42 protein-coding genes and 2 pseudogenes (1 of these 44 running past the window's edge) are annotated in these 57,671 nt (G+C 66.7%); 26 read left to right on the top strand and 18 right to left on the bottom strand.

The features are described 5' to 3' along the window. The 8 genes from folC to proB all read left to right on the top strand — a co-directional run. Positions 1–295 carry the end of a bifunctional tetrahydrofolate synthase/dihydrofolate synthase gene (gene folC, locus A5645_RS13125; protein ID WP_065129808.1) on the top strand. The gene continues 1,157 nt to the left of window position 1, outside the view, so the window shows 295 of its 1,452 coding nt (coding positions 1,158–1,452); its start codon lies beyond the left edge, outside the window; the stop codon is at positions 293–295. Beyond that, entirely contained in the window at positions 292–654 is a 363-nt protein-coding gene (locus A5645_RS13120) for a DUF4233 domain-containing protein (protein WP_065036986.1), read from the top strand. The genes folC and A5645_RS13120 overlap by 4 nt, the downstream gene beginning before the upstream one ends. Before the next feature lie 85 nt (positions 655–739). Beyond that, positions 740–1,150: a nucleoside-diphosphate kinase gene (gene ndk, locus A5645_RS13115; protein ID WP_065037044.1), complete on the top strand. Its 411-nt coding sequence runs from the start codon at positions 740–742 to the stop codon at positions 1,148–1,150. Between the two features lie 318 nt (positions 1,151–1,468). Beyond that, positions 1,469–4,390: a ribonuclease E gene (gene rne, locus A5645_RS13110; protein WP_081288331.1), complete on the top strand. Its 2,922-nt coding sequence runs from the start codon at positions 1,469–1,471 to the stop codon at positions 4,388–4,390. A gap of 183 nt (positions 4,391–4,573) precedes the next feature. Next, a complete protein-coding gene (rplU, locus tag A5645_RS13105; RefSeq protein ID WP_036360766.1) occupies positions 4,574–4,885 on the top strand; it encodes a 50S ribosomal protein L21 in 312 nt (103 codons plus the stop codon). 14 nt (positions 4,886–4,899) lie between these two features. Further along, positions 4,900–5,166 carry a 50S ribosomal protein L27 gene (rpmA, locus tag A5645_RS13100; protein ID WP_065036985.1) on the top strand — a complete coding sequence of 89 codons (267 nt, stop codon included), beginning with the start codon at positions 4,900–4,902 and terminating at the stop codon, positions 5,164–5,166. 56 nt (positions 5,167–5,222) lie between these two features. Further along, positions 5,223–6,674 carry a GTPase ObgE gene (gene obgE, locus A5645_RS13095; RefSeq protein WP_065129805.1) on the top strand — a complete coding sequence of 484 codons (1,452 nt, stop codon included), beginning with the start codon at positions 5,223–5,225 and terminating at the stop codon, positions 6,672–6,674. Then, a complete protein-coding gene (gene proB / locus A5645_RS13090) occupies positions 6,674–7,789 on the top strand; it encodes a glutamate 5-kinase (RefSeq protein WP_065129804.1) in 1,116 nt (371 codons plus the stop codon). The genes obgE and proB overlap by 1 nt, the downstream gene beginning before the upstream one ends. Here proB and A5645_RS13085 read toward each other — a convergent pair. Next, the gene (locus A5645_RS13085; protein WP_065036982.1) at positions 7,786–8,433 is read right to left on the bottom strand and encodes a TetR/AcrR family transcriptional regulator; all 648 of its coding nucleotides are present in this window, start codon (positions 8,431–8,433) and stop codon (positions 7,786–7,788) included. The two genes, proB and A5645_RS13085, sit on opposite strands and share 4 nt — an antisense overlap. Before the next feature lie 125 nt (positions 8,434–8,558). On the opposite strand from A5645_RS13085, the gene A5645_RS13080 reads away from it, so the two are divergent. Together A5645_RS13080 and A5645_RS27760 are read left to right on the top strand one after the other, a co-directional pair. Next, positions 8,559–9,818 carry a cytochrome P450 gene (locus tag A5645_RS13080; protein ID WP_065036981.1) on the top strand — a complete coding sequence of 420 codons (1,260 nt, stop codon included), beginning with the start codon at positions 8,559–8,561 and terminating at the stop codon, positions 9,816–9,818. Positions 9,819–10,024: 206 nt separating this feature from the next. Next, positions 10,025–10,198, top strand: a complete 174-nt coding sequence (locus A5645_RS27760; protein WP_155767991.1) for a hypothetical protein — start codon at positions 10,025–10,027, stop codon at positions 10,196–10,198. Here the strand turns inward: A5645_RS27760 and A5645_RS13075 are convergent. Beyond that, entirely contained in the window at positions 10,182–11,015 is an 834-nt protein-coding gene (locus A5645_RS13075) for an NAD-dependent protein deacetylase (protein WP_065036980.1), read from the bottom strand. The genes A5645_RS27760 and A5645_RS13075 overlap by 17 nt on opposite strands. A gap of 83 nt (positions 11,016–11,098) precedes the next feature. Between A5645_RS13075 and A5645_RS13070 the strand changes: the two genes are divergently transcribed. Next, on the top strand, positions 11,099–13,147 hold the full coding sequence (locus A5645_RS13070) for an NAD(+) synthase (protein ID WP_065036979.1): 2,049 nt from the start codon (positions 11,099–11,101) through the stop codon (positions 13,145–13,147). A gap of 19 nt (positions 13,148–13,166) precedes the next feature. Here A5645_RS13070 and A5645_RS13065 read toward each other — a convergent pair. Further along, positions 13,167–14,493, bottom strand: a pseudogene (locus A5645_RS13065) (HNH endonuclease signature motif containing protein). Between the two features lie 76 nt (positions 14,494–14,569). Beyond that, entirely contained in the window at positions 14,570–15,430 is an 861-nt protein-coding gene (locus A5645_RS13060) for a PfkB family carbohydrate kinase (protein ID WP_065129802.1), read from the bottom strand. A gap of 70 nt (positions 15,431–15,500) precedes the next feature. Between A5645_RS13060 and A5645_RS13055 the strand changes: the two genes are divergently transcribed. The 7 genes from A5645_RS13055 to A5645_RS13025 all read left to right on the top strand — a co-directional run bounded on the left by A5645_RS13055 (position 15,501) and on the right by A5645_RS13025 (position 24,233). Beyond that, positions 15,501–16,262 carry a hypothetical protein gene (locus A5645_RS13055; protein ID WP_065129800.1) on the top strand — a complete coding sequence of 254 codons (762 nt, stop codon included), beginning with the start codon at positions 15,501–15,503 and terminating at the stop codon, positions 16,260–16,262. A 141-nt stretch (positions 16,263–16,403) separates the two neighbouring features. Beyond that, the gene (locus tag A5645_RS13050) at positions 16,404–18,584 is read left to right on the top strand and encodes an adenylate/guanylate cyclase domain-containing protein (protein WP_065036790.1); all 2,181 of its coding nucleotides are present in this window, start codon (positions 16,404–16,406) and stop codon (positions 18,582–18,584) included. Then, positions 18,584–19,987, top strand: coding sequence for a mechanosensitive ion channel domain-containing protein (locus A5645_RS13045; protein WP_065129799.1), 1,404 nt, complete (start codon positions 18,584–18,586; stop codon positions 19,985–19,987). Before A5645_RS13050 ends, A5645_RS13045 begins: the two co-directional genes overlap by 1 nt. Positions 19,988–20,097: 110 nt before the next feature. Beyond that, complete coding sequence (locus A5645_RS13040) at positions 20,098–20,610, top strand: hypothetical protein (protein WP_065129798.1); 513 nt, start codon at positions 20,098–20,100, stop codon at positions 20,608–20,610. 43 nt (positions 20,611–20,653) lie between these two features. Then, positions 20,654–21,901, top strand: coding sequence for a glutamate-5-semialdehyde dehydrogenase (locus A5645_RS13035; RefSeq protein ID WP_065129797.1), 1,248 nt, complete (start codon positions 20,654–20,656; stop codon positions 21,899–21,901). A 14-nt stretch (positions 21,902–21,915) separates the two neighbouring features. Next, entirely contained in the window at positions 21,916–22,791 is an 876-nt protein-coding gene (locus tag A5645_RS13030; RefSeq protein WP_036358503.1) for an AAA family ATPase, read from the top strand. Continuing rightward, the gene (locus tag A5645_RS13025; RefSeq protein ID WP_065036786.1) at positions 22,791–24,233 is read left to right on the top strand and encodes a vWA domain-containing protein; all 1,443 of its coding nucleotides are present in this window, start codon (positions 22,791–22,793) and stop codon (positions 24,231–24,233) included. Before A5645_RS13030 ends, A5645_RS13025 begins: the two co-directional genes overlap by 1 nt. A gap of 85 nt (positions 24,234–24,318) precedes the next feature. Here A5645_RS13025 and A5645_RS13020 read toward each other — a convergent pair whose 3' ends face one another. After that, positions 24,319–25,311: a class I SAM-dependent methyltransferase gene (locus A5645_RS13020; protein ID WP_172830534.1), complete on the bottom strand. Its 993-nt coding sequence runs from the start codon at positions 25,309–25,311 to the stop codon at positions 24,319–24,321. A gap of 186 nt (positions 25,312–25,497) precedes the next feature. Here A5645_RS13020 and nadD point away from each other — a divergent pair, with 186 nt between their 5' ends. From nadD to A5645_RS12995, 5 genes are read left to right on the top strand one after another with little or no spacing between them, the layout of a single operon-like run. Then, on the top strand, positions 25,498–26,160 hold the full coding sequence (gene nadD, locus A5645_RS13015; RefSeq protein WP_081288330.1) for a nicotinate-nucleotide adenylyltransferase: 663 nt from the start codon (positions 25,498–25,500) through the stop codon (positions 26,158–26,160). Next, positions 26,157–26,540 carry a ribosome silencing factor gene (gene rsfS, locus A5645_RS13010; RefSeq protein WP_065036783.1) on the top strand — a complete coding sequence of 128 codons (384 nt, stop codon included), beginning with the start codon at positions 26,157–26,159 and terminating at the stop codon, positions 26,538–26,540. Before nadD ends, rsfS begins: the two co-directional genes overlap by 4 nt. Then, the gene (gene gpgP / locus A5645_RS13005; protein ID WP_065036782.1) at positions 26,537–27,208 is read left to right on the top strand and encodes a glucosyl-3-phosphoglycerate phosphatase; all 672 of its coding nucleotides are present in this window, start codon (positions 26,537–26,539) and stop codon (positions 27,206–27,208) included. Before rsfS ends, gpgP begins: the two co-directional genes overlap by 4 nt. Beyond that, on the top strand, positions 27,198–27,950 hold the full coding sequence (octT, locus tag A5645_RS13000) for a diglucosylglycerate octanoyltransferase (RefSeq protein WP_065036781.1): 753 nt from the start codon (positions 27,198–27,200) through the stop codon (positions 27,948–27,950). The genes gpgP and octT overlap by 11 nt, the downstream gene beginning before the upstream one ends. Beyond that, a complete protein-coding gene (locus A5645_RS12995) occupies positions 27,947–28,777 on the top strand; it encodes a DegV family protein (RefSeq protein WP_065036780.1) in 831 nt (276 codons plus the stop codon). Before octT ends, A5645_RS12995 begins: the two co-directional genes overlap by 4 nt. A gap of 10 nt (positions 28,778–28,787) precedes the next feature. Here the strand turns inward: A5645_RS12995 and A5645_RS29100 are convergent, their stop codons facing one another. The 7 genes from A5645_RS29100 to A5645_RS12960 all read right to left on the bottom strand — a co-directional run bounded on the left by A5645_RS29100 (position 28,788) and on the right by A5645_RS12960 (position 40,723). Next, on the bottom strand, positions 28,788–30,299 hold the full coding sequence (locus A5645_RS29100; protein WP_269199563.1) for a PecA family PE domain-processing aspartic protease: 1,512 nt from the start codon (positions 30,297–30,299) through the stop codon (positions 28,788–28,790). 163 nt (positions 30,300–30,462) lie between these two features. Further along, complete coding sequence (locus tag A5645_RS12985; protein ID WP_065129794.1) at positions 30,463–33,363, bottom strand: MMPL/RND family transporter; 2,901 nt, start codon at positions 33,361–33,363, stop codon at positions 30,463–30,465. Further along, positions 33,360–33,815, bottom strand: coding sequence for an MmpS family transport accessory protein (locus tag A5645_RS12980; protein WP_065036794.1), 456 nt, complete (start codon positions 33,813–33,815; stop codon positions 33,360–33,362). The genes A5645_RS12985 and A5645_RS12980 overlap by 4 nt, the downstream gene beginning before the upstream one ends. Positions 33,816–33,972: 157 nt before the next feature. Then, positions 33,973–35,031, bottom strand: coding sequence for an NAD(P)H-dependent amine dehydrogenase family protein (locus A5645_RS12975; protein WP_065129793.1), 1,059 nt, complete (start codon positions 35,029–35,031; stop codon positions 33,973–33,975). A 65-nt stretch (positions 35,032–35,096) separates the two neighbouring features. Continuing rightward, the gene (gene pe / locus A5645_RS12970; RefSeq protein WP_065036776.1) at positions 35,097–36,200 is read right to left on the bottom strand and encodes an acyltransferase PE; all 1,104 of its coding nucleotides are present in this window, start codon (positions 36,198–36,200) and stop codon (positions 35,097–35,099) included. A gap of 43 nt (positions 36,201–36,243) precedes the next feature. Further along, positions 36,244–39,225, bottom strand: coding sequence for an MMPL/RND family transporter (locus tag A5645_RS12965; RefSeq protein ID WP_301336992.1), 2,982 nt, complete (start codon positions 39,223–39,225; stop codon positions 36,244–36,246). Between the two features lie 76 nt (positions 39,226–39,301). After that, the gene (locus A5645_RS12960; RefSeq protein ID WP_065036775.1) at positions 39,302–40,723 is read right to left on the bottom strand and encodes a condensation domain-containing protein; all 1,422 of its coding nucleotides are present in this window, start codon (positions 40,721–40,723) and stop codon (positions 39,302–39,304) included. 388 nt (positions 40,724–41,111) lie between these two features. Between A5645_RS12960 and A5645_RS12955 the strand changes: the two genes are divergently transcribed. Next, positions 41,112–52,115 carry a type I polyketide synthase gene (locus A5645_RS12955; protein ID WP_065129792.1) on the top strand — a complete coding sequence of 3,668 codons (11,004 nt, stop codon included), beginning with the start codon at positions 41,112–41,114 and terminating at the stop codon, positions 52,113–52,115. Between the two features lie 24 nt (positions 52,116–52,139). Here A5645_RS12955 and A5645_RS12950 read toward each other — a convergent pair whose 3' ends face one another. The 6 genes from A5645_RS12950 to A5645_RS12925 form a co-directional block, all read right to left on the bottom strand. Beyond that, positions 52,140–52,562, bottom strand: coding sequence for a PPOX class F420-dependent oxidoreductase (locus tag A5645_RS12950; protein WP_065129791.1), 423 nt, complete (start codon positions 52,560–52,562; stop codon positions 52,140–52,142). A gap of 4 nt (positions 52,563–52,566) precedes the next feature. Beyond that, the gene (locus tag A5645_RS12945) at positions 52,567–53,679 is read right to left on the bottom strand and encodes an acyl-CoA dehydrogenase family protein (protein ID WP_065129790.1); all 1,113 of its coding nucleotides are present in this window, start codon (positions 53,677–53,679) and stop codon (positions 52,567–52,569) included. Positions 53,680–53,686: 7 nt separating this feature from the next. Then, entirely contained in the window at positions 53,687–54,844 is a 1,158-nt protein-coding gene (locus A5645_RS12940) for an acyl-CoA dehydrogenase family protein (protein ID WP_065036771.1), read from the bottom strand. A 121-nt stretch (positions 54,845–54,965) separates the two neighbouring features. Continuing rightward, a complete protein-coding gene (locus tag A5645_RS12935) occupies positions 54,966–55,226 on the bottom strand; it encodes a DUF3618 domain-containing protein (RefSeq protein WP_065036770.1) in 261 nt (86 codons plus the stop codon). Beyond that, complete coding sequence (locus A5645_RS12930; RefSeq protein ID WP_065036769.1) at positions 55,213–55,623, bottom strand: phage holin family protein; 411 nt, start codon at positions 55,621–55,623, stop codon at positions 55,213–55,215. The genes A5645_RS12935 and A5645_RS12930 overlap by 14 nt, the downstream gene beginning before the upstream one ends. An 18-nt stretch (positions 55,624–55,641) precedes the next feature. Next, entirely contained in the window at positions 55,642–56,421 is a 780-nt protein-coding gene (locus tag A5645_RS12925; RefSeq protein WP_065129789.1) for an SDR family NAD(P)-dependent oxidoreductase, read from the bottom strand. A 140-nt stretch (positions 56,422–56,561) separates the two neighbouring features. Between A5645_RS12925 and A5645_RS12920 the strand changes: the two genes are divergently transcribed. Both A5645_RS12920 and A5645_RS12915 read left to right on the top strand, forming a co-directional pair. Beyond that, positions 56,562–57,428, top strand: coding sequence for a ComEA family DNA-binding protein (locus A5645_RS12920; RefSeq protein ID WP_065129884.1), 867 nt, complete (start codon positions 56,562–56,564; stop codon positions 57,426–57,428). 5 nt (positions 57,429–57,433) lie between these two features. Beyond that, positions 57,434–57,671 (top strand): annotated as a pseudogene (locus A5645_RS12915) (hypothetical protein); the annotation flags it as partial.

The following is a 57,671-nucleotide window of genomic DNA, read 5'->3' as shown; positions in this document are numbered from 1 at the left end:
CGCGCTGGAGCCGGTGTTCGACCACATCGTGGTGACTCAGAACGGGTCGCCCCGCGCCCTTGACGTGGAGTCGCTGGCGCTGGTGGCCCAGCAGCGATTCGGGCCGGACCGGGTGGTTACCGCCGAAAACCTGCGCGACGCGATCGGCGCCGCGACCGCCCTGGTAGACGAGGCCGGCTTCGAGGCGGGCGTGGTAGCCGAGGACGGTGCGCTGTCCGGGGCGGGGATCGTCATCACCGGGTCGGTGGTCACCGCCGGTGCCGCCCGAACCCTGTTCGGTCGTGATCCCGAATGACCGATCAGCCGCCCGCTGACCCGTGGAAGAGCTTCGCCGGGGTGATGGCCGGGACGCTCATCCTCGAGGTGATCGTGGTGCTGCTGGCCATCCCGGTGGTAGGTGCCGTCGGCGGGGGCCTGAACGCCAAGTCGCTGGGCTTTTTGATCGGGATGGCCGTGCTGCTGGTGGTGCTGGCCGGCTTGCAGCGCAGGCCGTGGGCGATCTGGGCGAATGTGGGCGTGCAATTCGTGCTGGTCGCGGGGTTTTTGGTGGATCCCGCCGTCGGCTTCATCGGTGTGCTGTTCGCTGCGGTGTGGGCGCTGATTGCCTACCTGCGCGCCGAGGTACGGCGCCGGCAGCAACCGCCGCAGGCCTGAACCTGCGCCCACGGCGCCGACCCCGCCCAGCGAATGGGTCACGGCGACTTGGTGACGGTGACCGCGGACCTTTACTGTGTGCACCGTGACTGAACGGACCCTCGTATTGATCAAGCCCGACGGCGTGGAGCGCCAGTTGATTGGCGAGATACTCGGCCGCATCGAGCGCAAGGGCCTCACCATCGCGGCCCTGGAGCTCAGGACCGTGGGCGAGGACCTGGCCCGTCGTCATTACGCCGAACACGACGGCAAGCCGTTCTTCGGGTCGTTGCTGGAGTTCATCACCTCCGGGCCGGTGGTCGCGGCCGTGGTCTCCGGGCCGCGCGCGATCGCCGCATTCCGTCAGCTCGCCGGCGGTACCGACCCGGTGGACAAAGCTACCCCGGGCACCATCCGCGGGGATTTCGGCCTGGAAACGCAGTTCAACCTGGTGCACGGGTCGGATTCGCCCGAATCGGCACAGCGCGAAATCGAGCTCTGGTTCCCCGGCATCTGACGCCGTTCGGGCCGGCTGAGTAGGCGGCCACGTCAGGCGCGCGTGAGCTCGTTGCGTGATGTGGGATACTGGCTCCGGGTGAACGTCGTCGAACTGGCGTCGGACACTCGAATGAAGACTTTGACAAGCGCGACCATCGCCAGTCCGCGGTGCGGCGCAGCATGTGGAGCCGTCATTCAGCACGGCGCCGAGTGGGCTCCTCGTGGGCCGCTCGGGGCGAGACCATCACAAGTCCGGGGGAAGTAACCCGGACTCATAGCGCAGCCCTCGCGTGGCCGCGTCGATAGGACGACGCGCCCGGGGGCTTGAGGAGAATACGTGGTAGACGGTGCCCCATCTTCCGACCCAGCAAACGAGCCGACACAGCGTGAGGACCTGCCCGAGCGCCTGAGGGTCCATTCGCTCGCCCGAACTCTGGGAACCACCAGCAGGCGGGTACTCGATGCGTTGGCCGCCCTCGACGGCCGGATCCGCAGCGCGCATTCCAGCGTCGATCATGTCGACGCGGTCCGGGTGCGTGACCTGCTGGCCGCCCAGCCGGATGCACCCGAGGATGCCGCCGCAACGGAACCCGTCGGCGAGGCCGCAGAACCCGAGTCCCGGCTGATGCTGGAACCACCACCCGTCGAACGTCCGCACTACATGCCGCTGTTCGTGGCGCCGCAGCCGGTCCGGGAACCGGTCCAGGCCCGCGACGACGATGATGACGATGATTCCGCCGACGACTCCGAGGACCTGGACGGTTCGGGGGCAGACGACGACGAAGAGCAGGCGGACCGGCCGGCCAACAAGCGGCGGCGCCGCGGACGTCGGGGCCGCGGTCGCGGGCGCGGTGAACAGAACGGCGCCGACAGCGACAGCCCAAATCAATCCGGCACCGACACTGAGACCCGTGCCGGCGACGACAGCGACTCGGAGGACGGCAAGGATTCCGACGACGCCGACGCTGACGACAACGAGGATGAGAACGGCTCGGCCGAGGGCGCCAGCCGTCGCCGCCGCCGCCGCAGACGACGCAAGTCCGGAAACGGCGATGACGGTGACGACGGTCCCGCCCCCGACGACCCGCCCAACACCGTGGTGCACGAGCGCGCCCCGCGCAGTGGCGGCAAGCAGGACAGCGGATCCGACTCCGGTTCCGGGGAGATCAAGGGCATCGACGGCTCGACGCGGCTGGAAGCCAAGCGGCAACGCCGCCGGGACGGGCGCGACGCGGGTCGTCGCCGCCCGCCGGTACTGACCGAGGCCGAGTTCCTGGCCCGGCGTGAAGCCGTGGAGCGGGTGATGGTGGTGCGCGACCGGGTCCGCACCGAGCCGCCGCACCCGGGCACGCGGTACACCCAGATCGCGGTGCTCGAAGACGGCATCGTGGTGGAGCACTTTGTGACCTCGGCGGCCTCGGCCTCTTTGGTCGGCAACATCTACCTCGGCATCGTGCAGAACGTGCTCCCGTCGATGGAAGCGGCTTTCGTCGACATCGGCCGCGGCCGCAACGGCGTGTTGTACGCGGGTGAGGTCAACTGGGAGGCTGCGGGTCTGGGCGGCGCGGACCGCAAGATCGAGCAGGCCCTCAAACCCGGCGACTACGTGGTGGTGCAGGTCAGCAAGGACCCGGTCGGACACAAGGGTGCCCGGCTGACCACCCAGGTGTCGCTGGCCGGGCGCTACCTGGTCTACGTGCCCGGTGCGTCGTCGACAGGTATCAGCCGCAAGCTGCCCGACACCGAACGCCAGCGGCTGAAGGAGATTCTGCGCGAGGTGGTGCCGTCCAACGCCGGCGTCATCATCCGCACCGCCTCCGAGGGCGTCAAAGAGGAGGACATCCGCGGCGATGTCACCCGGCTGCAGGAGCGCTGGAGCCAGATCGAGACCAAGGCCGCGGAGACCAAAAAGAAGGCCGCCGGCGCGGCGGTCGCGCTCTACGAAGAGCCCGACGTGTTGGTCAAGGTCATCCGGGACCTGTTCAACGAGGACTTCTCCGGGCTGATCGTCTCCGGTGACGAGGCCTGGACGACGATCAATGAGTACGTCAATTCCGTTGCACCCGACCTTGTTTCGAAGCTGACCAAATACGAGGCTCCGGCGGGGCCGGACGGTCAGGCGGGCCCGGATGTCTTCGCGGTCCACCGCATCGACGAGCAATTGGCCAAGGCGATGGACCGCAAGGTGTGGCTGCCGTCCGGCGGCACCCTGGTGATCGACCGGACCGAGGCGATGACGGTGGTCGACGTCAACACCGGCAAATTCACCGGGTCCGGCGGCAACCTGGAACAAACCGTCACCAAGAACAACCTCGAGGCGGCCGAGGAGATCGTCCGCCAGCTACGGCTGCGCGATATCGGCGGGATCGTCGTCATCGACTTCATCGACATGGTGCTCGAGTCCAACCGCGACCTCGTGCTGCGCCGACTGACCGAGGCGCTCGCCCGCGACCGCACCCGCCACCAGGTATCCGAGGTGACGTCGCTGGGTCTGGTGCAGTTGACCCGTAAGCGGCTGGGGACCGGGCTCATCGAGGCGTTCTCGAGTTCGTGCCCGCACTGTGCCGGCCGCGGCATCATGCTGCACGCTGACCCGGTCGACTCGGCGCCCAGCACCAGCCGCAAGTCCGAGTCCGGCGGGCGGCGCAGCCGGCGGTCGAAAAAGGCCCGATCCGACGACGCGGCCGACAAGAGCGTGGTGGCGAAGGTCCCGGCGCACGCACCCGGTGAGCACCCGATGTTCAAGGCGATGGCGGCGGGCGCCTCCGCGCGTGACGACGACGACGCCGACGAGCACGATGACGAAGCGACCGAGATCGACGAGCAGACCGCGAATGTCAGCCCCGAGTCGGCTGATGACAGCCAAGATGCCCATGACACCGACGACACCGACGACACCGACGACGCCGAGGACTTCGACGACACCGACGAGGACAGCGACGAGGACAGCGACGAGGACGACGACACGGACGAACTCGACGAGGACGAGGAAGACCTCGACGACGAGGACGTCGACGAGCTCGACGATGAAGACCTCGACGATGACAACGACGACGACGAGGACGACGAGGACGACGAGGACGAGGACGACTCCGAGATCGAGGACTCTGATGAGGATGTCGACGACTCCGACGACGACGACTCCGACGACGAGGACGACGAAGACGAGGACGACGGCGCCGTTGCGGCGGCATCAGCTCGTCCCCGTCGGCGGCGCGCGGCCGGCCTCGCGGCCGGACCCCCGATCCATATGGACTGACCACGGGCCGGTTTGACCCTGTAGCCGCTGGTCACGTACCCTTGGACAGTTGTCGTCAGGCCCTTCGCTCGGCGGATGGATGTGTTCGACGACAGTGGGACTGAACCCGCACCCCAGACCACCACGCGCACGTCGCTGATACGCGCGCGACGCAGGTAGAAGACAGAAGAGGCAGGAGCACCGATGGCGACCTACGCAATCGTCAAGACCGGCGGCAAGCAGTACAAGGTTGCCGTCGGCGATGTCGTCAAGGTCGAGAAGCTCGAGTCCGAGCCGGGCGCGAACGTATCGCTGCCGGTAGCCCTGGTCGTCGACGGCGCCAATGTCACCACCGACGCCGACGCGCTGGCCAAGGTCGCGGTCACCGGTGAGGTGCTCGAGCACACCAAGGGCCCCAAGATCCGCATCCACAAGTTCAAGAACAAGACCGGCTACCACAAGCGGCAGGGACACCGTCAGCAGCTGACGGTCCTCAAGGTCACCGGAATCAAGTAGTAGAGGCGACAGACATGGCACATAAGAAGGGCGCATCCAGCTCCCGCAACGGTCGTGATTCCGCCGCTCAGCGGCTGGGCGTCAAGCGATTCGGCGGCCAGGTCGTCAAGGCCGGCGAGATCCTGGTTCGCCAGCGCGGCACCAAGTTCCACCCGGGCGTCAACGTCGGCCGCGGTGGCGACGACACGTTGTTCGCCAAGGAAGCCGGTGCGGTCCAGTTCGGCGTAAAGCACGGCCGCAAGACCGTCAACATCGTCGCAGCCGGGCAAAGCGCCGACTGAGCGCAGCGCGGGTGTGTTCGGAGACCACACCCGTTGGCTGATTGAGAGGAAGCCCGATGCCTCGATTTGTCGATCGGGTCGTCATTCACGCGCGCGCGGGTTCCGGCGGAAACGGCTGCGCATCGGTGCACCGCGAGAAATTCAAGCCGCTCGGCGGACCTGACGGCGGCAACGGCGGCCGTGGCGGCAGCATCATTTTCGTCGTCGACCCGCAGGTGCACACCCTGCTCGACTTTCACTTCCGTCCCCACGTGACCGCTGCGTCCGGCAAACAGGGGATGGGGAACAACCGTGACGGTGCGGCCGGTGCGGATCTGGAAGTCAAGGTGCCCGACGGCACCGTCGTGCTCGACGAGAACGGCCGGATGCTGGCCGACCTGGTCGGCATCGGCACCCGCTTCGAGGCCGCCGCCGGAGGCCGGGGCGGTCTGGGCAACGCCGCGCTCGCCTCGCGCGCCCGCAAGGCCCCCGGCTTCGCGCTGCTCGGCGAGCCCGGCCAGGCCCGCGACCTGACCCTAGAACTCAAGACCGTCGCCGACGCGGGCCTGGTCGGGTTCCCCTCGGCCGGCAAGTCTTCGCTGGTGTCGGTGATCTCGGCGGCCAAGCCCAAGATCGCGGACTACCCGTTCACCACATTGGTGCCCAATCTGGGCGTGGTGTCGGCAGGGGAGAACGCGTTCACCGTCGCCGACGTGCCCGGATTGATCCCCGGCGCGTCCGAGGGACGTGGCCTGGGACTGGACTTCCTGCGGCACATCGAGCGGTGCGCGGTGCTGGTGCATGTGGTGGACTGCGCCACCGCCGAACCGGGCCGCGACCCGATCTCGGACATCGACGCGCTGGAAGCCGAACTCGCGGCCTACACCCCGACGCTGCAGGGCGATGCCGCGCTGGAGGACCTCGCCGAGCGGCCACGGGCTGTGGTGCTGAACAAGATCGACGTGCCCGAAGCCCGCGAGTTGGCCGAGTTCGTCCGTGACGAGATCGCCGAGCGGGGCTGGCCGGTGTATCTGGTGTCGACGGTCACCCGGGAAGGCTTGCAGCCGTTGATCTTCGGGCTCTGGCAGATGGTTTCGGACTACAACGCCGCCCGCCCGGCGGTGGTGCCGCGCCGCCCGGTGATCCGCCCGGTGCCCGTTGACGACAGCGGCTTCAGCGTGCGGCCCGACGGCGAGGGCGGCTTCGTGGTGAGCGGCGCCCGTCCCGAACGCTGGATCGGGCAAACGGATTTCGACAACGACGAAGCCGTCGGCTATCTGGCCGACCGCCTGGCCCGCCTGGGCGTCGAGGACGAACTGCTGCGGCTCGGCGCCCGCCCCGGATGCGCGGTGACGATCGGCGAGATGACGTTCGATTGGGAGCCGCAAACCCCTGCGGGAGGCCAGGTTCCGCTGACCGGTCGGGGCACCGACGTGCGGCTGGAACGCAACGAGCGGGTGGGCGCCGCGGAGCGCAAGGCCGCCCGGCGGCGGCGCCGCGAACCGGGCCCGTCAACGGGTGGCGGTTGATGAGCAGTCCGCATCGGGAGGCCATCCGGACCGCGCGCAGCGTCGTCGTCAAAGTCGGCACCACCGCGCTGACCACCGACGCCGGCATGTTCGACGCGAGCCGGCTGGCCGAGCTCGCCGACGCGATCGAGGCCCGGATGAAGGCGGGTTCCGACGTCGTCATCGTCTCCTCGGGTGCCATCGCCGCGGGATTGGAACCGCTCGGATTGCCCCGTCGCCCAAAGGATCTGGCGACCAAGCAGGCCGCCGCCAGCGTCGGGCAGGTGGCTCTGGTCAACTCGTGGAGCGCCGCCTTCGCCCGGTACGGGCGCACCGTGGGCCAGGTGCTGCTGACCGCGCACGACATTTCGATGCGGGTGCAGCACACCAACGCCCAGCGGACCCTGGACCGACTGCGGGCCCTGCACGCCGTGGCGATCGTCAACGAGAACGACACCGTGGCCACCAACGAGATCCGGTTCGGCGACAACGACCGCCTGTCGGCCCTGGTGGCCCACCTGATCGGGGCGGATGCCCTGGTGCTGCTGTCCGACATCGACGGCCTGTATGACTCGGACCCGCGCAAATACCCGGGCGCGAGGTTCATTCCGGAGGTGACGGGTCCGGCCGACCTGGCCGGCGTGGTTGCTGGCCAAAGTAGTCATCTTGGGACCGGGGGGATGGCCTCGAAGATGTCGTCGGCGCTGTTGGCCGCGGATGCCGGAGTGCCCGTTTTGCTCGCGCCCGCAACCGCCGCGGCCGCCGCGCTCACCGACGCCTCGGTGGGTACGGTGTTCGCCCCGCGGGCCGAGCGCATGTCGGCGCGCCGGTTCTGGGTGCGATACGCCGCCGAATCCACCGGCTCCCTGACCCTGGACGAAGGCGCCGTGCGTGCGGTGGTCGGCCAACGTCGCTCGCTGCTGCCGGCGGGCATCACCGCGGTGTCGGGCAGGTTCTTCGGCGGCGACGTCGTCGAAATCTGTGGGCCCGATGCAGCCGTGGTGGCGCGCGGAGTGGTCGCCTACGACGCGGCCGAGTTGGCGACGATGGTGGGCCGGTCCACCTCGGATCTGCCCGCCGAGTTGCGCCGGCCCGCGGTGCACGCCGACGACCTGGTCGCGGTGACGCCCGTCTAGCTGTGGGCGGGCTTGAGATATAATGCGCCCCAAACGATTTCGGCCAGCGTAGCGGCCAGCAATTCGTCGTACTCGGGGTCCGCCTCGTTCGGGTGCGTCGGCAGGTTCTGCTGGCAGGCTCGCTCCACCATCCAGGTCAGCGCACTGGCGGTGATGTCCGCCGGCAGCTCCCGCCGGATCACACCGTCGGCCTGGCCGTCCACGATCACGCGGGTGAGTCGCCGAGAGATCGCGGTCAGGATTTCGCGGTACGTCGCCGCCGTCACCGGATCGTAGGCCGCCATCTCGTTGAGTGCGGTCAGCACCGGCTCATGACGCCGGTAGCTCGCCACGATCCCGGCCATCGCCGCCTGCACGTCGGCGGGATCGTGGCGGCCGGCCACGCCCCACCAGCGTTCGCCGTCGTCGGCCAGGTCGGTGAACACCTGGACGGCCAGGCAGCGCAGCAAGTGGCCCTTGTCCTCGAAGTAGATGTAGAAGGTGGCGCGGGAAATGCCCGCCGCGGTGGCCAGCCGGTCCACGCTGAGCTCGGTGAAGCTGGCGCCGTCACGCATCAATCGCTCGGTGGCGTCGAGCAGCCGCCGTTCCATGTCTTGGCGCCGCTCCTGGCGCTTGGCCTGCGGATTGCGGGTCACCGATGGCATAGCACCTCCCTGTTTGCTGCAGCATAACCCCATGTCGGACGTCTTGACTAGACATAGTGTCTAGACATATGGTCGTGCTAATGCGTGACCGGCGTCATAGCCGGCTCCGAAGAGGGGATCGCCATATGACAGCGACGCTGATCAACACCCGTCCGTACGACTCCGTTGACGTGTCCTCGCGGGCGTTCTGGTCCACCACGGCCGCCGAGCGGGAACGCTCATTTGCCGTGCTGCGTGCCGAACGTCCGGTCAGCTGGCAACGGCCGGTCGAGGACGACCTGTTACACGATCCGAACGATCCGGGGTACTGGGCCGTTACCCGCCGGGCCGACATCGTCGCGGTCAGCCGCAACAGCGAGGTGTTTCTGTCGGGCAAGGGGGTGATGTTTGCGAACGTCCCCGAGGAGCTGCTCGAAGCGTCGCAGTCGTTCCTGGCCATGGACCCGCCGCGGCACACCAAGCTGCGCAAGCTCGCCCACGCGGCATTCACTCCCCGGCAGGTCCGGCGGATCGAGGAGTCGATCAACGCGAACGCCAGGGCCATCGTCGAGGAATTGCGGGCCGCCGGCAGCGGCGTGGATTTCGTTGAATATTGCGCCAAAGAGCTTCCGATCCGGACGCTCTCCGACATGGTGGGCATACCTGAATCCCGTCGGCAGCAGGTGGCGCACGCGGCAGACGCGTTGGTGTCGTGGGCCGATCCCGTTTTCCTCAACGGGCGTAACCGCCTCGAGGTGCTGTTTGAGAACCAGGCGTACCTGCACCAGGTAGCCGGTGAACTGGCCGCAGAGCGTCGCGAAAACCCGGGTGAGGACCTGTTCAGCAGCCTGGTCACCGCGGAAGTGGACGGCGACCGACTCACCGATGCCGAGGTGGCCGCCTTCTTCGTGCTGCTCTCCGTCGCCGGCAACGACACCACCCGCCAGACCATCAGCCATGCGCTGAAGGCGCTGACCGACTTCCCCGCGGAACGGGCCTGGTTGATGGCGGCCTTTGAAGACCGCATCGGCACGTCGGTTGAGGAGTTCATCCGCTGGGCGACCCCGGTCATGACATTTCGGCGCACCGCCGCAACGGATTTCGAGCTCGGCGGACAGCAGATCCGCGCGGGGGAGAAGGTCGTCATGTTCTACGCCTCGGGCAATTGGGACACCGAGGCCTTCGACCACCCGGAGCGGTTCGACCTGAGTCGCAGCCCCAACCCGCACGTCGGCTTCGGTGGCGGCGGGCTGCATTTCTGCCTTGGTGCCCACGTGGCCCGAGCCCAGCTGCGAGCCATCTTCAGCGAGTTGCTCCGTCAGCTGCCCGACATTCAGGCGGGCGAACCGGCGTACCTCGCGGGCAATTTCGTGCATGCCATTCGCGCCATGCCCTGCACTTTTTGATGAACCCGCGCTAGGGGAGTACGGTCGCGCAAGTTCGTGGTGCTGTGCTCTGGCTCGTGTCCAGTGACCGAATTGTGTCGTCACTGGTATCGCTGATGTGTTCCAAGAATCCTTAGAGTTTTTGTACAGCCGCCTCCGACATGCTTTTTCGCATCAAGAGACGGCCGCCATGCCGGTCGCAACGAAGCGAAACATGGGAGTTCATCATGTGGGCATTGACAACATCGCACGGCCGTCGGGTCGACGGGATTTCCAGCGAACAGGACGCTCGGCTCGCGGTACAACTGCTCGGTAGCTCTCGGGTCATCGGCCCCTACTCCTGGCAGGTCGTCGACAACCGGGGACAACAGTTCGTCGCCGAGGTCAGAAAGACGCGCTGATCACGAGTTCGTCGGCCAACAACGCCAACAGCTCCGAACAGCCGCCGTCCACCTTGACCGTGGCCAGGTCGTCACCGCGGGTGCGGCCCCGGTTGAGGATCGCGACGGGAATGCCGGCCGCGGCCGCGTGCCGCACGAATCGATAGCCGGAGAACACCGTCAGGGACGACCCGGCCACCAGCAGCGCTTCGGCTGCGTCCACCAATGAATATGCTTGTACTACGCGCTCTTTGGGGACAGTCTCGCCGAAGTAGACGATGTCGGGCTTGAGCATGCCGGCGCAGCGCGGGCAATCCAGGTAGCGGAACGACGTGGTGTCGGCGACGACGGCATCGGCGTCGGGGGCCACCGCCAGCCCGCCGACGGCTTCAGAACGCTCGATGAAGCCGGGATTGAGCGCTTCCAGTTGCTCGGCCAGCGTGGACCGGCTCATCGTGAAGCCGCAACTCAAACACACCACCTGCGCGTAGGTGCCGTGCAGATTGACGACGTTGCGGCTGCCCGCCTTGGTGTGTAACAGGTCGACGTTCTGCGTGATGACACCGGTCACCACGCCCGACCGTTCCAACGCGGCCAGCGCCCGGTGTCCGGCATTGGGTGCAGTGTCGTCCATGTGCCGCCAGCCGACGTGGTTGCGCGCCCAGTACCGCTGCCGGAACACCGGGTCAGTGGTGAACTGGCGGATGGTCATGGGATTGCTGGGCGGCGAGTCAGGCCCGCGGTAATCGGGTATGCCCGAATCCGTGGAAAGTCCCGCGCCAGTCAGCACCGCAACCCGGCGACCGGACAGCAGCGCGACGAGCTCAGGAGATTCCACTCAACCGAGACTAAGCATTGATGGACACCCCGTCATCTGACGCCGACTTCGGGGATGCGACAGTAACGCGAGAATGGAGGGTAATGAGCTTCTACTCCGCATACCGGCACGGGTTCGTCCGCGTGGCTGCGTGCACGCACCACACCGCGATGGCCGACCCACCGGCCAATGCCGCGGCCGTCCTCGGTTTGGCGCGCCAGTGTCATGACGACGGCGTGGCGCTGGCGGTATTTCCCGAGCTGACGTTGTCGGGCTACTCGATCGAGGACATTTTGCTGCAGGATTCCCTGCTGGACTCGGTTGAAGAGGCCCTGGATGAGATCGTCGCCGCGTCGGCCGACCTGCTGCCGGTACTGGTGGTGGGCGCCCCGCTGCGGCATCTGCACCGCATCTACAACACCGCGGTGGTCATCCACGGCGGCGAGGTGCTCGGCGTCGTCCCCAAGTCGTATCTGCCCAACTATCGGGAGTTCTACGAACGCCGCCAGATCGCGCCCGGCAACGGCGAGGGCGGCACGATTCGTATCGGTCGCCTCGACGTCGAAGTCCCGTTCGGTTCGGACCTGTTGTTCGCCGCCTCCGACCTGCCGGACTTCGTGCTGCACGTCGAGATCTGCGAGGACATGTTCGTGCCGGTACCGCCCAGTGCCTCGGCGGCGCTGGCCGGTGCGACGGTGCTGGCCAACCTGTCGGGTAGCCCGATCACCATCGGCCGGGCCGAGGACCGGTGCCTGCTGGCTCGCTCCGCGTCGGCGCGGTGTTTGGCCGCATACGTGTATGCCGCCGCCGGGCCGGGCGAGTCGACGACCGACCTGGCCTGGGACGGCCAGACCATGATCTGGGAGAACGGCAACCAACTGGCGTGCTCCGAGCGGTTCCCGACGGAGGAGCAGCGGTCGGTCGCCGATGTCGATACCGGGTTGCTGCGCTCCGAGCGGTTGCGGATGGGCACCTTTGACGACAATCGCCGCCATCATCGGGCGGTCGCGGACTCCTTCCGGCGCATCGAGTTTCGCGTCGACCCGCCGGACGGCGACATCGGCCTGCTGCGCAACATCGAACGCTTTCCGTTCGTTCCGGCGAATCGCGAACGGCTGGAACAGGATTGCTACGAGGCCTACAACATTCAGGTAGCCGGGCTCGAACAGCGGCTGCGGGCGCTCGACTACCCGAAGGTGATCATCGGTGTGTCCGGCGGTCTGGATTCCACGCACGCGCTGATCGTCGCGGCGAAGGCGATGGATCGGGAGGGCCGGCCGCGCAGTGACATCCTGGGCTTCACCCTGCCGGGCTTCGCGACCGGCGAGCACACCAAGAACAACGCGATCAGACTCGGTGAGGCGCTCGGTATCACATTCGAGGAAATCGATATCCGCGAGACCGCCAAGCGGATGTTCGAGGAGATCGGGCATCCGTTCGCGCGCGGCGAAAAGGTCTACGACGTCACCTTTGAGAACGTGCAGGCCGGGTTGCGCACCGACTACCTGTTCCGGCTGGCGAACCAGCGGGGCGGCATTGTGCTTGGTACGGGGGATCTTTCGGAGCTCGCGCTGGGCTGGTCCACCTACGGTGTGGGTGACCAGATGTCGCACTACAACGTCAACGGCGGTGTGCCCAAGACGCTCATCCAGCACCTGATCCGCTGGGTCATCTCGTCGGACCAGTTCGAGAAGGAGGTGACCGAGGTCCTGCAGTCGGTCGTCGACACCGACATCACCCCCGAGCTGGTGCCCGCCGGGGAGGAAGAGGAACTGCAGAGCAGCGAAGCCAAGGTCGGACCCTATGCGCTGCAGGACTTCTCGCTGTTCCAGGTGCTGCGCTACGGGTTCCCGCCATCGAAGATCGCGTTCCTGGCCTGGCACGCGTGGAGCGACCCCGACCGCGGCAATTGGCCACCCGGCTTCCCGGAGGACAAGCGGCCGAGCTATGCGCTCAAGGACATCCGCCACTGGCTGCAGGTGTTCGTCGAACGGTTCTATTCGTTCAGCCAGTTCAAGCGCTCGGCATTGCCCAATGGCCCCAAGGTGTCCTTCGGCGGCTCGTTGTCGCCGCGCGGGGATTGGCGTGCGCCGTCGGATATGTCCGCGAAGATCTGGCTCGACCAAATCGAGCGCGAGATCCCCGAGGACTGATCGCCAAACTTCCCTGACGTCAAGCCGGTTCGTCGTCTTCATCCGCGAAGAGTCTTTCCGGGTGATGGAAGGTGTTGATTTTCGGTTGGCCGTGGTCGAGGTGGGCCGGTGGGAGCCATTGGGTTTGGCCGCGGGTGTTTTTTGCGGGTGGTCCATCCTTTTTCGGCCAGTCTGTTGTCGGGTCCACACGCGAGGGTGAGGTCGGTGATGTCGGTGCGCCCGGTGGTGGTCCAGCCGGTGACGTGGTGGACCTCGGTGTGATACGGCGGTTGGTCGCAGCCGGGGCGGGTGCAGCCACCGTCCAGGGCGTGCAGCATGAGGCGTTGTGCGGGGTTGGCGAAGCGCTTGGCGTGGTAGAGGGCCAGGGGTTTGGCGTCGTCGAAGATCGCCAAATAGTGATGTGCTTGGGCGGCCATGCGGATCAGGTCGGGCATCGGGATGAGGGATCCGCCGCTGGTGCGGGCCTTGCCGGTGCCGGCTTCGAGATCCTTGAGCGTGGTGGTGACGATCACGGTGACGGGTAGGCCGCGGTGCTGGCCCAGCTGTTCGGAAGCGAACAGGGTTCGGATGGCGGCGGCCAGGGCGTCGTGGTTGCGCTGCCCGGTGCTGCGCAGATCAGCCTTGGCCTCATCGGCGGGGTTGGCCATGCCGGGGGCGGCGAGTTTGGCGAGCATGGCTTCGATCAGCGCCCGTAGTTCGGGGGTGATCAACCCGGACAGGCGCGTCATGCCATCAAACTCTTGCTTGCCCAGCATCAGCGTGCGTTTGCGGGCGCGGTCCTCATCGGTGTAGTCGCCGTCGGGGTGCAGCAGGTCCATGAGTTGGCGGGCGTATTGGGCGACCTGCTCGGGGCGGTACGCGCGCGCCTTGTCGGCTAGGTCGGCTTCGGCGGCCTCGCGGGTGAACACATCGACGTGGGTGGGTAGGTGGGTGAAGAAGTCGCGGATGACTTTGATGTGTCCGTCGCCGATCAATCCTTGTCGCTGGGCGCGTGCGGTGGCGCTCAACGTCGGCGCCAAGGGTTGCCCGGTCAATGCGCGCCGTTCACCGAGATCCTCGGCCTCGCCGATACGGCGGCTGGCTTCGGCTTTGGTGATCCGCAACCGATCGGCCAACGCGCACGACAGGGTGCCGCCCAATTCTTCGGTGCCGGCTTGGGCGCCGAGTTCGTTGATCAGCACATGCTGGGGCACCCGCAGCCGCCGGCCCACCCGCTCCAAGCGCTCCAAGGCCCGCAACCGCTCCGGATTCGTCAACACCTCGAACGACAACGCGCACAACCGATCCAACTCGGCATCGAGCGCGTCGAAGACCTCCACGATCTCCTCACGCGAACTCGAAACCATAGCCACATGCTATGCGCAGACACTGACAACTCTTCTTCAGCAGAACGCTGAAAGGCAGTCAGTACAACATATTTCGCTATTCGAGCGCCGCTTCGATCGCCGCGGCGTCCGGCGCGCAATCACCCGCTCCGCGAACCAGCGTCGCCAATGCGCCCGCCGCACAGGCTCGTCGCAACGCCAACAAACGCTGCTCAGGCGAGCCCGGATCAGCCGGCCAATTCGCCGCCAGCGCACCGGCGAACACGTCACCGGCGCCAGTCGTATCGACCGCGGCAACGCCAGGGGCGGGCACCTCGAACTCGCCGTCGACGCCAACGTACCGGGCACCGCTCGCACCCAGGGTGACCACCAAATGAGGCGCTTGCCAGCGCCATTCGGTCACCTCGTGTTCATTGGCGACCACCACATCGGTGACGCCAGCCAGTTCGGCCAGTGCGTCGGCATCCGATCCGGCGGGTGAGGCATTGAGCATCACAACCGCCCCGGCCCGCTTCGCCTGCCGCGCTGCCGCCAACGCCATGGTTACCGGAATCTCCAACTGGGTCAACAACACATCGCAGTCGTCGAAAACATCCGGCGTCAGCGTCAGGTGCCGATTGGCGCCGGGGGCCACCACGATCGTGTTCTCGGCACCGGCATCGACGACGATGACTGCGGTTCCGCTCGGCCCGGGTTGCCGCACGACCCCGTCCAGGCCGACACCCGCGGACAGCAGGTGCGCCAACAATTGGTCAGCGGCCGCGTCCGCACCGACCGCGCCGACGAATTGCACCCGGGCACCGGCTCGTGCCGCGGCCACCGCCTGATTGGCGCCCTTGCCGCCAGGGGCATGTGTCAACGATGAAGCCAGCACCGTCTCGCCGGGCCGGGGCAGCTTGGCGACGTCCAGGGTCACGTCGAGGTTCACGCTGCCGACCACGACCACCCGCGTTGACATGTCGTCGAGGGTAGAAGCATTTCCCTAAACTTGGGCACGGTAGGTGACACCCCGTGATTACCTAGCGGCCATGGACATGTTGGTCACGTTCGTCAGCTGGGGAGTGCCGGCTGCCATCGTGGTACTCATCGCGGTCAGCCGTTACCGAATCAAAAAGCCGAACTTCGCGGGCCCTCCGTTGACCGGCATAGCCCACGTCCGATCGCTGGAGTCGACGGGCACGGTGATCGACAACAGGTATGTCTGCAAGATCGGTCTGAGTGTCGAACTGTCTGACCGTGAACCCTATGAAGTGACCGTTCGGCAAGCGGTGCATCCCATTTCGTTGGCTTCGGTGCAGCCGGGTTTGATCGTGCGCGTGCAGGTTGACTCAGCCAACCCGCAGAAGGTCCGAATCGAATCCGGACCGCCGACGCATCCGACATCGGCAGGGTCGCAACCGCCCCCGAGTGCCGCGGCAATCGCGGCGGCGTACAACCAGCTCAAGCAGCGGCACGGAGGCAGTTCGGGGCGGTGGGCGTCGGCGGCGGAATTGCTCGCGACCGGCCAACGGGTACCGGGGGTGCTGAAGTCCTTCGCGGCCACCGGAAACACGTTGCGAACCCTGGGCAGGGCGGCGACCGCGATGCCCGAACTCCTCGATGCCCCGCAGTATGTCATCGAGATGGAGCTGCGGTTTCCCAACCTGGCACCCGTGGTCGGTCGAAGCGTCCAGTCGGTGCCGCCGGAGCACGTGCCATACCTTGCCATTGGCCTCGAACTCCCCTGTGCAGTAGACCCTGCTGATCCTTCGCATCGATTCGTCGTCGACTGGGAGCGCGCCGTGCACTGAGCACCGTAGCGTCACTCTTTGGTGGAAGCCAGGACACAAGACGGCGTCACTTTTTCACCGAAGACCGATATCTGCCGGCCCGCAAGCTAATCTGCACCGTGACCGGGGACCCGTAGCAGACCGGTAGCAGAAGGAAGCCGATTGACGTCGGGTGAGCCAACAGAGCCAACGCCGGAGAGTGTCAGCGCTCCGGCCAAAAGGCGTTTCCGGCCGCGGCTGCCGGGGATTCGTTTCCGCGTCAGCATTCAGTCCAAAATCCTGATCGCCCTGCTGCTGTCGAGCATCCTGTCGGTGGCGGTGATCGGCGTCCTGGCCGGCATCTCCGGTCGCAGTGCCTTGCGTGAAGTCGAGTCCGAGCGGCTTATCGAACTGCGCGAGTCCCAGAAACGGCAGATCGAGGCGCTGTTCACCGAAGTCACGAATTCCCTGGACGTTTACAGCAGCGGGTTCAGCGTCGACCAGGCGGTGGTTGCGCTGTCCGCCGGATTCAATCAGTTGGCCAACGCCACTATCAGCGGACCGCAACAGCAGGCGATCGTCGACTACTACGAGAATCGCATGATCAAGCCGATGCAGCGACTGACCGGTGAAGACATCGATCTCAACGCGGTGCTGCCGAAAACCAACGCGCAGCGGTACCTTCAAGCCAATTACACGGCCGCGTCAAAGCCTGACTCGACTCCGGTGCTGGACGCCGGCGATGGCAGCGCATGGTCGGCGGCCAACGCGCGCTACGACTTCTACATGCGCGACATCGTGAAGCGCTTCGACTACCGGGACGCGCTGCTGTTCGACATGGACGGCAACGTGGTGTACTCGGTGCGGAAGGGGCCGGACCTCGGGACCAACATCCTCACCGGGCCGTACCGCGAGTCGAATCTACGCGAGGCGTATCAGAAAGCACTGCGCGCCAACGATATCGAATTCGTCTGGATCACCGACTTTCAGCCCTATCAACCGGCGCTGGGTGCGCCGACGGCGTGGGTGGTATCGCCGGTCGGCATCGACGGCAAAACCGACGGCGTCATGGCTCTGCCGGTGCCCATCGCCAAGATCAACCAGATCATGACTGCCAATAAGGACTGGGATGCCGCGGGTATGGGAGCGGCAACCGAGACGTATCTGGCGGGTCCCGACAGCTTGATGCGTTCGGATTCAAGACTTTTCCTGCAGGATCCCCAGGAATACCGGCGGGAGGTGATCGCGGCCGGGACCTCCTCGGAGATCGCCGATCGGGCGATCCGGCTGGGTGGCACCACCCTGGTGCAGCCGATTCAAAGCGCCGGGCTCAAAGCCGCCTTGCGCGGTGAGACCGGAGTGACGGTCGGCACGGATTACACCGGCAACAGGGAGCTCGAGGCGTACGCACCGCTGGACATCCCGAATTCCGATCTGCACTGGGCAATTCTGGCCACCCGGGACGACTCCGACGCGTTTGCCCGGCTGGGCAGATTCAGCAAATCGCTTGCGGTGGCGGTCGCCGGGATGATCTTCGCGATCAGCGTGGCTTCGATGCTGATCGCGCAGGCCGCGGTACGCCCCGTACGTCGGCTGGAGGAGGGGACGCAACGGATCAGCTCGGGTGACTACGAGGTCAACATTCCGATCACGTCGCGGGACGAGATCGGCGACCTCACCGGAGCCTTCAACGAGATGAGCCGCAACCTCGCGATCAAGGAAGAACTCCTCAACGAGCAACGGCGAGAGAACGATCGGCTGCTGCTCTCGTTGATGCCGGAGTCGGTGGTGCAGCGATATCGTCAGGGCGACAGCACCATCGCGCAGATGCACCAGGACGTCGCGATCATCTTCGCCGACATCGTCGGAGTCGACGAGATCTCCACCGAAGTCCCCGAGCACGAATTGGTCGGCATCGTCGACGATCTCTTCGGCCAGTTCGACTCGGCCGCAGAATCCCTTGGCGTCGAACGGATCCGCACCTTTCACAACGGATATCTGGCCAGCTGTGGCGTCATCACGCCACGACTGGACAGCCTGCATCGCAGCATCGAGTTCGCGCTCGAGATGCGGCGCATCATCGACCGATTCAACAACCAGAGCCGCCATGATCTCGGGTTGCGGGTCGGCATCAACACCGGAAACGTCGTCAGTGGATTGGTCGGCCAGTCCGGTCTGGTGTACGACATGTGGGGTACCGCCGTCAGCTTGGCCTACCAAATGCACAGTGGCGCACCGCAGCCGGGCATTTACGTGGCATCCCAGGTGTACGAGGCGATGCGTGATTCTCGCCAGTTCACCCCGGCGGGCACGATCTCGGTGGGCGGTACCGAGCAAACGATCTACCGGTTGTCGGAGCGCTGATGAATCCGTTGCATTCCTCCTGGTTCTATTGGGCGATCGCGGTAGCGGTCGGCTTCCCGGCCGGACTGATCCTGCTCACCGAGCTGCACCACACGCTGCTCAGAAGACGCAGCCGACTGGCCCGACAGGTCGGCATGGTGCGTAACTGGTTGCTACCGCTCGGGGCGTTGCTGCTGTTGCTGGTGAAGGCGTCGCAAATCTCGGCGGGCGACGTCCCGGTGCGACTCCTGACGACGGTGTTCGGGTTCCTGGTCCTGGTGCTGCTGCTGTCCGGTCTCAACGCCACGGTGTTCGAAGGCGCTCCTGAAGACAGTTGGCGCAAGCGGGTTCCGGCGATCTTCCTAGATGTCGGCCGCTTCGCGCTGATCGGGCTGGGCCTGGCGGTGATCCTGTCCTACATCTGGGGGGTGCGGGTCGGCGGTGTGTTCACCGCGCTCGGAATCACCTCGGTGGTGATCGGCCTGATGCTGCAGAACTCGGTCGGTCAGATCGTCTCGGGCTTGTTCATGCTCTTCGAGCAGCCCTTCCGGATCAACGATTGGCTGGACACGCAGTCCGCGCGGGGACGAGTTGTCGAGGTGAACTGGCGCGCCGTGCACATCCAGACCGGAAGCGGCATGCGGATCATGCCGAATTCGATGCTGGCCACGACCGCCTTCACCAATCTCAGCCGTCCCGCCGGCCCGCACAAGGTCGCGATCACCACCACCTTCGCTACCTCGGATCCGCCCGACAAGGTGTGCGCGATGTTGTCGTTCGTGGCCAGCGGGCTGCCGCTGATCCAGCCCGGCACGGTACCGACCTCGGTAGCGCTGGGTGGTGGCGAATACCGCACCACGATCAGGGTTGGTTCGCCGTCGGACGCAGGAGACACCGAGGCGACGTTCCTGCGCTGGGTCTGGTACGCCGCGCGCCGGCAGGAGCTGCATCTGGACGGCGCGGATGACGACTTCTCGACGTCCGAACGGGTCCGGCAGGCGTTGCGCACGGTGGTCGCGACCGAACTCCGCCTCACCCTCGCCGATCAGCAGTTCCTCGCCCCCTACGCCCGGATCGTGAGGTACGGCGCCGACGAGAAGGTGCAGTACGCCGGGGCGATCCCCACGGTGATGACGTTCCTGGTCGCGGGGAGTGTGCGGCTGACCGTCACCGACGAGGACGGTGTCGAAGTTCCCGTGACCACGCTCGACGAGGGTTCGTTCATCGGGATCACCGCGCTGACTAGGCAACGCAACGTGGCCGCCGCCTACGCGCTGGAAGAGGTCACCGCGCTCGAGATCGACCGCGAACACATCGAGCAAATCGTGATGGACAAGCCGCTGCTGCTACAGGACCTGGGTCGGCTGATCGAGGAGCGGCAGCGCAAGGCAAAGCGGGTGACCCAGCGCCAGCCGGTGAGCTGAACGGGGTCGATCGGGTTTTCTGAACAATCCTCCCCAGTGTGCCGGTACTTCGCGTTATCGTTTGCCACACAATTCAGCGCCCGAGCCGTACAGACGGAAGGTTGTTTGCCATGTCGCTTTTGAAGACCTCCGCCGAGTTGCTCTGCGTTGCAGCTGTCCTCGTCCCCGCGGCCGGCCACCCGCCGACCGCTTCGGCGGATCCGAGCAAACTGATGGGAATGCTGCCCGAGGGCTTTTCGTCCAGCAATTGCCAGGTCAAGCCGGCGAAGGCGCCCGCAGTGGAAAAGGTCACCTGCGACGAGAGCACCGTGTCCGGCGGACCCAGCGAGGCGGCTTTCGGGCTGTTCGGTAACCCCGACGACATGCAGGCGAGCTTCAAACAGGTCGGCGGCGACAAGATGACCATCCAGTCGTCCTGCCCGGGCAACCAGGTGTCGCCGGGGCCCTGGACGTACGGCAGCAGCGGCAAGACCGGCGGGCAGGTGGAATGCGCCACCATGACCCTGAATTCGGTCACGCATCCGATCGTCGTATGGAGCGACGAATCCAAACTCAGGGTCGCCATGATCGTCGGCGCCGACATGGACGGCCTCTATCAGTGGTGGAGGACTAAGTCCGGCTGACCCACGCTGCGTGAATCGGCGCGCATGCCGATACCCTGGATCAATGAGTTTGCACGCACCTGCGCTTCCCGATCTGCGCAAAGAGGTGCATGACGCCGCCCGCCGTGCCCGAGTGGCGGCCCGCTTCCTGGCTTCCGTACCGACCGCGGCCAAAGACCGCGCGCTGCACGCCGCCGCCGACGCGATCCTGGCCAACGTCGACCGGATCCTGGCCGCCAACGCCGAGGACCTGAACGCCGCGCGCGACGCCGACACCCCCAACGCGATGCTCGACCGGCTGGCACTGAACCCGCAGCGGGTCGACGGCATCGCCGCGGGGCTGCGGCAGGTCGCCGGGCTGCCCGACCCGGTCGGTCAGGTGTTGCGCGGATCCACCCTGCCGAATGGGCTGCAGCTCCGTCAGCAGCGAGTTCCGCTCGGCGTGGTCGGAATGATCTACGAGGGCCGCCCGAACGTCACGGTCGATGCCTTCGGCCTGACGCTGAAATCCGGCAACGCGGCCCTGCTGCGCGGCAGCTCCTCGGCGGCGCGGTCCAACGAGGCGCTGGTCGAGGTGCTGCGCGAGGCCTTGACCGGTCAGGATCTGCCGGCCGACGCGGTCCAACTGCTCTCATCGTCCGACCGCGCGACGGTCACCCACCTGATCCAGGCCCGCGGCCTGGTCGACGTCGCGATTCCCCGCGGCGGCGCGGGCCTCATCGAGGCGGTGGTGCGCGACGCGCAGATTCCGACCATCGAGACCGGCGTCGGCAACTGCCACGTGTACGTGCACGAATCCGCCGACCTGGACGTCGCCGAGCGGATCCTGCTCAACTCCAAGACTCGTCGACCGAGTGTGTGCAACGCCGCCGAGACCCTGCTGGTCGATGCCGCGATCGCCGACGAGGCGATGCCCCGGCTGCTGGGCGCGCTGCAAGGCGCCGGCGTCGCCGTGCACACCGATGCGGGTGAGGACGACCTGCGCCGCGAGTACCTTGCGATGGACATCGCGGTCGCCGTGGTCGACGGCGTGGACGCCGCCATTGCCCACATCAACGAATACGGCACCGGGCACACCGAAGCCATCGTGACGACGAACCTTGCTGCGGCACAGCGGTTCACCGAACAGGTCGATGCGGCCGCGGTGATGGTCAACGCTTCCACCGCCTTCACCGACGGCGAGCAATTCGGGTTCGGCGCCGAGATCGGCATCTCCACCCAGAAACTGCACGCCCGCGGCCCGATGGGGCTGCCGGAATTGACCTCGACCAAATGGATCGTGTGGGGCTCCGGCCAAACCCGTCCGGCCTAAACCTAGGAGACTCAATGAGCGTGCCCGCACGGCCTGTGCCGCTGTTCGCCGACATCGCCGACGTTTCGCGACGGCTCGCCGAGACCGGTTACCTTCCCGACACCGCCACCGCGACAGCGGTTTTCCTGGCTGACCGGCTCGGCAAACCGTTGCTGGTGGAAGGTCCGGCCGGGGTCGGCAAGACCGAACTGGCCCGCGCCGTAGCGCAGGCCACCGGATCGGGGCTGGTCCGGCTGCAGTGCTATGAGGGCGTCGACGAGGCCCGCGCCCTGTATGAGTGGAACCACGCCAAGCAGATCTTGCGCATCCAGGCCGGCTCGGGCGACTGGGAGGCCACCAAGGACGACGTGTTCAGCGAAGAGTTCCTGCTGCAGCGTCCGCTGCTGACCGCGATCCGCCGCACCGAACCGACCGTCCTGCTGATCGACGAGACCGACAAGGCCGACATCGAAATCGAAGGCCTGCTGTTGGAGGTCCTTTCCGACTTCGCCGTCACCGTCCCAGAATTGGGCACCATCACCGCTACCCGCACGCCGTTGGTGGTGCTGACTTCCAACGCCACCCGCGAGCTCTCCGAGGCGCTCAAGCGCCGCTGCCTGTTCCTGCACATCGACTTCCCGACCCCAGAGCTGGAACGGCGCATTCTGTTGTCCCGGGTTCCCGAACTGCCCCAGCACCTCGCCGAGGAATTGGTGCGGATCATCGGGGTACTGCGCGGCATGCAACTCAAGAAGGTGCCGTCGATCGCCGAGACCATCGACTGGGGACGCACGCTGCTCGCGCTGGGACTGGACACCATCGACGACGCCGTCGTCGCCGCCACTTTGGGTGTGGTGCTCAAACACCAGTCCGATCAGCAGCGCGCGGCCGGTGAGTTAAGGCTGAACTGATGGCCACCCGCCGTATCCGCCCGTCCCGGCCGCTCGCCCCGCATGGGCTGCCCGGTCATCTGGTCGGTTTCGTGGAAGCCCTTCGCGCCAGCGGCATTTCGGTGGGACCGTCGGAGACGGTGGACGCCGGCCGGGTGATGGCCACGCTGGGTCTGGGCGACCGCGAGGTGTTGCGGGAGGGCATCGCGTGTGCGGTGCTGCGCCGGCCGGATCACCGGGACACCTACGATGCGATGTTCGACCTGTGGTTCCCCGCAGCGCTGGGCGCCCGCGCAGTGGTGAGCGAGGACGACGCGGCGGGTGACCCCGACGGCCTGCCGCCCGACGACGTCGAGGCAATGCGGCAGATGCTCTTGGATCTGCTGAACGAGAACCCCGAACTGGCCGACATGGACGAGCGACTGGTGCGCATGATCGCCCGGATCGTGGAGGCCTACGGAAAATACAACTCCAGCCGGGGCCCGTCCTTCTCGTCGTATCAAGCGCTCAAGGCCATGGCGCTGGACGAATTGGAGGGCAAGCTACTGGCCGGCCTGCTCGCCCCCTACGGTGACGAACCCTCGCCCAGCCAGGAACAGATCGCCAAGGCGCTTGCCGCACAGAAGATCTCACAGCTGCGCAGGATGGTCGACGCGGAGACGAAGCGGCGCACCGCCGAACAGTTGGGTCGCGACCACGTCCAGATGTACGGCATCCCCCAGCTCTCGGAGAACGTCGAATTCCTGCGAGCGTCCGGTGACCAGTTGCGGCAGATGCGCCGCGTGGTGGCCCCGCTGGCGCGCACCCTGGCCACTCGGCTCGCTGCCCGGCGCCGTCGTTCCCGCGCGGGCACGATCGACCTGCGCAAGACGCTGCGCAAGTCGATGTCCACCGGTGGCGTGCCGATCGACGTGGTGCTGAAGAAGCCGCGCCCCGCGCGTCCGGAGTTGGTGGTGCTGTGCGATGTCTCGGGTTCGGTCGCCGGGTTCAGCCACTTCACTTTATTGCTGGTACACGCTCTGCGCCAACAGTTTTCGCGGGTGCGGGTGTTCGCGTTCATCGACACCACCGACGAGGTGACCCACATGTTCGGCCCGGAGGCCGACCTGGCCGTGGCGATCCAGCGGATCACCCGGGAGGCGGGCGTGTTTGCCCGGGACGGACACTCCGACTACGGCAACGCGTTCGTCTCGTTCGTGCAGGCCAACCCCAACGTGCTGTCGCCGCGCAGTTCACTGCTCGTGCTGGGCGACGGGCGCACCAACTATCGCAATCCGGCCGTCGATGTGCTGGCCGACATGGTGACGGCCGCCCGGCATGCGCATTGGCTCAACCCCGAGCCCAAACACCTCTGGGGTAGCGGGGATTCGGCGGTGCCGCGCTACGAAGAGGTCATCACGATGCACGAATGCCGGTCGGCCAAGCAGCTGGCGGCGGTCATCGACCAGCTACTGCCGGTCTGAGCAGACGCCGAGCGTCACGCCAGAGTGGCGATCGACGTCCAGCGCCACGCCAGCGTGACGCTCGCCGCTGGGGCAAGCGCGTCAGTCAGCGGGTTTTGCGGAACACCAGCCAAGACATCTCGATCGGGCTGTCGTCACGTCCCACCGGGAAGATGTCGAGCCCGCTGACCCAGTCGGCGTACCAGCTGGTGGGCGGCCAAGCGCCGGGCGGCAGGTGCGCTTTCTCATACTCGTACACCGAGTCCTCGCCCACCAGCTCGAGCGGCAACCCGGCCGCCGCGTTCGACAGTTCCGCTCTGGTGAAAATGCTGGTGTACGCCTGCTGACCGAATTCGCGTGCCACGCCGTCAAGTTCGTAACCGTGGCGGGGTAAGAACGCATTGAACACCAACCGGCCGCCCGAGCCCAGGCAGTGCGCGGCGAGTTCGAACAGGCCACGCAACTGCTCGGTGGTACGGAAATCGGACACCACCTCGGAGAGCAGGATCAGTTGATAATCCTCTCGCAGATCTTCCGTCGTCTCGAAGACGTTGCGCACGATCACTCGCAGATCCAGCGCATCCCGCTGGGCTTCGGCCCGGATGATCTCGGCGAATTTCGGAGTCATCTCCACCACGTCCACGGGATGTCCGCGCCGTGCCAGCGGAAGGGCGTTGCGCCCGGTGCCGGCACCGATATCGAGCACCGGATGCGCGCTGGGGTCCGCGGCTTCGTTGGCCAGCGCCCACACCCTCGCGTCGGGTTCGGTGCCGAAAAGCGGCGGCTCGCGGGTGCTGACCCAGTTGTCATAGGCCTCGGCCACGCTGAACCAGCGTGTGCTCACTTGATAGTGCAAAGTCGGGCCGACCGCGGCGTTGTAGGAGATGACGATGTTGGATCGGTGGGAAATGGAATACGCCTCGGTCAACTGGGTCTGCAGCACGGTGCGCAGATGGGCGATTTCCTCGTCATTGAACTTCCTGCCCACGCCCGCGAAGATGCCACTGCACATCTCGACGTACTCGTCGAGCATGCTCGGGACGGCGGGCAGCGAAATCTCCCCGGTGACAACCGAGCGGGTGTAGAGGCGCCGGGTCATGGCGTCTTTCCACGCTTTGGCTTGATCTACCGAGCTCAACGGCGCATTTTCCACAGATCTTCTTCTACACGATCCGTTGGGTTACCGCCGAGCATTGAGCCGCACCAGGGGCCGAATACCGCGTGACGTCCACTGCTCCCCGCGAGCTGTAATGCCTGATCGCAGCCTCCAGTAAGCTGGCAAACCATGCAAAAGCAGCGCCGGTTGGGAGTTATGGGTGGGACGTTCGATCCCATCCATTACGGCCACCTGGTCGCTGCCAGCGAGGTGGCCGACAAGTTCAAGCTCGACGAAGTCGTTTTCGTGCCCAGCGGTCAACCCTGGCAGAAGGATCGGCACGTCTCCGCCGCCGAGGACCGCTACCTGATGACGGTGATCGCCACCGCCTCCAACCCGCGCTTCTCGGTGAGTCGGGTCGACATCGACCGCGGCGGTCCCACCTACACCAAGGACACGCTGCGCGACCTGCACACCCTCAACCCGGATTCCGAGCTGTACTTCATCACCGGTGCCGACGCGCTGGCCTCCATCCTGTCCTGGCAGGGCTGGGAGGAGCTTTTCGGCCTCGCCCGCTTCATCGGTGTCAGCCGTCCGGGCTACGAGCTGCGCAACGACCACATCATCGAGGCCATCGGTGACCTGGACGAGGGCACCTTGGCCCTGTACGAAATCCCCGCGCTGGCGATCTCATCGACCGACTGCCGGCAGCGGGCGCAGGAACGTCGGCCGCTGTGGTACCTGATGCCCGACGGCGTCGTGCAGTACGTCTCCAAGCGACGTCTCTACCGGACTCCCGAGAGGAGCGAAAATCCGGCCGCCCCCAGCCTGGCCGCCGGCAACAGCACATGAGCGCAAATCAGGAAGCGATCGACATGGCCACGGTGGCCGCAACCGCCGCGGCCTCGAAATTGGCCGATGATGTTCTCGTCATCGACGTCTCTGGCCAGCTGGTCATCACCGACTGCTTCGTCATCGCCTCGGCGTCCAACGAACGGCAGGTCAACGCGATCGTCGACGAGGTCGAGGAAAAAATGCGCGAGGCGGGCTACAAGCCGGCCCGTCGCGAGGGGGCCCGCGAGGGCCGTTGGACGCTGCTCGACTACCGCGACATCGTGGTGCACATCCAGCACCAGGATGACCGCAACTTCTACGCGCTGGACCGGCTGTGGAGCGACTGCCCGATAGTGCCGGTGGACCTGGGCGACGCACCCAAGGCGGCCCCGGAATGACGGTGCGCCGGTTGGTGATGTTGCGCCACGGCCAGACCGACTACAACCTCGGCAGCCGGATGCAGGGCCAGCTCGACACGGACCTGAGCGAGCTGGGCCGCGCCCAGGCCGTCGCGGCGGCCGAGGTGCTGGGCAAACTCCAGCCGCTGCTGATCGTGTCGTCGGATCTGCGGCGGGCCTATGACACGGCGGTCAAGCTGGGGGAGCGCACCGGTATGCAGGTGCGGGTGGACGCGCGGCTGCGCGAGACGCACCTCGGTGATTGGCAGGGCATGACCCATGCCCAGATCGATGCCGAAGCGCCGGGTGCTCGACTGGCCTGGCGCGAGGATGCCACCTGGGCACCGCACGGCGGCGAGAGCAGGGTCGACGTGGCCGCCCGCAGTGTGCCGCTGGTGACCGAGCTGGTTTCCGCGGCGCCGGACTGGGGCGGACCCGGCGAGCCGGAACGGCCGATCGTGCTCGTCGCGCACGGCGGGCTGATCGCGGCGTTGTCCGCCGGCCTGTTGAGGTTGCCGGTGGACAACTGGCCGATCCTGGGCGGCCTGGGCAACGCCAGTTGGGTGCAGCTTTCCGGTCATTCCGCGCTGGGCGCGGACTTCGACGCCATCCGGTGGCGCCTGGACGTGTGGAACGCTTCGGCGCAGGTGTCCAACGATGTCCTCTGATCCCGGTCGCGAGGCACGGCCCGTACTGCTGATCTTCGCCGATTCGCTGTCCTACTACGGGCCCACCGGCGGCCTGCCCGCCGACGATCCGCGGATCTGGCCGAATATTGTTGCTTCACAATTAGATTGGGACGTCGAGCTGATCGGCCGGATCGGCTGGACCTGCCGCGACGTGTGGTGGGCGGCAACGCAGGACCCGCGGGCCTGGGCGGCGCTGCCCAAGGCCGGCGCGGTGATCTTCGCGACCAGCGGAATGGATTCCCTGCCGTCGGTCTGGCCCACCGCGCTGCGCGAGCTCATCCGCTATGTCCGGCCGCCCTGGCTGCGCCGGTGGGTACGGGACGGCTACGGTTGGCTGCAGCCGCGGCTTTCGCCGATCGCCCGGCCGGCGTTGCCGCCGCATCTGACCGCGGAATACCTCGAACAAACCCGTGCCGCAATCGATTTCAATCGGCCTGGCATCCCAATCGTGGCGTCGCTGCCGTCGGTACACATCGCCGAGACGTACGGCAAGGCGCATCAGGGCCGCGCGGGCACCGTCGCGGCGATCACCGGATGGGCTCAGGCCCACAACGTTCCGCTGGTGGATCTCAAAGCCGCTGTCGGCGAAGAGGTCATGAGCGGGCGGGGCAACCCCGACGGCATTCACTGGAACTTCGAGGCACACCAGGCGGTCGCGGAGCTGATGCTCAAGGCGCTGGCCGAAGCATTACAGACCAGCGCTGAGGAGCGGCGCGGTTGACAGTTCAGGTGGTCACCGATAGCTCCTCGCGGCTGCCGGCCGAACTAAGGGACCGGTGGCGCATTCGCGAAGTGCCCCTGCACATCTTGCTCGACGATGCCGACCTACGCGACGGCGTCGATGCCATCCCCGAGGACATCCACAAGCGTCATGCGACCACGGCGGCGGCCACCCCGGCCGACCTGAGCGCCGTTTACCAGCAGGCCCTGGCCGACAGCGACGGCGACGGTGTTGTGGCAGTGCATATTTCGTCGGGCCTGTCCGGAACCTACCGCCTGGCGGAACGCGTCGCCGTGGATTTCGGTGGTGCGGTACGGGTCGTCGATTCCAAATCGACGGCGATGGGCACCGGTTTCGCGGTGCTGACCGCCGCCGAGGCGGCGTCGGCCGGCGGCGACTTGGACGCCGTCACCAAGGCCGCGGCCGCCGCTGTCGACCGCACGCACGCGTACATGGTCGTGCAACGGCTGGACAACCTGCGGCGCAGCGGACGGATCGGCGGGGCCAAGGCCTGGCTGGGTACCGCACTCGCCCTCAAACCACTGCTGCATATCGAAGACGGCAAACTCGTTCTGGCGCAACGAATAAGAACAGCCAAGGGAGCCCTCGCTGCGCTGATCGACCAAATCTGTGCGGTGGTGGGGGAGCGCCCCGCGGCGCTGGCCGTCCACCACGTCGGTAACCACGACGGCGCACAGGAGTTGGCGGCGGAACTGTCCGAACGGCTGCCGGGCTGTGATCCCGCGATCGTAACCCCGCTGGGTCCGGTGCTGGCGGTGCATGTCGGTGCCGGAGCGCTGGCGGTGTGCCTGCAGCTAGCGGAATGACTTTAGCCGCTCAGATCTGGCGGTCGAAGATCGTCGTACCTACCGCGTCGTTGTTCCAGATGTAGATGGGCAGTTGGGAGAAGGGGTAGGACCCGGTGTTGAAGACGTAGAAGTTATTGGCCGTCGCCGATGCAACGACGAACGGCGTGTGGTTCGCGGAGACTGTCTGGGTGTAGAGCGGCACGCCGTTGATCGTGGAGACGGTGATGGTCGTTCCGGCCGGCAGGTGGTTACCGATCGCCAGGCCCGGCACCAACGATTGTGGGATGGCTCCCAGCTCCCCACCCGAATCGATGAACGCGCCTACGGTTTGCGGCAATTCGTTGTTGATCTGCACTTGGACAACGGTTCTCGGGGCACCGTCCATCTCGACGATGGGGGGCAGTGGATTGGGTCCGAACTCGAGCATGCCGCGAGGAAGGTTGATCAGCACGCCCTCGTTCATGTTGCCCGGCAAGGCAGCGGTCACTGGGCTGCTGAACGGAAAGTCGTTGTTAGGTCCCACGCCCAGATAGGCGGGCAGCAACGAAACGTCTATCGGATTGCCCGGGTTATTCAAGTATGCCGAGGTGGCGACCCCGACAGTGGTTGGTGCCGTGACGATTCCATTACCGAAATCCACGGTCGTGACATAGGTCTGGTAGTTGACGAATAGGGCACCGCCGTAACTCACACTGCCCACTCCGGTGGGCGCACCGAGGGCCGCCAAATTAACGTACTGCGGCGGCACCACCAGGCCGCTGGCGCCGGAGTCGACGGTGACGGGCGCACCCGGTCCACCACCGACCGAGATATTCAGAATCGGGCTGCCGTACTGACCGGGATGGATCAACGTTTGGTTCGGCCCCAGGGCTGTGCTGATCCCTGCGGTCCCGGGTAGTCCCAACAGGCCGCCCCGACCGCCCACACCGCCGACGCCACCGGGGCCACTGGCCCCTCCCGTACCGCCGATGCCGATCAGACCCGCGGACCCACCGGCGCCACCCGGCATGCCGCCGTAGAGATTGCGACCGCCCGCGCCGCCGTTACCCAGCAACACACCGCCCGCGCCGCCGGTGCCTCCGGCTATGCCGTAGCGAACGCTGACACCGCCGGTGCCACCGTTGCCGAATAACCAGCCACCGGACCCGCCGGGGGTTCCCACGCCCTCGGCGGTTGTGTATCCGTTGGCGCCGTCGCCGAACAGCGGGCGTCCGGTGAGCTGCAGGACGGGTTCGTTGACGAGGCGGGATGCGCCCGCAGCGAGTTGTTGCGCGACGGCGATTTCGGCGTTCGCATAGAGTTGTGCGGTCTCTAACAGTCGGAGCACAACTTGCTCGTAGGACGTAGCGAACTGCCCGGCCGCCGCCTGATACTGCCGGCCGTGCTCGGTAAAGAGCGCCGCCAGCTCGGCCGAGATTTCGTCGGCGCTGGCGGCTACCAGGCCGGTGGTGGGCACGACTGCCGCCGCGTTCGCTGAGTGCAGCGACGACCCTATGCTTTCCAAAACCGTTGTCGCCGATACGAATTGGCTAGGAGACACCAACAATTGCGACACGGCCGGCCCCTCCTTTGTCGATCCCTCACAGAGCGTACTGCGCGGCTGCCGCTCCCCGGCGGAGAATGGCGCAGCTTGGTCAGTGCGGGAGGAGGTCTACCGCGGAGCCAGGCGCGGAGCGCTCACCGTTCTTCTTTAACCAGACCCTTTAACCAGAGCCTTTAACCAGAGCATTGTCACCCCGCGGATGGACCACCTTCGGCCACCAGAACCAGCGCCCCAGCAGCGTCGCGATCGACGGCATCAACAAGGTGCGCACGATCAGCGTGTCCAGCAGCAGTCCGATGCAGACTGTGGACCCGAACTGGCCCAGCACCCGCAGGTCGCTGCCCAGCATCGACGCCATGGTGAACGCGAACACCAGGCCCGCGGCCGTCACCACCCCACCGGTACCGGCCATCGATCGGATGATCCCGGTCTTGAGGCCGGCGTGGATCTCCTCCTTGAACCGGGACACCAGCAGCAGGTTGTAGTCCGACCCGACGGCCAACAGGATGATCACCGACAGCGCCATGACGATCCAGTGGATCCGGATGCCGAACAGGTCCTGCCAAATCAGCACCGACAACCCGAACGACGCCGCGATCGAACTCGCCGCGGTGCCAACGATGACCAGCGCGGCCACCACGCTTCGAGTCAGCAACAGCATGATCATGAAGATCAGCGTCAGCGCCGAGACCACCGCGATCATCAGGTCGTATTTGGCGCCGTCGTGCATGTCCTTGAATGTCGCGGCGGTGCCGCCGAGATACACCCGGGCATCGGACAGCGACGACTGCTTCAAACCTTCCTGTGCGGCCGAACGTTCGGCGTCGACACGCGAAATGCCTTCCGGTGTCATCGGATCGCCCTGGTGGGTCACGAAGAACCGCGCCGACTTGCCGTCCGGTGACAGGAACATCCGCAGGCCCGTTTGGAAGTCGGGGTTGTCGAACGCTTCGGGCGGCAGGTAGAAGAAGTCGTCGTTCTTGGAGGCGTCGAAGCTCTGGCCCATGACAACGGCCGTATTGCTCATCGCCTCCATCTGATTGAGCATCGCCGAGAAGGTCGACTGCATCGTCAGCGTCAGTGCTTTGGTCGTCTTCATCGTCTCGATCATCGGCGGGATCAGCACCAGCATGTGGTGTGTCGCCTCCGCGGTGCGCGCGATGTCCTTGGTCAATATGTCGAATTGACCGGCGAGCTGGTCGAACCCATCCAGCGAGTCGAACAGCGAACGCAGTGACCAGCAGATGGGGATGTCGAAACAGTGCTTCTCCCAATAGAAGTAGCTGCGTATCGGGCGCCAGAAGTCGTCGAAATCGGCGATGTGGTCCCGCAGTCTATTGGTGATGTCCGCGGTTTCGGCCGTGGTCCGAGCGCTGTCGTCGGCGGCTTCGGAAAGCTCCGTGGTGACCTTGTACATCTGCTGCATGGTCTCGATCATGAACTGCATCTGGTCGGCCATCTTGGTGATGTCATTCATCCGGTCCCGCAGGAACGACAGGTTCTGCATCGTCGTCTGGCTCTGCATGCTGTTCTGAAAAGGTATGGAACTGTGCTGGATCGGGATGCCAAGCGGTCGGGTGATGTCCTGGACCATCGCGATGCCGACGGTACGCATCACGTTCTTGGCAACCCGGTCCAGCACCAGCATGTCCGCCGGATTTCGCATGTCATGGTCGGACTCGATCATCAACATGTCGGGGTTCATCCGGGCCTGGGAGAAATGCCGGTCGGCGGCGGCCTGGCCGATATTGGACGGCGCGGAGGTGGGCAGGTAGTACCGGTCGTTGTAGCTGGTCTTGAAGCCCGGCAGTGCCACCATGCCGATCAGCACGATCGCGCCGCTGACCGCCAGAATCGGTGCGGGCCAACGCACCACCGCGGTACCGACCCGCCGCCACATTCGACCCTGCCGGGCGGCCCGCTTGGATTCGAACAGGTGCATCTTGCTGCCCACGAACACCACCGCGGGACCCAGCGTGACACCGGCCAGGACGACGACCAGCATCCCGATCGCCACCGGGGCACCCATCGTGTTGAACCACGGCAACCGGGAGAAACTCAGGCAGTAGGTCGCACCGGCAATCGTCAGACCCGACCCCATCACCACCGGGGCCACACCGCGAAATGTCGTGTAATAAGCGGTTTCCCGATCCTCACCGGCGCGCAGCGCCTCCTGATAGCGCCCGACGAGGAAGATCCCGTAGTCGGTTCCGGCGGCTATCGCCAACATGGTCAGGATGTTGGCGGCGAAGGTGGTCAGGCCGAACACGTTGTGATAACCCAGAACCGCGACGAATCCGCGGGATGCCGCCAGCGCGACGAACGTCATGAACAGCTGGACCAGCGTGGTGACGATGGACCGGTAGACCAGTAACAGCATGATCGCGATCGCGCCCAGCGTGAACAGGGTGATCTTGGCCAGGCTGGCGTTGCCGATGATGTGCATGTCGTCGCTGAGTGCGGCCGGCCCCGTCACATAGGCCTTCACCCCGGGCGGCGGTGGGGTGCGCTCCAGCACCTCCCGAACCGCGTCGACCGATTCGTTCGCCAGCGTCGTGCCCTGGTCGCCGGCCAGGTTGAGCATCACATAGGCGCCCTTGGCGTCGGCGCTCTGCGCGCCCGCCGCGGTCAACCGGTCACCCCAGAAATCCTGGATGTGCTGGATGTGCTTGTGATCCCGCTGCAGCTGGTGAATCAGGCTGTCGTAGAACCGATGAGCCGCGTCGCCCAGCGGCTGCTGGCCCTCCAGCACGATCATCACCGTGCTGTCGGAGTCGAATTCCTTGAAATTGTGGCCGAGTCGCATCATCGCGACCATCGAGGGCGCGTCCGGCGGGGTCATCGGAGCCGAATGCTCTTCGCTGACCTTCTCCAGCGTCGGAACAATGACATTGACCAGAACGGTCAGCGCCACCCAGGCCACGATGATGGGCACCGCGAAGATCCGGATGGTGTGCGGAATGACCGGGCGGTGCGGTCGCGGCTCCTTCGGGGCGGGCTCCACTTCGATCGGCGCGGTGTCGTCGGCCCCGACGCGCGTCGTGCTGTCGAGGTCGCTCATGCCGACTTCACCAGGCAGAAGGTCTGCGGATTGACCCCGTCGGACTTCTGCTCCTCGCGGACCACGCCGTCGACGGTGATGCGGCAACCGATCCGGCTGCCATCGCTTTGGGCCATGATGTTCGCGCTCACCGAGGGCAACGTCGTGGAGAGGGTGAACGACCAGGGCAGCGCGGCCGCGTTGACCTGATGCGTGTTGGCGTCGGCGTCCCAATAGTTGATGTTGGCCGTGGCCCCAGGCGTACCGAAGATTTCATAGAGCACAACTTTCGGGTTGAACTGCACGATCTCTATTCCTGCGCCGGCATTGGCGTTGAGGTCCTCCGAGCCGAAGATCCGGTGCAGGCGCGAGACGACCAGCGCCGAAACGGCCAGGACGACCACCAGTACCAGCGGGATCCACACCTTCTTCAGCGTCCGGCCAACGGAACCCGAAAGTGAACCAGTCCTCATCAACACCGCCTTCCGCCAGCCGATCCTGGGGTTGCAACACCACTTTGGGCAGCAGGCTTCCCCGACCCGAAAGAAATATTTGCTCGGCTAAGTATCGTAAACCCGTAGTGGACGCGCGCGTTCCTCGGGTGCGCCCCTATGTGCCGAACGACACAGGCTAGCGCGCGACCCGTCCCGTCACCGGCGGCAGGTCTGCAAGCGTCACAATGCCCGGTTTCGCGGCCACCACCGCCGGCACCGCATTGGTGACCGGAAGCGCGGTGTAGATCATGCCCAGCCCCATGAAGCCGGGCTCCGTCCAGTCCTTGGGCGGCAGGCAGTGCAGCACCGTGCGCATGTTGGGTAGCCCGAACACCTGGATGACGTGGCCATGCTCGAGGGGCTTGGGTGGAGTCACATGATCGCCCATGATCCAGTTGAAGCCGACGCTGACGACGTTGCGGTCGCCGTCCCACCCGCGGTGGTAACCATGGACGCCGGCGACGGTTCCCGCCGGAATCTCCATGAAACCCAGGTCGGTGTCGCCGGTGGCGGCCGTGAAGGTGACATCGAACGTCATCCGGTCCAGATGTGCCCCGATCGCGTCGGCCATCATCGCGGCCGATTCGGCGAACACCTCACTTTCGCGGCGCACACTCTCGGCCAGGCCGGGCGTGTCGGGATCCTGCGAGAATCCCATCGCTCGCTGAGTTCCGGCCGATTCATACGTCGAGCAGTCCACCGATTCGGTGATGCGGATCTCATCGACCCGCTCGCAGGACCCGCTGAGCACCATGCCGACCATGTTCGTCATGCCCGGATGCGCACCGCTGCCAAAGATTGTCGAGCCGCCCTGCCGGCAGGCCGCCTCGATGCGCTCGCGGTCGTGGGGCGTCTGCTTGCCACCGGTGATCCACGCCGCGCTGGTGCACACGTTGACTCCGGACTCCAGCAGCCGCACGAGCTCATCGATGTTGGGCCACAACGGGTTATAGCAACACGCGTCGGCACCCAGCGCGATCAGCGCATCGATGTCGTTGGTGGCGCGCACACCGGTCGGTTCGGGCCAGCCTGCGAGCGCGGCAGCGTCGACCCCGACCTTGTCCGGCCCGTGCGCGAAGACCCCGACGAGCTCCATGTCCGGCCGGCCGATGATCGCGTGCAACGAGCGTCGCCCGATGTTCCCGGTCGTCCACTGGATGACGCGTAGCGGCCGGTCTGTGCGTGCTGTGCTCATCAGGCTCCTTTGCGCCGGGTCTGCGCCACGTGGCTGGGAGCCATTATCTCCGGGCGCGGTTGCCGCTAGTGAGCGCCCCGGTTGAGCACGGACATCGCGCCGGACAGAATCTGCGACAACGGATCTGCGCCGCCGCCGAAGGTGGCCTGGGTAGCAGGCGCAGTGACGGCCGCCGGGTCATAGCCGTTCACCGGATCGACCTGGATAGGTGCGGTCAGCGGATCGTCGTTGCGCGAATATCCCTCGTTGACCATGGGCAGCAGCACCGCGTCGAGCTCGTTGAGCGTCTCTTCCGGCACACCCGCGTACTGGAACGGCAGCACCAACGGAAGATGCCGCTCCGGGATCAGATACGTCGTCGTCGTTGCGCCCCGCGAGTTCACCGTCGTCCGGATGTTCTGTGGCGGCACCATGCTCGGGTTGGTGAAGGCCACCGCGGTGTGCCCGGTCATCAACCCCACCAGCGTGTTGGCCAGTGCCATCAGATTGTCCGGCCGGTCCGGGAAGTCGGCGATCGAGTCGTAGGCGGAGATGAACATCTTGGTGTTGTACTGGCTCTCCACCGGAGGCGGCACCGGGTAGTCGAGGGCGGGCACGACGCTGCCGACCGGGAACATGGCGGTCAGGAAGCTCTCACCGAACGCGTGACGAGCGACCGGATCGCCAAAGGTGGCGAAACTCAACTGATCTGGTGGGGGAGCGTTGGGGTCGGTGGCGAGCCGGGCCTGCAGTTCGTCGAGGACGAGCGCTCCTTCGGACAAGCCGATCGCCGTGCCGGGGCCGCCCCGCCGGATCGCCGCGTCCAGGTTGTCCGCGCCGACGACGACCGATTCGCCGACGCTGGGCCCGTCCGCGCCCAGCCCCGGAAACATCTCGTCCAACTGGCCGATGCCCGGAAAGAGCCGTCCCAGCACATGGCCCTGCACCTGGCCGGCGGGATAGTCGATGATCTGGCGGCGCAGGCCGGGAAACCAGTCGGCGCCCTCGCGGCGGATGTACTCGTCGTAGGGGATACCCAGCACGTGGGCGCCGCCCAGCGCGTAGGCCGTCCCGCCGGGTTGCGGCGCCTCATCCGTCGGCGTTTCGTCGGCCGTCGCCCGCCCGACTCCCAAACAGCTTGTGGCACCGACGGTTACCAGCGCGGTGAGTCCTGCGAGTAGTTTCTTCATCCCTACTTCTCTTCCCGTAGTGGGCTCCCGTACGAGGCGACCATCATGCGCCCGCGCTGGTTCGGCCCGGTGACACTCGTGATGGCCACCAACTCGCCTTGCCGACCAGCGTAGCGATCGCGGGCACCGTGATGGTGCGTACCAGGAAGGTGTCCAGCAGAATCCCGACGCCGATCACGAAACCGCCCTGGATCACGGTGCCGATGGTGGAGAACAACAGGCCCCACATCGAGGCGGCGAAGATCAACCCGGCCGCCGTGATCACTCCGCCGGTGGAGCTCAGGGTGCGGATGATGCCGTAGCGCATGCTGTTCGGCGATTCGTCACGCATCCGCGAGATGAGCAGCATGTTGTAGTCCGCACCGACCGCCACCAGCACCACGAAGGCCAACGGCGGAATGCTCCAATGCAATTGCTGGCCGAGCAGGTACTGGAACACCAGCACCCCGATACCCACCGCCGACAAATACGAGATCACCACCGACCCGACCAGATACAGCGGTGCGACGATCGCGCGCAGCAGCGCGATCAGCGTCAGCAGCACGACGATCAGCGTGACCGCGATGATGAACCTGATGTCGTGTTCGTAGTAGTCGCGGGTATCACGCAGCGTGACCGGATACCCCGCCATCGAGATCGAGGCATCGGCCAGCGCGGTGTTCGGCTGCGCGCTGCGAGCGGCGGCGGTGATCGCGTTGACCTGATCCATGGCTTCGGCGCTGAACGGGTTGAGCTTCGTCTGCACCAAGTACCGCACCGAATGGCCGTCCGGGGAAATGAACAGCTTGGCGGCTTTCCTGAACTCCTCCATGCGCAGCAGTTGAGGCGGAATGTTGAAGCCGGCCATCGAAGGTTCCGCCGCGTCGTCCTTCATCGCGAGCAGGAACGCCGACGCTTCACCGAGCCCGGTACCCATCTGCCTGATCTGATCGACGAGTTGGTCCACACCGTCGGCCACCTGCCGGCTGCCGCCGGCGACGCGCTCCGCGCCCTGCTGCAGGCGGTTCAAGCCGCCCTCCAGTCCGCCGGCCTGGTCGAATCCCATGGCATGCAGCGCCTTGGTGAAGTTGGCGAGTGCGCCGCGCAACCGGTCCGCTGTCGCGGCCAGGGTCTGCTTATCGCCGAACCCTTGCAGCTGGTTGGCCAGATCGTTGATCTGGTCGAGGCTTCCGTTGTTGCGGGCGTTCACCAGCCGCTCGAACTGGGCGCGGGTGGCGGCGCACGAGGCGTCGACGTCACAGATCACGTTGCCCTGCAGTGCGATCAAGACTGGACCGACCCAGCCGAACATGTCCCGGACCGCCGTGAAGTTCAGGCCCATCTCATGGCCGAGCGCGTTGATGCTGTTGACCAGCTTTGCCGCGGTCGTGACCTCTTTGACCAACCGATCGCCGCCGTACTGGCCCCGCATCGAGGTGAAGACCTCGACCAGGCCCTGCATCGCGGAGACCATCTGGTTGACCTGCCCGCGCACATCGCCCAGGTTCTCGGCCAGCGTGTTGGCTCCCCTGCTCAGCCGGTTGAGGTCGTTGTCGTGCTCGTTGATCAGGGCGGCGCCGGCGCCCAACCGGGCGCCGATGGCCCCGGCCTGATACGTGGCTCTGAACTCCTCGGGTACGGCTCCGGTGGGCCGGGTGATCCCGGTGACCGCGGCAATGTTGGGCAGCTGACTGACTCGCTCGGCCATCTGCTCCAGGTCGGCCAGGGCTCGCGGTGTGCGCAGGTCATGCGGCGACTGGACCAGGATGTATTCCGGGATCGACTGGTTCACGGGGAAGTGTCGCTCCAGCGCCGCATACCCGATCGAACTCGGCGCCGACGCGGGCACACCCTTGCGGTCGTCGTAGTTGAACCGAACCAAGCCGGCGCAGCCGGCCAGAATGGCCAGCACCAGCAGGCTCGCGACGAGGTGGGTTTTGGGCCGGCGCACGATCCGGATTCCCGAACGCCGCCAGAACCGGGACGTGAGTTCGCGCCGTGGCTTGACCCACCCACGAGGACCGGCCACCACCAGGATGGCGGGCAACAACGTCATCGCGGCAAGGAACGCCACCCCGACGCCGATCGCCGACGACAGGCCGACCGATGAGAACACCCCCATCTGGGAGAAACTGATCCCGAGAAACGTGATGCCCACCGTGGCTGCCGATGCGGCGATCACTTTTCCGATCGACATCATCGCCCGCCGCACCGCCCGATCGAAGTCTTCGCCTTCCCGCAGATAGTCGTGATAGCGACTGATCAGAAAGACGGCGTAGTCCGTCCCGGCGCCGGCGATGATGGCGCTCAAGAACACGATGGACTGGTTTGAGACGCCGATCCCGGTGACCTCCGACATGGCCGCCACCACGGACTGGGCGATGACCATCGATATGCCGATCGCCAACAATGGCAGCAGCATGGTGACCGGATTTCGATAGACCAGAAGCAGGACCAGGAGCACCAGCACCGCGATCGCGACCTCGATCGGGACCCGATCCCTGTTGCCCGCGGCGGTGAGGTCGGCGACCGTGGCCGCGGGCCCGGTCAGGTGGGCCGTCAGCTGTGACCCGGCGACGGAGTGTTTGACGATGTCGGCGACCCGCTGGAAAGCGGCATAGGACTTCGGTGTGCCCAACTCACCCGCCAGACCGACCGGCAGCACCCAGGTGGTGCGGTCCTTGCTGGTCAACGTCGAGCGTAGGGGCGGTGTGTCGATGAAATCCTGCAACATCAACACGTCGCGCTTGTCCTCGCGCAAGGCGCTGACCAGCTTGCGGTAGGCGGTTTCGTCCGCAGGCTTCAGTCCGCTGTCATTGGTCAGGACCACCAGCAGCAGGTCGTCTGCCCCCGATTCGTGAAACGCCTCGGTCATCTTCCGGGCCGTGACGCTCGAGGGCGCATCGCTCGGCAGGATGTCGAGCGGGTGTTTCTGGGCCATCTGGTTCAGGGATGGGAACGCCAACGGCAGGGCGACCGCGACCGCCACCCACAGGCCGATCACCAACCAGGGCCACCGCACCACTGCATCGGCTAGCCGTCGCAAACTGCTCCTACCCCCGGTCGCGCCCTGCCGGAAACCGCGAGCCTCGGCAAGGCGGTGACCATCGAACTACTCCACATTACGCAACGCGCCCCCAGTGCCCGGTGTCCGCGACCCGCCCGCAGACCTCCTTCATCGCGGCCATATAACGGGTGATCGAAGAGCGGGCCACCGGATTGTCCGGATACATCACCGCCATCACCGTGCCCTCGCCGTACCGGAAGATGTAGATCGTCAGCTGATACGAGTATCTGCCGTCGGAGTGAATACCGATATTGTCCGCATAGCCCATGTCCGCGGCGGCAAGCACGGCATTCAGCGGAGCCGCGTCGCCGTGCAGGAAGTTCGTCACCGGGAAGTTCGGTCGAGGCCACCTCAGCCACGGCGCCAATTCCAGCGCGCGGTAGTAAGGCACCCTGGCCATGTCCAGACCCGAATCGAACGACGCCTGCGCTGTCCAAGCGGCTTCGGCGAAGGATGTCGCGGCAATCGGGATGGTGATCGGCACCAGGCCGGTGAACCAGCCCTGAGTCATGAAGTTGTCCGAGCCGGTCCGGGAGTCCCTGGGGGTGAGGCCGTAGTAGGTCGGGGCTCCGGTGAATTCGTGCTCGACCAGTGCGATGCACGCGAACAGGCCGCCCACGAAGCGGGCCCCGGCCGCGCCGCACGCCGATTCGAATCGTAACGTCTGCTCCGGGTTCATCAGGGGCTCGGTGATCATGGCGCTGCGCCCCGGCTCCATCGGATTGCCAAGCGGCAGAGGGAAATCCGGGAGGCTGGCGGAGTTGTTCTCGGCGAAGTCGATCCACGTCTGTATCTGCGGGGAATCCAGGGTCAACGTCGAGGTGTATTCCCGCTCCCTGGTGCAGAAGTCGTCATAGCTGCCCGCTTCCGGCAGCGCCAGGGCCTGCCCGCTCGATGTCAAAGTCGTGTACATGCCGTGCGACTCGAGCATGGTGATGCCGATCAGCGTCGCGTCCCCGTGGACGTGATCGATACACGCGTAGAAGGTGAAGTGCTCCTCGCTCTGGATGATCCCGAACGTGAAGCAGCCCCACTCGAAAGCGTCCGGAGTCGCCACGACATGGTCGTGGATTTCTTCGACACTCATCTTGCCGTGGTCGACCGGCGCGAATTCGACGTCGTCGGGATCGCTGATCGTATGCCGGACAATCTCGCCGTCCGGGGTGTAGTCGAACCAGCTGCGGTATGTGTCGTGACGGCGCAAGTAGGCGTTGAGCGCCTTGTCCATGACGCCGAGATCGCAATGTCCAGGCACCTCACACGACGCGATGATTTGTCGCGAGTAATCGAGCCCCGCTTTCGCTCGCTCGTGACAACCGCGCAGATGCTGACCCTGCATATAGCTGACCGGCACCGAGCTGACCGGCGCCAGACGCGCCTTCGCCCGGGCCTCGGGGGTCGGGTGCCAGGTGGTCACCACCCCGGGGCGCACCGTCCAATCGTTGATCGAACCGATCGTGATCTTGCCGATACGCAATTAATTCTCCTCGATCCGGACCGCCGCCTTCGGGCCCGCCGGTAGCGACATCAAGATAACCCTTGGTCGATGCTCGCCGGTGACGTCCGAGGTCATGACGGTGCCCCCCGGCGGCCGCCGGCGGCGGTTACTGTGATGTAGCGGGGGTTGCTGACGCAGGAACGGATGCACGTCGTAGATATGACCTAGCAAAGTTTTCCGGATGATGGCACCTCGGAGCCCCTGTACTTGCAATACTTGCCGTCTACGGTGATCTGCCGCCCAGCCAGGCCGGGCAGGTAGAGCAAAGACGGCTCGGGACCTGGTTCGGAGCTGCCCCGGCCCCGGCGTGGAAAATCCAGGCCCGAGACAATCGAACCTGCGCTTTCCAGGCAGAGAGGACAAATGCATGGCAACCGTCGAAGATCCGATGGAACGGGCATCGGGTTTTGCGATCGTGGGCTACGCACTGCGTATGCCGGGTGCTGCCGACGCGGACGAGTTCTGGGACGTGCTGGCGCAGGGACGCGACGCGGTCTCCGAAGTGCCTCCAGACCGGTGGGACGTCGAGGAATTCTTCGACCCGGACCCCGACGCGCCCGGAAAGGTCGCGACGCGTCGGGCGGGTTTCATCGACAACGTGACGGGGTTCGATGCGCCGTTCTTCGGCCTGTCGGCCCGCGAGGTCCGGTTGATGGACCCCCAGCATCGGCTACTGCTGGAGACGGCGTGGCGGGCGGTGGAACACTCCGGAACAGCGCCCACGGCTCTGGCGAATACCAACACCGGCGTGTTCATCGGTCTGTCCACCCACGACTACCTCGGAATGGCCTCGGATGAGCTGACTTACGACGAGATCGAGGCCTACATGGCGATCGGGACGGCGGCCGCGGCCGGCGCCGGCCGGATCAGCTACCGGTTAGGCCTGCAGGGCCCGGCCGTCACCGTCGACACCGCCTGCAGTTCGTCGTTGGTGGCGATCCACCAGGCCTGCCAGGCGCTGCGGCTGGGTGAATGCGACCTTGCCCTGGCCGGCGGGGCCAACGTGCTGCTCAGCCCGGCGACCATGATCACCTTCTCGCACGCGCACATGCTGGCACCCGACGGCCGGTGCAAGACCTTCGACGCGGCCGCGGACGGATACGTACGCGGTGAGGGCTGCGGCGTCGTCGTCGTCAAACGTCTTGACGACGCGATCCGCGACGGGGACCGGATCCGCGCAGTGATCCGGGGCAGCGCGGTGAACCAGGACGGCGCGTCTGGTGGCTTGACGGTGCCCAACGGTGTGGCCCAACAGCGGGTGCTCACCGAGGCGCTGGACCGGGCCGGCGTCGCCGCGCGCGAGGTGGGATATCTCGAGGCGCACGGGACCGGGACGTCGCTGGGCGACCCGATCGAAGTCCAGGCCGCCGGGGCCGTTTACGGCAACGGACGCGAGTCGGGCCAGCCGCTGCTGATCGGCTCGGTGAAGACGAACATCGGTCACCTGGAAGCGGCGGCCGGGATCGCGGGCGTGATCAAGGTGATCCTGGCGCTCGAGCACGAGGTGCTGCCGAAGCACCTGAACTTCCGCACCCCGTCGCCGCACATTCCGTGGGACAAGCTGGCCGTGCGGGTCGTGCAGGAATCCACCTCCTGGGAACGCAACGGTCAACCCCGCATTGCCGGTGTCAGCTCGTTCGGGTTCTCCGGGACCAATGCGCACGTCATCATCGAGGAAGCGCCGAACGTCGCGGTCGCCGAACCGGCTGAGCAGCCGCAGGACAGGTTCAGCCTGCTGCCGTTGTCGGGACGTACCCCGGCCGCGTTGGCGCAGATCGCCGAGCAGTACCGCGGTTGGTTGACCACGCATCCCGACGCGGAGTTGGCGGACGTGTGCTTCACCGCCGGGGCCGGCCGGTCTCACTTCGAGCATCGTGCGGCGCTGGTGGTGAACTCGACCGAATCCGCGACCGAGCTACTCGGTGCCCTCGCCGACGACCGGCCGGCGCCGGGGCTGGTGCGCGGGGTCTCCGACGACACGCCAAAGACCGCTTGGTTGTTCCCGGGGCAGGGCAGCCAGTTCCCCGGCATGACCCGGGAATTGTTCGAGACCGAGCCGGTGTTCGCCGAGACGATGACCCGGTGCGCGGCCGTTGTCGACGAGGTACTCGAAAAGCCGTTGCTGGACGTGGTTTTCGACGCGGACGACCCGGACACGTTGCGGCAGACCAGTTACGCCCAGCCCGCCCTGTTCGCCGTGGAGATGGGCCTGGCCCGTCTGTGGCAGTCGTGGGGCTTCGAGCCGGATGTGGTGCTGGGCCACAGCGTCGGCCAGTATTCCGCCGCCTGTGTCGCAGGGGTGTTCAGCCTGGAAGACGGGGCGCGGCTACTCGCCGAACGAGGCCGGCTGTTCGGCAACCTGCCGACGGGGGGCCGGATGGTCGCGATTTTCGCCGCCGCCGAACGGGTCGAGAGCTTCACCGACGAGTTCCCGCGGCTGTCGGTGGCCGCCTACAACGGCGCCAACACGGTGTTGGCGGGTCCCGCCGAGGACCTGGACCGGGCGGTGGCCACGTTGACCGCCGACGGTGTCCGGTGCGACTGGCTCGACACCAGCCACGCTTTCCACTCGGCATTGCTGGATCCCGCTCTCGACGAATTCGAGTCGTTCGCGAACCGCTTCGAATTCAGTGCGCCGCGCCGGACTCTGGTGTGCAACCGGACCGGAAAAGCATTGGGCCGCAACGCCAAACTCGACGGCCCGTACTGGCGACGGCACGCACGCCAGCCCATCGAGTTCGCCAAGAGCGTCGCCACCCTGGCCGATCTCGGCTGCGCCGTGCTGCTGGAGGTCGGCCCGCAACCGATCCTTTCCGCCGCCGCGCTGCGGGCTTGGCCCGATCCGGCAACTGCACCCCGGGCGATCGCGTCGCTGCGGCGCAACAGCGGCGACCGTCGCCAGATCACCGAAGCCGTTGCGGGCGCCTACGTGGCCGGTCATTTGCCCGACTTCGCGGCCCTCGTTCAGGGGCCGCATCGCAAGCTCGACCTGCCCACGTATCCGTTCCAGCATCGCGAGTACTGGTACCGCGACAAGCGGGTTCCTCCTACCTACAGCGCCAAAGCGGCTTCCGCTCAGCCTGACTCGGCGCGCACCGACGCCGTTCGGCTACTCGAGGACGGCCGGATCGATGAGCTGGTCGCGCTGCTCGATGGCGAGGGCGGCAACCAGCAGACCGCGGAGGTTCTGAAAAAGCTCGCGGCGCAACATAACCAACAGCGCGCAACCCAATCCATCGCGGACATTCGCTATGACATCCGCTGGGAGAAGCTGGCCCGGACCGCCGGGTCGCAGTCAACCGAACCGGGTGCCTGGCTGCTGATCGGCGACGACGCCGAAGCGATCGAACCGCTGGCCGAGGCGTTGACCGGCCGCGGGGACCGCCACCAGGTCCTTGGGCTGCCGGTCACCGATGCGGACGAGGAGCGGGTGGAAGCGGCTTTGCGCGCCGCGGCAGCGGAGGACACGACACCTCGCATCCTCGTGCTCGCGGCCCTCGAGTCCGACCCGGAGCCCTCGATGCGGTCGCTGCTGCGCATGCAGCACCGGGTGCTGGGTGGTCTTCGGCGGTTGTTCCGGTCGGCCGGAGCCGCCGAGCTGCGGGCGCCCATCTGGTTGATCACCAGTGGCGCACAACGGGTCACGAGTTCGGACAGCGTGTCGCCGGTGCAGTCCTGCTTGTGGGGCTTCGGGCGCGCCGCCGCGCTGGAACACCCGCAATTGTGGGGTGGGCTGGCCGACCTGTCGGGAACCGGTGCAGACGAGTGGTCGGTGCTGATCGAGCACGTGCTGGCCGCCCCCGCCGCGGAAGATCAAATCGCCGTGCGTGATCGGGCCGTCCACGGCGCGCGGCTGAGCCGGCGCGCGGGTCTGCCGAGTGCCACGTCGCCGGTTGTCCGGGATGACGCAACGTATCTGGTGACCGGTGGGCTCGGCGGGGTCGGTCTGGAAATCGCCGAGTATCTCGCCGCCCAGGGCGCCCGCCACCTGGTGCTGACCAGTCGGCGCTCGCCCAGCGACGCCGCACAACAGCGCATCGATGCGATCGGCGAACAGTACGGCTGTGACATCACAACCGTTGCGGCCGATGTGGCCAACCCGCACGACGTTGCCCGGTTGCTGACCACCGTGCAGGCCGAACTTCCGCCGCTGGCCGGCATCGTGCACGCGGCCGGGGAGATGGGCACCACCCCGCTGCGCACGCTGGACGACGCCGAGGTGGACCGGGTCTTCGCCGGAAAGGTCTGGGGTGCTTGGAATTTGAGCGAAGCGACCGCGGACCTGTCGCTGGACTTCTTCCTCAGCACATCCTCGATCGCCGCGGTCTGGGGCAGCTTCGGGCAGACGGCCTACAGCGCGGCCAACGCGTTCCTCGACGGCCTGGCCTGGCGGCTACGCGAGCAGGGTGTTCCTGCCGTCAGCGTCAACTTCGGGCCGTGGTCGGCGGGCATGGCCGATGCGGACGCTCGTGCTCACCTCGAGAAGCGCGGCGTGCGGACCCTGCCGCCCGCCGACGCCCTGGCCGGGATGGCCGAACTGCTGTCGGGCGCCTCGGCGCAAGGGCCGGTGCAAGGGGTGGTGGCCCGGCTCGACTGGGCCCGCTTCCTGCCGCTGTATCAGCAGGCCGGCACGCGGTCGCTGTTTGCCGAGGTGGAACGTGAGCTGCCCGAGTCGGTGACCGAACCGGCACCCTCGGGGACCACCAAACTGGTCGAACAACTCACCCGCGCACCGGCTCAGCAGCGCAAGAAGCTCGTCGTCGACTACCTCCGCGACATCGTCGCGGAGGTGACCCGCATCGACGCCGCCGAAATCCGCGACGAGGCGGGCTTTTTCGACCTCGGCATGGACTCCCTGATGGCGGTGGAACTGCGGCGTCGCGTCGAGCAGTCCGTGGGCAAGCAGCTGCCGGCAACGCTGGCAATGGACTATCCGCGGCTGGTGGACGTCGCCGACTACCTGCTGGACGACATCCTCGGCTTGAGCGCACAACCCGCCAAGGCGAGCGCTCAACCGCCGGTGCCCGCCTCGGCGGGACTGGGTGCCGCGGACGAGCCGATCGCCATTGTCGCGGTCGCCTGCCGCTTTCCCGGCTCGCCCGATCCCGACGCGTACTGGGACCTGTTGTCCGGTGCGGTCGACGCGATCCGGGAGATCCCGGACGACCGTTTCGACGTCGACGAGTTCTACGACCCAGACCCCGAGACGCCGGGCAAGATCTACAGCCGCAACGGCGGCTACCTAGAGGGCATCGACGGGTTCGATCCGGAGTTCTTCGGTATCTCGCCCCGCGAGGCCGTGTGGATGGACCCCCAGCAGCGGTTGATGCTGGAGATCGTCTGGGAGGGCCTGGAGCGGGCGGGCTATTCCCCGGCGGCGTTGCGCGGCAGCCGAAGTGGCATTTTCGTCGGCGTCGCCGCCAACGAATATTCGCACCTGTTGTCCAGCGACTCGGTCGAGAACATCGAAGCCCACTTCATCACCGGCAACGCGCTGAACGCCATCGCGGGCCGGGTGGCCTTCGCGCTGGGTCTGGAGGGGCCGGCCGTGGCGGTCGATACCGCCTGCAGCTCGTCGCTGGTGGCGGTTCACCAGGCATGCCAGGCCCTGCACTCCGGTGACTGCGACCTGGCACTCGCCGGTGGGGTGAATGTTCTATTGAGCCCGGCTTCCATCGTCGCCGCCTCGCGCGCCCGGATGTTGTCCCCGGACGGGCGCTGCAAGACCTTCGACGCCGCCGCCGACGGCTATGTCCGCAGCGAGGGTTGCGGCATCCTGGTCCTCAAGCGGCTCAGTGATGCCGAGCGCAACGGCGACCGGATCTGTGCGGTCATCCGGGGCACCGCGGTCAATCAGGACGGTGCCTCCAGCGGGTTGACCGTGCCCAACGGCGGTGCGCAGCAACGCCTCATCTCTGCTGCGCTGGCGCGTGCCGGCATCGGCGGCCGGGACGTCGACTACCTCGAGGCGCACGGAACGGGCACCTCGCTGGGCGATCCCATCGAGGTGCAGGCCGCCGCGGCGGTCTACGGTGGCGACCGCGACCCCAACCGTCCGCTGCTGCTGGGATCCGTCAAGACCAACATCGGCCACCTCGAGTCGGCCGCCGGTGTCGCCGGCCTGATCAAGGTCGTGCTGTCCCTCGAGCACGAAATGCTGCCGCAGAACCTGCATTTCGAGAACCCGTCACCACACATCCCGTGGGATTCGCTGCCGGTTCGGGTGGTGGACAAGCCGATTCCGTGGCAGGCCAACGGCCGGCCACGCCGGGCCGGGGTCAGTTCGTTCGGCTTCACCGGCACCAACGCCCACGTGCTGCTGGAGGAGGCGCCGGCAGCGGCGACCGCCGACGCTTACTCGGTGGACGACGGCGCGCCGGAGCCGGACGCGCCCGCCACCACGATCGGGGTGCTGCCGCTGTCGGCCCGCTCAGCGGAGGCACTGGTGGCACTGGCGCAGCGGTACGAAACGTGGCTGGACGCCCACCCGAAGGTCGACATCAACGACGTCTGCTTCACCGCCGCGGTGGGACGCTCGCACTTCGAGCACCGTGCCGCGCTGGTGGTGGATTCGGTGCAGGGCGCCCGCGAACTGCTGGCCGAGCTGGCCGAGAACCGGGTGCGCCCTGGCGTGACCCGGGGCGAGTGCACCGACCCGCCGAAGACGGCCTGGCTGTTCACTGGCCAGGGCAGTCAGTACCCGGGGATGGCACGCGAATTGTTCGAGGCGGAGCCGGTTTTCGCCGACACGGTGCGGCGGTGCGCGGAGGCGATCGATTCGATGCTGCCCCGCCCGCTGCTCGAGGTACTGTTCGCCCTGGACCGCGACGGCGGAGAAACGCTGCGCCACACCTCATTCGCCCAGCCGGCGCTGTTCGCCATCGAGATGGGCCTGGCCCGCCTGTGGCAGTCGTGGGGCATCGAACCCGACGTGGTGCTGGGGCACAGCGTCGGCCAGTATGCCGCGGCGTGCGTGGCCGAAGTCTTCAGCCTCGAGGACGGGGCACGACTGATGGCCGAACGTGGCCGGTTGTTCGGCAGCCTGCCCGACGGTGGTCGGATGGTGGCAGTGTTCGCCGACGCCGAGCAGGTGGAGGCCGCCGCCAAGGCGGCACCGCGGGTGTCGGTCGCGGCCTACAACGGCCGCAACACCGTGCTGTCCGGGCCGGGTGAAGACCTGGAGGAGATCGTCGCGACGTTCAGCGGCGAGGGTGTGCGCTGCACCTGGTTGGACACCAGCCACGCGTTCCACTCCGAGCTGCTCGAGCCGGTGCTCGACGAATTCGAGTCGTACGCGGCGAGAATCACCTACGCGGTGCCGACCCGGCCGCTGGTCTGCAACCGGACCGGTGGGGTGCTGAGCGCGGAAACCCCGCTGGACGCGCAGTACTGGCGTCGGCACTCCCGCCAGCCGGTCCAGTTCAGCGAAAGCGTGCGCACGGTGGCCGAACTGGGCTGCTCGGTCCTGATGGAGATCGGACCGCAGCCGATTCTGACCGCGGCCGCGATCCAGGTGTGGCCGGAGCACTCGGCCACGCCACGTGCCATCGTCTCGCTGCGCAAGGGCGTCGACGGCCGCCGGCAGATCGCTGAAGCGCTGGCCGCCGCGTATGTCTCCGGACACCGTCCCGATTTCGCCGCGCTACACCAGGTTTCACGGCACCGACTCGAAATGCCGACCTACCCGTTCCAGCGCCGCCACTTCTGGCCCAAGGTGTCCGGGATCGCCGGCATCGGTGGCGACACCGCGGGCGTAGCCGGAATCCTGGGCAGCGTCAAGGATCTCGCTTCCGGTGACGTGATCTACACCAGCCGATTGTCGGTGAAGACGCAGCCGTGGCTGGCCCACCACGTCATCTACGGCACCGTGGTGGTGCCCGGCGCGACGTACGCGGCGATGGCCCTGGCCGCGGTCGGGCCGCCCGCGCGGGTGCAGGACGTGTTCTTCTACGAGCCGATCATCCTGCCGGACAAGGCGTCTCGTGAGGTGCAGCTGACTTTGCACCCGTTCGAGGACGGCGGCGGCTGGACCTTCCGGGTGCACAGCCGGCCCTACGGTGTCCGCGAGGCGGAATGGTCGCTGAACGCCGACGGCACCGTCGTCACCGGTGTTGCCGAGGATTCGGGACCCGATGCGGCCGATCCCATCGACGCGGCCACCGAGCGATTGAACCGGACCCGTCCCCAGCAGTTGTTCGAGACCTTCGCCGACATGGAGTTGGCGTGGGGACCCACCTGGGCCAACTGCCTGAAATCGCTGTGGGTGGGCGAGGGTGAGGCCATCGGCGATGTCGTCGTCGGCGACGAACTCGCCGAGCACCTCGGCACCGAGCCGATTCACCCGGTCCTGCTGGACCTGTGCACCGGTGTGGCCTTCCCGGCCTTCCCGGCGCTGCTCGAGGCGACCGAACAGGGTGCGGTACCCGATCTGTTCCTGCCGCTGCGGTACGGGCGGGTCAGCCTGCAAGGCCCGATCCCGCGGCGGTTCTATTGCCGCGCGACCTGGCGCACCGGCGGTATGGAAAGCGAAACTCAGGTCTTCGACCTCGATTTCGTGGACCGCGATGGTCGCCACCTCGGCGGAATCCATGCGTTCACCGTCAAACGCGCCCCCCGGGAAGCGTTGTTGCGCGGGCTCGGCGGTGACGCCACCCGCCTGCTGTACACCCTGGGCTGGCACGAGGTGCCGCCGCCGTCCGGTGAGACCGCCGAAAACGGCGGCGACGCCTGGCTGATAGCCGGATTCGACGAACTGGCGGCCGCCCTGCCCAACAGCGTCACGACCACCGCTGCCGAGGATCCCGAGCAATGGCGGCAACTGTTGGCGCAAGCGCAGGAACGCGGGACGCCGATCAGCGGCATCGTCTGGCGCAGCGCGGCAAAACCGGGTGCCGACGAGTCCAGCGCCGAATTCGGCGCACGGCTCGAGGCCGAGTTGACCAACCTGGCCGGTACCGCGCAAACCCTGCTGGCTGACGAAGCTCGGCTGTCCGGCGGATTCTGGGTCATCACCGAGCGTGGTGTGGCAACCGAATCCGGCGAGCAGGTCGACCCGGTTCAGGCGGCGCTGTGGGGACTCGGCCGCACCATCATCGCCGAGCAACCGACGCTGCGCTGCCGGCTGGTCGACCAGGACGGATCCGAGGAGGCGGTCCACTCGCTGGCCGCCCTGCTCCGTGCGGCAGATGACTCCGAGCCCGAACTGGCACTGCGCCAAGGGAAGTTCCTGGTGTCCCGGCTGATGCCGTGGTCGCGCAGTGGGCTGCTTGCGGTGCCGCGGGCAACGGACTACGTCCTGGCGCCGACCGAGCGCGGCGCGATCGACAACCTGCGGCTGGCCGAGACGGAAGTGCCGCCGCCGGATGCGGGGCAGGTGCAGATCCGGGTCGAGGCCGCCGGCCTTAACTTCCGCGATGTGCTCAATGTGCTGGGTCTGTACCCGGGCGATCCCGGACTGATCGGCGGTGACTTCTCCGGCATCGTGACCGAAGTCGGTTCCGACGTCACGGGATTCGAAGTCGGACAACGCGTCCTGGGCTTCATGCAAGGCGCCTTCGCCACCCGGATCAACGTGCCGGCGCAGCTGCTGGCGGTGGTGCCGGACGGGCTGAGCGCGGTGGAAGCCGCGAGCATTCCCGCCGCGGCGCTGACGGCCCGGCTGGCGTTCGACTGGGCGAAGCTGCGCCCGGGCGACCGCGTGCTGGTGCACGCGGCCAGCGGCGGTGTCGGGCTGGCGGCGATCCAGCTGGCCCAGCAGTGCGGCGCCACCGTGTTCGCCACCGCGAGCACCTTCAAGCGCGCGACGCTGCGCAAGATGGGCGTGCAGTACGTATATGACTCGCGCAGTACCGATTTCGCGGATCAGATCCTGGCCGACACCGAAGGTGCCGGGGTTGACGTGGTGCTCAACAGCCTGACCAACGAAGGCTTCGTCGCGGCGACCGTGCGGGCCACCGCCCAGAACGGCCGGTTCGCGGAGATCGCCAAGCGAGACATCTGGACTCCCGAGCAGATGGCCGAGGCCCGCCCGGACATCAAATACGAGATCGTTGCGCTGGATGGGACGATCATGCAGGACCCGGAACGGATTCGGGGTCTGTTGTGCGAGGTGTCGGACGGACTGGCCCGCGGCGAGTGGACCCCGCTGCCATCGGAGATCTACCCGCTGACGGAGGCCAAGACCGCCTTCCGGCGCATGCAGCAGGCTCGGCACATCGGCAAGATCGTGTTGCAGATGCCGAAACCGCTGCAGCCGCGCGGTGATCGGAGTTACCTGATCACCGGCGGTCTCGGCGCTCTCGGACTGCACACGGCCGCCCACCTGGCCCAACTGGGGGCCGGTGACATCGTGTTGACCAGTCGGCGCGAACCGGATGCCGCGGCGCAAGAGGCCATCGCTGACATCTGCGAGCGCTATCGGTGCCGCGTGCACACCCTGTCCGCCGACATCGGCGAAGAGTCCGAAGTCCAACGGGTACTGGAATGGATCCGGTCGGAGTTGCCGCCGTTGGGCGGGGTGGCCCATCTGGCGGGCGTGCTCGACGACGCCTTACTGCCGCAGCAGAGCGCCGAACGCTTCCGCACCACCCTGCTGCCAAAAGCGTTGGGCGCGTGGAATTTACATCGGCTAACCAAGTACGACGACCTGGAGTTCTTCATCGCCTACTCTTCGGCATCGAGCGTGCTCGGTTCGCCCGGTCAGGCCAATTACGCGGCTGCCAATGCGGTACTCGACGGGCTCATCGCCTACCGCAAGGCGCTGGGGCTGGCGGCGACCGGTGCGAACTTCGGTCCCTGGGCGAAGGGTGGCATGGCCGCCTCGCAGGCCGCGCGGGCCAATCTCGGTGCGCAGGGGATGGTGCCGCTGGAACCGACGGCCGCCCTCAATGCGCTCGGCGAAGCCGTCGGGCACGGGACCGGACAGGTGACCGTCATCAAGGCCAATTGGCAGCGGGCCGCGAAGATGCTGGGTGGGGTCCGCCCGCCGATTCTCGACCACTTGCTGCCGAGCGCGGCAACGGTGACTGCCGGGGACAGCGAACTGCTCCGGAAACTGCACGAGGTCCCCGAGGAGCAGCGCGCCGATTTCCTGACCGAGTTCCTGCAGCAGGAGGTGCAGAATTTCCTGCGGCTAGCCCAACCGCCGGCTGCCACCAGTCGGTTCCTGGACTTGGGCACGGATTCGCTGATGGCAGTGGAACTCCGCAACCGGTTGTACGGCCAATTCGGGGGCGCGTTCACGATCAGCGCGACCGCGGTCTTCGACTATCCGACCATCAGGTCGCTGGCCGAGTACCTTGCCGAGCAGGTGCCGGAACTACCGTCCGGTTCGGAAGCAGAGCCGAGCGAGGCCGATTCGGTCGCGACGTAGTTCGCCGGAGGGCTGCCAGCAGAGCTAGGAGCTGACGTCGAATCCGGCGATGACCTTCGTCGGCGAGATCCGTACCGTGACCTCGCCGGGGACGGCGTTGCGCCGGCCGAACTCATCGGCTCGGTCGGCGCCCATGTAGCGGGCGCCGGTGCGGGTCGCGATGTCCAGCACCTGCCGCGGGTCGTCGTCCAACGCCGCCAGACCCTGCACCTGGACGAACGAGTACGGCGGATGCGGATCGTCCACGCACAGTGTGACCCGCGGATCACGCTGTAGCGCACGCCCTTTCGCGGTGCGTCTCTCGGTGGTGAACACCAGCTGACCGTCGTCGACGACGAACCACACCGGGGCCACCAGCGGCCGGCCGTCCGAGGCGAGGAAACCCAGCATGCCGGTGCGGGTGCCTTCGGAAAGGAAGGCGACCACCCGGTCGGACAGCGTGGTCATTTGCTCAGAGCTTGGCCAGATCGTAGTCCGAGATGTGGTCGATGAGGACCCGTAGCTGATCGCCGGTGGAGCCCAAGGTGTGATCGATCGCGGTGAGCCGGGCCGCGTAGTGCCCGACCGGGTATTCGGCGGTCATGCCGATACCGCCGTGCAGCTGGATCGCCTCCTGGCCGATGTGCCGGCCCGAGCGGCCGATCTGCAACTTGGCGCGCGCGGCGATCACGGAATCGTAATTGCCGTCGGCGATCGACATGGCGGCGTAGAGGCTCATGCTGCGCGCCAATTCCAAGGACACATACATGTCGGCCGCCCGTTGCGTCAGCGCCTGGAACTTGTTCAGCGTGACACCGAACTGCTTGCGGGTCTTCAGATATTCGGTCGTCAGGCGCAGCGCTTCCTCCATCGCCCCGAGCGCTTCGGAGCACAGGGCGGACTGGATCCGGATCAGTGCATTGCGGATGGCTTCGGAAGCGTCGCCGGCACCCAGCGGTTCGGCGGCCGCGTCCGCGAAGTCGATCTGGGCACCGCGCTGGCCGTCGAAGGTCGCATACGACTTACGGCTGACGCCCCCCTGCTCGGCATCGACCAGGAACAGACCGGTGCCGCCACCGTCCGGCAAGGCGGCGCTGACCACCAAGGTTTCGGCGCAGTCCCCGGCCAGCACCGGGTTCTTGCGCCCGCTCAGTGTCCACGAATCCCCTTGCCGCACAGCCTGAGTGCCCACCTGGGTCGATGCGGTACGGTGACCCGTCTCCAGGTGGCCGAACGCCAGCAGTCGCTGCCCGGCGGCGACCTCGTCCAGCAGCTGCCGCTGCGCGTCGGTGCCCAGCTCGGCGATCAGCGAACCCGGTGCCAGGGCCGCGTGCACTACCGGCTCGGGCGCCAGCCGGCGTCCGATCTCGTTGGCCACCACCATGATTTCGAGCTGCCCGGCCTCCTCGGGCTCGAACCCGAGCCCGAGGATTCCGATGTCGGCCAACTGACTCCAGACGTCACGGCTCCACCCGAGTTCGGTGCCGATCACCTTGTTCCGGCTCTCCGCGTCGTAGGTTCGCGACAGCAGTTCCCTGGTGGTGTCGCGAAGCAGGGCCTGCTCTTCGCTCAGCTGAAAGTCCATGACTGCCTCACAATCCGAGAATGGTGGACGCGATGATGTTGCGCTGAACTTCGTTGCTGCCCCCGTAAATCGAGGTCTTGCGGTAGTTCAGGTAATGCGGGGCACTGGATTGCGCCCACTCCGGTGAGGCGATCCCGTCGCCGCCGACCGGCAGCGCGTCGGCGCCGGCGACCTCGACGAGCAATTCGGTGGCGAGCTGCTGCAGCTGGCTGCCGCGCAGCTTGAGCACCGAGGACGCCGGATTCGGTTTACCGCCGGCCGAACTCGACACCACCCGGGCCTGGGTGAGCTCGAGAGCCAGCACTTCGTTTTCGGCTTCGGCCAACCGCGCCGCGAACAGCGGATCCTCGAGCAGGCCGGTCTCGGCCGCGTGCCGCTTCACCTCGGCCAGGCGCACCTTGGTCCGGCCCACCTGCGCGATGCCGGTGCGCTCGTTGCCGAGCAGGAATTTCGCGTAGGTCCAACCCTGATTCTCTTCGCCCACAAGCTGATCGACGGGCACCCGGACGTCGGAGAAGAACACCTCGTTGACCTCGACGCCGCCGTCGATGGTCTTGATCGGTCGCCAGGTGATGCCGGGTGTGTCCATCTCCATCAGGAGAAACGAGATGCCCGCCTGCTTCTTGGGGGCCTGCGGGTCGGTGCGGACCAGGCAGAAGATCCAGTCGGCGTACTGTCCCAGCGTCGTCCATGTTTTCTGTCCGTTGACGACGTAGCTGTCACCGTCGCGGACCGCGGTGGTGCGCAGCGAGGCCAGGTCCGAACCGGCTTCGGGCTCGGAGAAACCCTGACACCACCAGATGTCCATGCTGGCGGTCGGCGGCAGGAAGCGTTGCTTGATCTCCTGTGAGCCGAATTCGGCGATGACCGGGCCGACCATCTTGGTGTTGAAGTTCAACGGTTCCGGGACGCTGGCCAACTGCATTTCGTCGTTCCAGATCTGGAACTGGGTGGGGGTCCAGTCCTTGCCGCCCCATTCCACCGGCCAGTTCGGTACGGCGAGGCCGTTCTCGTGCAGCATCTTATGGTTGGCCACAATCTGCTCGCGGGTCAGCGATTCGCCCTGCCGGACCCGGTCGCGGATCTCGGTGGGGACCTTCGTGGTGAAGAACGTGCGAAGCTCGTCGCGGAAAGCCGCTTCGTCGGGTGTGAGTGCCAGCTTCATCGGCAGCCTCCTTAGTCCGGGGTGACCGCCAAAACAACGCTGCGGCAGTCCTGCACTGCACGTTAGGCGTTCGGCGTCGGCAGTCGTCGACCGGGGTCAACCGGGTACTGCGACGGCCGCCTCAGCGCCGGCGGCGCCGCCACCACAGCAGCGCGACCAGGGCTACACCGGCCACCGAGGCCACCACCACCAATTTCGGTTTGGCCGCCTGCGCCGTTGCTTTAGCGCGCTGCGGCACGTCCGCCTTGGCCGCGAGGGCCTCCACGGTGGCGCCCAGTTCTGCGCGGGTCTGCTCGATGTCGGCCTGGATTTCGGCGATGTCCGCGTCTGGGCCAGGCTCGGGCTCTGCCTGCGGGTGCGGGGTGTGGTCAGCTCCGGTCATGGCGGGCGTCTTTCACTTCCTGGATATCTTTCTTGACGCTGGCGACGGTCTCCGGGGCGGCCGGGGTCACCTCTTTGGCTTGCCGCCTGCTCATCAACGCAGCCGCGCCGGCCGCGGCCAGCAGCGCCGCGCCCACGATCAGTGCCGCTGCCCAGGTCGGCAGCGCCAGCGCCAAGGCGGCGATGGCGGCGGTGATCAGGCCGGCCATGCCGAAGAAGGCCAGCAGTCCCGCCGCACCGAACAGCCCCGCACCGATGCCCGCGTGTTTGGCCGATCGCAGAAGTTCCTTCTGCGCCAACCGCATTTCGTCGCGAACGAGGCGGGATGTCTGCGCGGACAGCTGGGCCATCAGCTCGCCGGTCGATGCGTCGGCGTTTCGGTTTGCGTCCAGGCTCATCGGGTCACCTCCGGTTCATCAGTTGCCGACCGGGGTGGACATCACCCGGTTGGCCGCGGCCTTCACCGAGTCCGGCAGCAGCCGATTGCCGAGGCCCATGGCCTTGGTCATCAGGGATTCGGCGACCACCTTGCGATCGCCGCGCATCAGCGCGTCGAAGCCTTGCCTGGCGACCTCGGCGGGGTCGTCCTTGCTGTTCATCCGCCCCATGCGGGAGTTCGCCAGGCCGGCGCGCCGGAAGAAGTTGGTGTCGGTGGGCCCCGGCATCAGCGCGGTGACGGTGACATCGGTCTCGCGCAACTCGTCGTGCAGGGCCTCGGAGAGCGACTGGATGAACGACTTGGACGCGTTGTAGACCGCCTGGTAGGAGCCGGGCATCGTGGACGCGATGGACGAGGTGAACAACAGCTTGCCGCTGTTGCGCTGAACCATGTCGGTCAGGATCAGCTTCGCCAGATGCACCGTGGACCGTACGTTCAGATCGATCAGGGACAAGGTGTCGTCCAGGGTGCTGTCAAGAAAAGATCCGCCGAGGCCCACGCCGGCATTCAGCGCCGCCGCATCCAACGGCTGGCCGATTCCGGTGACTTGCTGATACACCTTTTCCACGCCCTTGCCGGTGCGCAGATCGGCGCGGACCGCACGGACATCGACCCCCGAGCGGCCGAGTTCAGTGGCTGCGCTTTGAATGCCGGCATCCTCGGCGGAGACCACCAAGTCGTAACCGTCTTCGGCGAACCGCTTGGCCAGCTCCAAGCCGATCCCACTCGATGCACCAGCTATCAAAGCCAGACTCATGGCGTCCGGCTACCCCGGCGATGCGCCGCCAAACCTGCCCGGTCACCGGCATTTACACAGAGCCGGATCTATCCACAGTCGCAACGGCACGGCGCCTTCGGCGTGCCGTCGTGGCGGTGGCTGCGCATACCGTCGCCGTCATGCGAACAGAATTGCCGGCGCAGCGACTCCACCGGCGACTGGGTGCCGATCCGGATCCGGGCGCCGAACCTGCTGAGACCGACACCACCAAAGATCGTGCAGATGATCAGGACGACCCGAATTCACTGCTTCCGCGTTGGCTTCCCGACAATGCGGCCCAGCAGGGCTGGCTGGCCAGACTGCGCGCGGACCCGGGTCGCGCCGGCGCCATCGCGCTGGCGGTGATCGCAGCACTCGCCGTGCTCATCACCGTCTTCACGCTGATCGGCGACCGGCCCGCACCGGTCACATCGGCCAAATTGCCACCGGTAGAACATGTTTCGGCCACAGGTGTGCGGTCCTCGACTAGCGCCGGTCCGCCGGCCGGCTCGGAGGGCCCGGTGGTGGTCAGCGTCGTCGGATTGGTACGAAAGCCCGGACTGGTCACGCTGGCACCGGGCGCGCGGATCGCCGACGCGCTGGGGGCCGCCGGCGGTGCGCTCGACGGCGCCGACACCATTGGCCTCAACATGGCGCGCCCCGTTGGGGACGGTGAACAGATCGTGGTGGGGTTGGCGCCACCGTCGGGCAAGCCGGCGGTGTTGGGCAGCTCGGTCAGCACCGGCAGCCCGGCCGGCCCGGCGCCATCGACCGCACCGACCACCTCGGGTAAGCCGAGGAACGGCCCCAAGCCGGAAGTGCTGGACCTCAACGCGGCCACCGTCGAGCAGCTGGACGCCTTGCCGGGAGTCGGACCGGTCACCGCCGCCGCGATCGTGGCGTGGCGCCAGGCCAACGGCAGGTTCACCACCGTGGACCAGCTGGCCGAGGTCGAGGGCATCGGCCCGGCTCGGCTCGACAAGCTCCGTGCGCTGGTGCGTGTCTGACCCGCGTGCACCAGCCCCTGGACGTGCGGCTGGTCCCTGCCGCGGTGACCAGCTGGATCGTGACGGCGGCCGGGACGATCTGGCCGATCGGGCGCGCAGCCGCCGGGTGCTGCGCTGTGCTCGCCGCAGCCGCGGCGGCGATGTGGTGGTGCTGCTCGACGGTGGCCGCGTTGAGGTCCAGCACTTCCGGCTTGGGGCCGTTCCTCGGCTTACCCGAGGTGGTCGGTGCGGTCGATGGCGCCG

Source organism: Mycobacterium asiaticum (assembly GCF_001673635.1).
GTDB classification, from domain to species: domain Bacteria; phylum Actinomycetota; class Actinomycetes; order Mycobacteriales; family Mycobacteriaceae; genus Mycobacterium; species Mycobacterium asiaticum_C.
The sequence above is the reverse complement of the archived record's forward strand: the minus strand, read 5'-3'. Positions and strand labels throughout refer to the sequence as shown.

What these genes read in the sequence shown, in the direction of transcription:
- A5645_RS12955 (WP_065129792.1), top strand. Translation starts at nt 41,112, where the DNA reads ATGGCAACCGTCGAAGATCCGATGGAACGGGCATCGGGTTTTGCGATC.
- A5645_RS13040 (WP_065129798.1), top strand. Translation starts at nt 20,098, where the DNA reads ATGTCGCTTTTGAAGACCTCCGCCGAGTTGCTCTGCGTTGCAGCTGTC.
- A5645_RS13085 (WP_065036982.1), bottom strand. Translation starts at nt 8,433, where the DNA reads ATGCCATCGGTGACCCGCAATCCGCAGGCCAAGCGCCAGGAGCGGCGC.
- A5645_RS13030 (WP_036358503.1), top strand. Translation starts at nt 21,916, where the DNA reads ATGAGCGTGCCCGCACGGCCTGTGCCGCTGTTCGCCGACATCGCCGAC.
- A5645_RS13055 (WP_065129800.1), top strand. Translation starts at nt 15,501, where the DNA reads ATGGACATGTTGGTCACGTTCGTCAGCTGGGGAGTGCCGGCTGCCATC.
- A5645_RS12930 (WP_065036769.1), bottom strand. Translation starts at nt 55,623, where the DNA reads ATGAGCCTGGACGCAAACCGAAACGCCGACGCATCGACCGGCGAGCTG.
- A5645_RS13045 (WP_065129799.1), top strand. Translation starts at nt 18,584, where the DNA reads ATGAATCCGTTGCATTCCTCCTGGTTCTATTGGGCGATCGCGGTAGCG.
- rplU (WP_036360766.1), top strand. Translation starts at nt 4,574, where the DNA reads ATGGCGACCTACGCAATCGTCAAGACCGGCGGCAAGCAGTACAAGGTT.
- A5645_RS12975 (WP_065129793.1), bottom strand. Translation starts at nt 35,031, where the DNA reads ATGAGCACAGCACGCACAGACCGGCCGCTACGCGTCATCCAGTGGACG.
- A5645_RS12925 (WP_065129789.1), bottom strand. Translation starts at nt 56,421, where the DNA reads ATGAGTCTGGCTTTGATAGCTGGTGCATCGAGTGGGATCGGCTTGGAG.
- A5645_RS13035 (WP_065129797.1), top strand. Translation starts at nt 20,654, where the DNA reads ATGAGTTTGCACGCACCTGCGCTTCCCGATCTGCGCAAAGAGGTGCAT.
- A5645_RS13025 (WP_065036786.1), top strand. Translation starts at nt 22,791, where the DNA reads ATGGCCACCCGCCGTATCCGCCCGTCCCGGCCGCTCGCCCCGCATGGG.
- gpgP (WP_065036782.1), top strand. Translation starts at nt 26,537, where the DNA reads ATGACGGTGCGCCGGTTGGTGATGTTGCGCCACGGCCAGACCGACTAC.
- A5645_RS13120 (WP_065036986.1), top strand. Translation starts at nt 292, where the DNA reads ATGACCGATCAGCCGCCCGCTGACCCGTGGAAGAGCTTCGCCGGGGTG.
- A5645_RS12950 (WP_065129791.1), bottom strand. Translation starts at nt 52,562, where the DNA reads ATGACCACGCTGTCCGACCGGGTGGTCGCCTTCCTTTCCGAAGGCACC.
- A5645_RS12945 (WP_065129790.1), bottom strand. Translation starts at nt 53,679, where the DNA reads ATGGACTTTCAGCTGAGCGAAGAGCAGGCCCTGCTTCGCGACACCACC.
- A5645_RS12980 (WP_065036794.1), bottom strand. Translation starts at nt 33,815, where the DNA reads ATGAGGACTGGTTCACTTTCGGGTTCCGTTGGCCGGACGCTGAAGAAG.
- A5645_RS12985 (WP_065129794.1), bottom strand. Translation starts at nt 33,363, where the DNA reads ATGAGCGACCTCGACAGCACGACGCGCGTCGGGGCCGACGACACCGCG.
- octT (WP_065036781.1), top strand. Translation starts at nt 27,198, where the DNA reads ATGTCCTCTGATCCCGGTCGCGAGGCACGGCCCGTACTGCTGATCTTC.
- proB (WP_065129804.1), top strand. Translation starts at nt 6,674, where the DNA reads ATGAGCAGTCCGCATCGGGAGGCCATCCGGACCGCGCGCAGCGTCGTC.
- nadD (WP_081288330.1), top strand. Translation starts at nt 25,498, where the DNA reads ATGCAAAAGCAGCGCCGGTTGGGAGTTATGGGTGGGACGTTCGATCCC.
- rsfS (WP_065036783.1), top strand. Translation starts at nt 26,157, where the DNA reads ATGAGCGCAAATCAGGAAGCGATCGACATGGCCACGGTGGCCGCAACC.
- rpmA (WP_065036985.1), top strand. Translation starts at nt 4,900, where the DNA reads ATGGCACATAAGAAGGGCGCATCCAGCTCCCGCAACGGTCGTGATTCC.
- obgE (WP_065129805.1), top strand. Translation starts at nt 5,223, where the DNA reads ATGCCTCGATTTGTCGATCGGGTCGTCATTCACGCGCGCGCGGGTTCC.
- A5645_RS12920 (WP_065129884.1), top strand. Translation starts at nt 56,562, where the DNA reads ATGCGAACAGAATTGCCGGCGCAGCGACTCCACCGGCGACTGGGTGCC.
- A5645_RS13070 (WP_065036979.1), top strand. Translation starts at nt 11,099, where the DNA reads ATGAGCTTCTACTCCGCATACCGGCACGGGTTCGTCCGCGTGGCTGCG.
- A5645_RS12940 (WP_065036771.1), bottom strand. Translation starts at nt 54,844, where the DNA reads ATGAAGCTGGCACTCACACCCGACGAAGCGGCTTTCCGCGACGAGCTT.
- A5645_RS27760 (WP_155767991.1), top strand. Translation starts at nt 10,025, where the DNA reads ATGTGGGCATTGACAACATCGCACGGCCGTCGGGTCGACGGGATTTCC.
- A5645_RS13080 (WP_065036981.1), top strand. Translation starts at nt 8,559, where the DNA reads ATGACAGCGACGCTGATCAACACCCGTCCGTACGACTCCGTTGACGTG.
- A5645_RS12935 (WP_065036770.1), bottom strand. Translation starts at nt 55,226, where the DNA reads ATGACCGGAGCTGACCACACCCCGCACCCGCAGGCAGAGCCCGAGCCT.
- pe (WP_065036776.1), bottom strand. Translation starts at nt 36,200, where the DNA reads ATGAAGAAACTACTCGCAGGACTCACCGCGCTGGTAACCGTCGGTGCC.
- A5645_RS13060 (WP_065129802.1), bottom strand. Translation starts at nt 15,430, where the DNA reads ATGTCAACGCGGGTGGTCGTGGTCGGCAGCGTGAACCTCGACGTGACC.
- A5645_RS13020 (WP_172830534.1), bottom strand. Translation starts at nt 25,311, where the DNA reads ATGACCCGGCGCCTCTACACCCGCTCGGTTGTCACCGGGGAGATTTCG.